The 56,190-nt window shown below is 65.0% G+C and carries 55 protein-coding genes (1 of these 55 only partly in view); 15 read left to right on the forward strand and 40 right to left on the reverse strand.

Annotation, left to right across the window (positions count from 1 at the left end; genetic code table 11):
- Positions 1-192: 192 nt before the first annotated feature.
- The 3 genes from K9B33_RS06070 to K9B33_RS06080 all read right to left on the reverse strand — a co-directional run bounded on the left by K9B33_RS06070 (position 193) and on the right by K9B33_RS06080 (position 4,501).
- A complete protein-coding gene (locus K9B33_RS06070) occupies positions 193-1,464 on the reverse strand; it encodes an amidohydrolase family protein (protein WP_224547436.1) in 1,272 nt (423 codons plus the stop codon).
- A 116-nt stretch (positions 1,465-1,580) separates the two neighbouring features.
- Positions 1,581-2,981, reverse strand: coding sequence for an amidohydrolase (locus K9B33_RS06075; RefSeq protein WP_224547438.1), 1,401 nt, complete (start codon positions 2,979-2,981; stop codon positions 1,581-1,583).
- Positions 2,978-4,501, reverse strand: a complete 1,524-nt coding sequence (locus K9B33_RS06080; protein ID WP_224547439.1) for a peptide MFS transporter — start codon at positions 4,499-4,501, stop codon at positions 2,978-2,980. The genes K9B33_RS06075 and K9B33_RS06080 overlap by 4 nt, the downstream gene beginning before the upstream one ends.
- Before the next feature lie 141 nt (positions 4,502-4,642).
- Here K9B33_RS06080 and K9B33_RS06085 point away from each other — a divergent pair, with 141 nt between their 5' ends.
- Positions 4,643-5,221, forward strand: coding sequence for a nitroreductase (locus tag K9B33_RS06085; protein WP_224547441.1), 579 nt, complete (start codon positions 4,643-4,645; stop codon positions 5,219-5,221).
- A 71-nt stretch (positions 5,222-5,292) separates the two neighbouring features.
- Entirely contained in the window at positions 5,293-5,637 is a 345-nt protein-coding gene (locus K9B33_RS06090; protein ID WP_129925954.1) for a GntR family transcriptional regulator, read from the forward strand.
- A gap of 34 nt (positions 5,638-5,671) precedes the next feature.
- On the opposite strand, the gene K9B33_RS06095 is transcribed toward K9B33_RS06090, so the two are convergent.
- From K9B33_RS06095 to K9B33_RS06125, 8 genes are all read right to left on the reverse strand, one after another.
- Positions 5,672-7,711 (reverse strand): tetratricopeptide repeat protein, encoded by a 2,040-nt coding sequence (locus K9B33_RS06095; protein ID WP_224547443.1) that lies wholly within the window; start codon positions 7,709-7,711, stop codon positions 5,672-5,674.
- A gap of 3 nt (positions 7,712-7,714) precedes the next feature.
- A complete protein-coding gene (gene prsR, locus K9B33_RS06100; RefSeq protein WP_224547445.1) occupies positions 7,715-9,079 on the reverse strand; it encodes a PEP-CTERM-box response regulator transcription factor in 1,365 nt (454 codons plus the stop codon).
- Complete coding sequence (gene prsK / locus K9B33_RS06105; protein ID WP_224547447.1) at positions 9,079-11,151, reverse strand: XrtA/PEP-CTERM system histidine kinase PrsK; 2,073 nt, start codon at positions 11,149-11,151, stop codon at positions 9,079-9,081. The genes prsR and prsK overlap by 1 nt, the downstream gene beginning before the upstream one ends.
- 13 nt (positions 11,152-11,164) lie before the next feature.
- Positions 11,165-12,553: a TIGR03013 family XrtA/PEP-CTERM system glycosyltransferase gene (locus K9B33_RS06110; RefSeq protein WP_224547449.1), complete on the reverse strand. Its 1,389-nt coding sequence runs from the start codon at positions 12,551-12,553 to the stop codon at positions 11,165-11,167.
- 250 nt (positions 12,554-12,803) lie between these two features.
- Entirely contained in the window at positions 12,804-13,067 is a 264-nt protein-coding gene (locus K9B33_RS06115; RefSeq protein WP_224547451.1) for a hypothetical protein, read from the reverse strand.
- A 51-nt stretch (positions 13,068-13,118) separates the two neighbouring features.
- Positions 13,119-13,763 (reverse strand): sigma-70 family RNA polymerase sigma factor, encoded by a 645-nt coding sequence (locus K9B33_RS06120; RefSeq protein ID WP_224547452.1) that lies wholly within the window; start codon positions 13,761-13,763, stop codon positions 13,119-13,121.
- Positions 13,764-13,879: 116 nt separating this feature from the next.
- The gene (locus tag K9B33_RS23025) at positions 13,880-14,011 is read right to left on the reverse strand and encodes a hypothetical protein (RefSeq protein WP_261936607.1); all 132 of its coding nucleotides are present in this window, start codon (positions 14,009-14,011) and stop codon (positions 13,880-13,882) included.
- Between the two features lie 84 nt (positions 14,012-14,095).
- Positions 14,096-14,887, reverse strand: coding sequence for a response regulator (locus tag K9B33_RS06125; protein WP_224547764.1), 792 nt, complete (start codon positions 14,885-14,887; stop codon positions 14,096-14,098).
- A 276-nt stretch (positions 14,888-15,163) separates the two neighbouring features.
- On the opposite strand from K9B33_RS06125, the gene K9B33_RS06130 reads away from it, so the two are divergent.
- Together K9B33_RS06130 and K9B33_RS06135 are read left to right on the forward strand one after the other, a co-directional pair.
- Complete coding sequence (locus tag K9B33_RS06130; protein WP_224547454.1) at positions 15,164-15,418, forward strand: NepR family anti-sigma factor; 255 nt, start codon at positions 15,164-15,166, stop codon at positions 15,416-15,418.
- A gap of 88 nt (positions 15,419-15,506) precedes the next feature.
- The gene (locus K9B33_RS06135) at positions 15,507-17,009 is read left to right on the forward strand and encodes a sensor histidine kinase (protein WP_224547766.1); all 1,503 of its coding nucleotides are present in this window, start codon (positions 15,507-15,509) and stop codon (positions 17,007-17,009) included.
- Positions 17,010-17,043: 34 nt separating this feature from the next.
- Here K9B33_RS06135 and tgt read toward each other — a convergent pair whose 3' ends face one another.
- Complete coding sequence (tgt, locus tag K9B33_RS06140) at positions 17,044-18,174, reverse strand: tRNA guanosine(34) transglycosylase Tgt (RefSeq protein ID WP_224547455.1); 1,131 nt, start codon at positions 18,172-18,174, stop codon at positions 17,044-17,046.
- A 78-nt stretch (positions 18,175-18,252) separates the two neighbouring features.
- Positions 18,253-18,432 (reverse strand): hypothetical protein, encoded by a 180-nt coding sequence (locus tag K9B33_RS06145; RefSeq protein WP_224547456.1) that lies wholly within the window; start codon positions 18,430-18,432, stop codon positions 18,253-18,255.
- 238 nt (positions 18,433-18,670) lie between these two features.
- Here K9B33_RS06145 and K9B33_RS06150 point away from each other — a divergent pair, with 238 nt between their 5' ends.
- Positions 18,671-19,639 carry a crotonase/enoyl-CoA hydratase family protein gene (locus K9B33_RS06150; RefSeq protein ID WP_224547458.1) on the forward strand — a complete coding sequence of 323 codons (969 nt, stop codon included), beginning with the start codon at positions 18,671-18,673 and terminating at the stop codon, positions 19,637-19,639.
- A 23-nt stretch (positions 19,640-19,662) separates the two neighbouring features.
- Here the strand turns inward: K9B33_RS06150 and K9B33_RS06155 are convergent, their stop codons facing one another.
- Both K9B33_RS06155 and K9B33_RS06160 read right to left on the reverse strand, forming a co-directional pair.
- On the reverse strand, positions 19,663-21,642 hold the full coding sequence (locus tag K9B33_RS06155) for a putative bifunctional diguanylate cyclase/phosphodiesterase (protein WP_224547460.1): 1,980 nt from the start codon (positions 21,640-21,642) through the stop codon (positions 19,663-19,665).
- A gap of 55 nt (positions 21,643-21,697) precedes the next feature.
- Complete coding sequence (locus tag K9B33_RS06160; RefSeq protein WP_224547462.1) at positions 21,698-22,654, reverse strand: helix-turn-helix domain-containing GNAT family N-acetyltransferase; 957 nt, start codon at positions 22,652-22,654, stop codon at positions 21,698-21,700.
- Between the two features lie 61 nt (positions 22,655-22,715).
- Here K9B33_RS06160 and K9B33_RS06165 point away from each other — a divergent pair, with 61 nt between their 5' ends.
- Complete coding sequence (locus K9B33_RS06165) at positions 22,716-23,405, forward strand: GNAT family N-acetyltransferase (RefSeq protein WP_224547464.1); 690 nt, start codon at positions 22,716-22,718, stop codon at positions 23,403-23,405.
- Positions 23,406-23,408: 3 nt separating this feature from the next.
- Here the strand turns inward: K9B33_RS06165 and K9B33_RS06170 are convergent, their stop codons facing one another.
- From K9B33_RS06170 to groES, 3 genes are all read right to left on the reverse strand, one after another.
- Positions 23,409-23,801: an excalibur calcium-binding domain-containing protein gene (locus K9B33_RS06170; RefSeq protein WP_224547466.1), complete on the reverse strand. Its 393-nt coding sequence runs from the start codon at positions 23,799-23,801 to the stop codon at positions 23,409-23,411.
- A gap of 168 nt (positions 23,802-23,969) precedes the next feature.
- Positions 23,970-25,607 (reverse strand): chaperonin GroEL, encoded by a 1,638-nt coding sequence (groL, locus tag K9B33_RS06175; RefSeq protein WP_224547468.1) that lies wholly within the window; start codon positions 25,605-25,607, stop codon positions 23,970-23,972.
- Between the two features lie 101 nt (positions 25,608-25,708).
- Positions 25,709-25,996, reverse strand: a complete 288-nt coding sequence (gene groES, locus K9B33_RS06180; RefSeq protein WP_007704439.1) for a co-chaperone GroES — start codon at positions 25,994-25,996, stop codon at positions 25,709-25,711.
- 384 nt (positions 25,997-26,380) lie between these two features.
- Between groES and K9B33_RS06185 the strand changes: the two genes are divergently transcribed.
- Together K9B33_RS06185 and yghU are read left to right on the forward strand one after the other, a co-directional pair.
- The gene (locus K9B33_RS06185; RefSeq protein ID WP_224547469.1) at positions 26,381-26,815 is read left to right on the forward strand and encodes a universal stress protein; all 435 of its coding nucleotides are present in this window, start codon (positions 26,381-26,383) and stop codon (positions 26,813-26,815) included.
- 87 nt (positions 26,816-26,902) lie between these two features.
- On the forward strand, positions 26,903-27,772 hold the full coding sequence (gene yghU, locus K9B33_RS06190; RefSeq protein ID WP_224547470.1) for a glutathione-dependent disulfide-bond oxidoreductase: 870 nt from the start codon (positions 26,903-26,905) through the stop codon (positions 27,770-27,772).
- A gap of 79 nt (positions 27,773-27,851) precedes the next feature.
- Here yghU and K9B33_RS06195 read toward each other — a convergent pair whose 3' ends face one another.
- Positions 27,852-28,463: an NAD(P)-dependent oxidoreductase gene (locus K9B33_RS06195; RefSeq protein WP_224547471.1), complete on the reverse strand. Its 612-nt coding sequence runs from the start codon at positions 28,461-28,463 to the stop codon at positions 27,852-27,854.
- Positions 28,464-28,572: 109 nt separating this feature from the next.
- Between K9B33_RS06195 and K9B33_RS06200 the strand changes: the two genes are divergently transcribed.
- Positions 28,573-28,968, forward strand: a complete 396-nt coding sequence (locus tag K9B33_RS06200) for a winged helix-turn-helix transcriptional regulator (RefSeq protein WP_224547472.1) — start codon at positions 28,573-28,575, stop codon at positions 28,966-28,968.
- Between the two features lie 58 nt (positions 28,969-29,026).
- On the opposite strand, the gene ligA is transcribed toward K9B33_RS06200, so the two are convergent.
- The 8 genes from ligA to truB form a co-directional block, all read right to left on the reverse strand.
- Positions 29,027-31,144 (reverse strand): NAD-dependent DNA ligase LigA, encoded by a 2,118-nt coding sequence (gene ligA, locus K9B33_RS06205; RefSeq protein WP_224547473.1) that lies wholly within the window; start codon positions 31,142-31,144, stop codon positions 29,027-29,029.
- Positions 31,145-31,389: 245 nt separating this feature from the next.
- The gene (locus K9B33_RS06210; RefSeq protein ID WP_224547474.1) at positions 31,390-31,764 is read right to left on the reverse strand and encodes a putative quinol monooxygenase; all 375 of its coding nucleotides are present in this window, start codon (positions 31,762-31,764) and stop codon (positions 31,390-31,392) included.
- Between the two features lie 58 nt (positions 31,765-31,822).
- On the reverse strand, positions 31,823-33,487 hold the full coding sequence (gene recN / locus K9B33_RS06215; protein ID WP_224547475.1) for a DNA repair protein RecN: 1,665 nt from the start codon (positions 33,485-33,487) through the stop codon (positions 31,823-31,825).
- A 50-nt stretch (positions 33,488-33,537) separates the two neighbouring features.
- Positions 33,538-34,326, reverse strand: a complete 789-nt coding sequence (locus tag K9B33_RS06220; protein WP_224547476.1) for an outer membrane protein assembly factor BamD — start codon at positions 34,324-34,326, stop codon at positions 33,538-33,540.
- A 54-nt stretch (positions 34,327-34,380) separates the two neighbouring features.
- On the reverse strand, positions 34,381-35,400 hold the full coding sequence (locus K9B33_RS06225) for a sensor histidine kinase (RefSeq protein ID WP_224547477.1): 1,020 nt from the start codon (positions 35,398-35,400) through the stop codon (positions 34,381-34,383).
- A 157-nt stretch (positions 35,401-35,557) separates the two neighbouring features.
- Positions 35,558-37,894, reverse strand: coding sequence for a polyribonucleotide nucleotidyltransferase (gene pnp / locus K9B33_RS06230; protein ID WP_224547479.1), 2,337 nt, complete (start codon positions 37,892-37,894; stop codon positions 35,558-35,560).
- Positions 37,895-38,191: 297 nt separating this feature from the next.
- Complete coding sequence (gene rpsO, locus K9B33_RS06235; protein ID WP_119745455.1) at positions 38,192-38,461, reverse strand: 30S ribosomal protein S15; 270 nt, start codon at positions 38,459-38,461, stop codon at positions 38,192-38,194.
- Positions 38,462-39,508, reverse strand: a complete 1,047-nt coding sequence (gene truB / locus K9B33_RS06240) for a tRNA pseudouridine(55) synthase TruB (RefSeq protein ID WP_224547481.1) — start codon at positions 39,506-39,508, stop codon at positions 38,462-38,464.
- Positions 39,509-39,606: 98 nt separating this feature from the next.
- On the opposite strand from truB, the gene K9B33_RS06245 reads away from it, so the two are divergent.
- Positions 39,607-40,302 carry an HAD family hydrolase gene (locus K9B33_RS06245; protein WP_224547482.1) on the forward strand — a complete coding sequence of 232 codons (696 nt, stop codon included), beginning with the start codon at positions 39,607-39,609 and terminating at the stop codon, positions 40,300-40,302.
- Here the strand turns inward: K9B33_RS06245 and K9B33_RS06250 are convergent.
- The 10 genes from K9B33_RS06250 to rimP all read right to left on the reverse strand — a co-directional run bounded on the left by K9B33_RS06250 (position 40,295) and on the right by rimP (position 48,767).
- Complete coding sequence (locus K9B33_RS06250) at positions 40,295-40,846, reverse strand: GNAT family N-acetyltransferase (RefSeq protein WP_224547483.1); 552 nt, start codon at positions 40,844-40,846, stop codon at positions 40,295-40,297. The genes K9B33_RS06245 and K9B33_RS06250 overlap by 8 nt on opposite strands.
- On the reverse strand, positions 40,843-41,421 hold the full coding sequence (locus K9B33_RS06255; protein WP_224547484.1) for a thymidine kinase: 579 nt from the start codon (positions 41,419-41,421) through the stop codon (positions 40,843-40,845). The genes K9B33_RS06250 and K9B33_RS06255 overlap by 4 nt, the downstream gene beginning before the upstream one ends.
- Positions 41,422-41,430: 9 nt before the next feature.
- The gene (locus tag K9B33_RS06260; RefSeq protein ID WP_224547485.1) at positions 41,431-42,345 is read right to left on the reverse strand and encodes an alpha/beta fold hydrolase; all 915 of its coding nucleotides are present in this window, start codon (positions 42,343-42,345) and stop codon (positions 41,431-41,433) included.
- A 25-nt stretch (positions 42,346-42,370) separates the two neighbouring features.
- The gene (locus K9B33_RS23230; protein ID WP_224547486.1) at positions 42,371-42,550 is read right to left on the reverse strand and encodes an AbrB/MazE/SpoVT family DNA-binding domain-containing protein; all 180 of its coding nucleotides are present in this window, start codon (positions 42,548-42,550) and stop codon (positions 42,371-42,373) included.
- Positions 42,551-42,585: 35 nt separating this feature from the next.
- The gene (rbfA, locus tag K9B33_RS06270; protein WP_224547487.1) at positions 42,586-42,984 is read right to left on the reverse strand and encodes a 30S ribosome-binding factor RbfA; all 399 of its coding nucleotides are present in this window, start codon (positions 42,982-42,984) and stop codon (positions 42,586-42,588) included.
- Positions 42,985-43,110: 126 nt separating this feature from the next.
- Positions 43,111-45,693, reverse strand: a complete 2,583-nt coding sequence (gene infB / locus K9B33_RS06275; protein WP_224547488.1) for a translation initiation factor IF-2 — start codon at positions 45,691-45,693, stop codon at positions 43,111-43,113.
- 81 nt (positions 45,694-45,774) lie between these two features.
- Positions 45,775-46,437, reverse strand: coding sequence for a DUF448 domain-containing protein (locus K9B33_RS06280; protein WP_224547489.1), 663 nt, complete (start codon positions 46,435-46,437; stop codon positions 45,775-45,777).
- Positions 46,438-46,500: 63 nt separating this feature from the next.
- Positions 46,501-46,647, reverse strand: coding sequence for a hypothetical protein (locus K9B33_RS06285; RefSeq protein WP_224547490.1), 147 nt, complete (start codon positions 46,645-46,647; stop codon positions 46,501-46,503).
- Between the two features lie 6 nt (positions 46,648-46,653).
- The gene (gene nusA, locus K9B33_RS06290) at positions 46,654-48,228 is read right to left on the reverse strand and encodes a transcription termination factor NusA (RefSeq protein WP_224547492.1); all 1,575 of its coding nucleotides are present in this window, start codon (positions 48,226-48,228) and stop codon (positions 46,654-46,656) included.
- Positions 48,229-48,242: 14 nt separating this feature from the next.
- Positions 48,243-48,767, reverse strand: coding sequence for a ribosome maturation protein RimP (rimP, locus tag K9B33_RS06295; RefSeq protein ID WP_224547494.1), 525 nt, complete (start codon positions 48,765-48,767; stop codon positions 48,243-48,245).
- A gap of 266 nt (positions 48,768-49,033) precedes the next feature.
- Between rimP and K9B33_RS06300 the strand changes: the two genes are divergently transcribed.
- Genes K9B33_RS06300 through K9B33_RS06310 form a run of 3 tightly spaced genes read left to right on the forward strand, consistent with a single transcriptional unit; the run spans position 49,034 to position 50,864 of the window.
- Positions 49,034-50,173, forward strand: a complete 1,140-nt coding sequence (locus K9B33_RS06300) for a PQQ-dependent sugar dehydrogenase (protein ID WP_224547496.1) — start codon at positions 49,034-49,036, stop codon at positions 50,171-50,173.
- A gap of 53 nt (positions 50,174-50,226) precedes the next feature.
- Entirely contained in the window at positions 50,227-50,484 is a 258-nt protein-coding gene (locus K9B33_RS06305; RefSeq protein WP_224547498.1) for a type II toxin-antitoxin system Phd/YefM family antitoxin, read from the forward strand.
- Complete coding sequence (locus K9B33_RS06310) at positions 50,481-50,864, forward strand: type II toxin-antitoxin system VapC family toxin (RefSeq protein ID WP_224547500.1); 384 nt, start codon at positions 50,481-50,483, stop codon at positions 50,862-50,864. Before K9B33_RS06305 ends, K9B33_RS06310 begins: the two co-directional genes overlap by 4 nt.
- Positions 50,865-50,914: 50 nt before the next feature.
- On the opposite strand, the gene K9B33_RS06315 is transcribed toward K9B33_RS06310, so the two are convergent.
- From K9B33_RS06315 to tpiA, 3 genes are all read right to left on the reverse strand, one after another.
- Positions 50,915-52,546, reverse strand: a complete 1,632-nt coding sequence (locus K9B33_RS06315) for a CTP synthase (protein ID WP_224547502.1) — start codon at positions 52,544-52,546, stop codon at positions 50,915-50,917.
- Between the two features lie 89 nt (positions 52,547-52,635).
- The gene (gene secG, locus K9B33_RS06320; RefSeq protein WP_224547503.1) at positions 52,636-53,025 is read right to left on the reverse strand and encodes a preprotein translocase subunit SecG; all 390 of its coding nucleotides are present in this window, start codon (positions 53,023-53,025) and stop codon (positions 52,636-52,638) included.
- 217 nt (positions 53,026-53,242) lie between these two features.
- Positions 53,243-54,004, reverse strand: coding sequence for a triose-phosphate isomerase (gene tpiA, locus K9B33_RS06325; RefSeq protein WP_224547505.1), 762 nt, complete (start codon positions 54,002-54,004; stop codon positions 53,243-53,245).
- Between the two features lie 215 nt (positions 54,005-54,219).
- On the opposite strand from tpiA, the gene K9B33_RS06330 reads away from it, so the two are divergent.
- The gene (locus K9B33_RS06330; protein ID WP_224547506.1) at positions 54,220-56,175 is read left to right on the forward strand and encodes a peptidyl-prolyl cis-trans isomerase; all 1,956 of its coding nucleotides are present in this window, start codon (positions 54,220-54,222) and stop codon (positions 56,173-56,175) included.
- Position 56,176: 1 nt separating this feature from the next.
- Positions 56,177-56,190, forward strand: the 5' end (the start) of a protein-coding gene (gene trpE / locus K9B33_RS06335) for an anthranilate synthase component I (protein ID WP_224547507.1). The gene runs 1,510 nt beyond the window's last position; the window shows 14 of its 1,524 coding nt (coding positions 1-14); its start codon is at positions 56,177-56,179; its stop codon lies beyond the right edge, outside the window.

The raw sequence follows: 56,190 nt of genomic DNA on the forward strand, positions 1-56,190 counted from the left end.
TGAGCAGATATCGCTCTCGTCATGCTGGAGCTCAATCGGGCATCCCGCGCCCTTCGATGCGCGAAAAAAGCGCCCCCCCGATCAAGCTTGTCCTGAGCCTGTCGAAGGGTCCGCGGTGAAGCTATAGAGCGGCTCGCGCCGACAACCGCAACATCAGGCCCGAAGGCGAAGGCGGCCGAAGCCCCCTTCTCCTCACCATTCATACGCCTTGGGCAACGCCCCTTCCGTCGGCGTCGCGTAGCGGTCGCGCAGCTTGGTCTGGCGGTTTTCCAGCGGCTGCTGCACGCCGTCGATCCAGACCGCGACCGGGGCCGACGTCATTTCCAGCGGGTCGCCGTCCCAGATCACCACGTCGCCCGCCTTGCCGGGGGTGAGCGATCCGATCCGGTCGCCCAGCCCCATCGCTTCGGCAGGAGCCGCGGTGATGGTGCGCAGCGCCTGGCCCCAGCTCAGGCCAGTGGCGCCCGGCACTTTCAGGAGCGCCACCATATTGCCCGCCTGCTGCGTCGCCGCCCGCAATTGCAGCGCATCGTCGCCGGTCAGCATCCCCATCGAGACGCTGACGCCTGCCTTGACCAGTCGGCCGACATTGCTCTGGGTCGCGGCCAGCTTTTCGAAGCTCGACGGCAGGTCTTCGAGGCCCGCCGTGATGACGGGCACCCTGGCCGCCGCAATCTGCGGCGCGACCATCCAGCCTTCGGTCGCCCCGGCCAGGATCAGCTTCAGTGCCGGGAAATCCTGCCGCAGGGCCAGCACCGCCAATATGTCGCGTGCGCTTTCGGCGTGGACCATCAGCGGCATCGCCCCGCTGACGACCGGCACCAACGCCTGCGCATCGACGCGGTTGAGCAGCGCGTCCTTCGATCGGCCGTCATAGCCGGCGGGCGCCTTCGCATAATCCTGCGCTTGCGTAAGCATCATCTTGAAGGTCAGGATCATCGCCGCGCGGCTGCCGCCCGCCTCCTCGACGCCCGCTTCGCCCATTTCGACATATTGGAAGGCGCGTGGCCGGGTGATCGGGCTCATGTCCGCGCCCAGATCGATCACCGCGCCCTGCCCGGCGAAGATGTTCGTGCCGGTCGCGGGTGCGACGACGGCGCGGGTGACGCCCGCGGTGCGGCTGATCGCGATCGGGTTGGCGAGCGGGTTGATGACCGGCGCGACGTCGATTGCGGCGGAGAAGGGCGAGCGGGCGCTGGTGTCGTTGGTTTCCTTGACCGCCGGCACTTCGGCCAGGCCGACGCGGGAAAAGCCCGACATGATGCCGGGCGTCACCCATTTGCCGCCGGCGTCGATGGTCTTCGCGCCGGCGGGGACGGCGACGCCTGCGCCGGCCGCGACGACCTTGCCTGCGCTGATGACCACGGTGCCGTTCCTGATCGGCTCCGATCCGTCGCCGATGGCCAGGGTCGCGCCGGTGATGACGAGGGATTGGGCCAGGGCTGGGGTTGCGGTGGCGAACAATAGCGCCGCTACAACCGTTCGAGCTAAGCTTGTCGAAGCCCGCTTGTTTCTCAACGCTTGAGTAGGAAAGCCCTTCGACAGGCTCAGGGCGAACGGCGTTCTATTGGTGGGATAGTTCATTTCACGTCTCCCGCGCCGATCTGGCCCAGTTCGAAATCGACCACCGGCCGCAGCTTGGGATTGGCGCTGTCGTAGAGGAGCGCGCCGTCGATCCACACTTTTTCCGGCCGGCTATAGGTGCTGAACGGGTTGCCGTTCCACAGCACGACATCGGCCATCTTGCCGACCTTCAGGCTGCCGGTCTGGTCGGCGATGCCCATGGCGCGCGCGGGGTTGATGGCGAGCCAGGTCCAGGCAACCTCGTCCGCTATGTCGATCCCCATGCGCCGGCCCGCGCCCAACGCCTTGGCCGCTTCCTGGTTCAGGCGCTGGATGCCGTCCTGATCGTCGCTATGGACGATGGCGCAGGCGCCCGCGCGGTGGACAAGCGGGATATTCTCCTTGATGCCGTCATAGGCCTCCATCTTGAAGCCATACCAGTCGCCCCACAAAGCCGCGCAGATGCCGTTGTCGCGCAGCAGGTCGGCGATCTTGTACGCCTCGACCGCGTGGTGGAAGGCCGCGACCTTGTAGCCGAACTCCTTGCTCATATCGATGACGTTGGCCATCTCGTCCGCGCGGTAGCAATGATTGTGGACGAGGATCTTGCCTTCCAGCACATCGGCCAGCGTTTCCATGCCCAGGTCGCGGGTCTGGTCCTTCCCGGCGGCGCGTTTCTTTTCATACTCCCGCGCCTTGATCCAGGTCTGGCGATTGACCGCCATATTGCCCATGCGGGTGGAGGGTTCGCGGCCCTTGCTGCCATAGACGCGCTTGGGATTTTCGCCGCAGGCCATTTTGAGGCCATAGGGCGCGCCGGGGAATTTCATCCCCTGCATGGTGCGGGCAGGCACGTTCTTGAGCGTGACGCTGCGGCCGCCGAACAGGTTGGCGGAACCGGGGAGAATCTGGAGGCTGGTGACGCCGCCATTGGCGAGCGCGCGGCTGAACCCTGCGTCCTGCGGCCAGATACTATGTTCGGCCCAGACATGGGGCGTGACCGCGGAGGTCGCCTCATTGCCGTCGCTATTGGCCTCCACGCCGGGCGAGGGATAATCGCCCAGATGACTGTGGATGTCGATCACGCCCGGCGTCACATATTTGCCGGTGCCGTCGAACACGGCGATGTCGGCGGGGATCGGCGTGTCCGGGCCGCCGATCGCCGTCACCTTGCCTTCGGACAGGAAGACCACGCCATTGTCGATGCGGCCGCCCTCCCCGTCGAAGACGGTGGCGCCCCGGATCGCCGTGGGGCGGCCGGGATAGGGTTTGTAGGTGGAGGGATAGGGGGTTTCCGGTTCCGCGGATGACCCCTGCTGCGCGGCTGGTGCATCTTCCTTGTCCCTGCGCGCGACGGCGGGGCCGGCCAGCCCCGCCAGCAGCGCCGCGATCAGCAGCGCGCGTCCCTGTTGCCTCATGCCTTGTCCTCCGTGCCGATCAGGTCGAGATGCATCAACCGCTTGATATAAGGGGAAACGAGCAGCACCAGCCCGCCCACCACGATCGCGAACCAGCCGATCCGGGTATAGACGTCCAGCACCTGCGTCACATTGCCCGCCTCGCCGCTGCCCGTGGCGCGGGCGATCAGGCCGGCGATGAAATTGCCTGCCGCCATGGCGAGAAACCAGGTGCCCATGACGAGGCCCACCATATTCGACACCGACAGCCGCGTCATCGCGGACAGGCCGACCGGCGAGAAGCAGAGTTCGGCCATGGTGTGGAGCAGGTAGATGAGGAAGACGAAGATCACCGGGGTCAGGCTCGCCCCCGCCATCGCCGCGCCCGCGACCAGCACGAGGAAGCCGGCGCCGCACAGCACCAGGCCGATGCCGAACTTGGCAGGCGAAGAAGGCTCCAGACGGCGCTTGTCGAGGAAGGTCCAGAGCACCGCGAAGAGCGGCGCGAGCAGGATGATGAAGACCGAATTGACCGACTGGAACAAAGACGCGGGCACCTCCCAGCCCAGCATGTTCCGATCGACATTGCGGTCGGTGAAGATGTTGAGCGACGATCCGGTCTGTTCGAACAGGCCCCAGAAGAGCGGGTTCAAGGCGATCAGGAAGAGCGCGGCGAACATCCGGTCGCGGTCGACCTTCCCCAGCGTGCCTACCGTGCGCCAAAGGATATAGACGACGGTCAGCGCGGAGAAGCCGAGCAAAGCATAGCCCAGCAGTTCGGCATAGCGGATCACCAGCCAGATCGCGGTCACGCCCAGCGCCGCGGCGAGGTAGATGGTCCATTCCTGGCTGAGGCCGGTCGCGGTGCGCGCGCGCAGTTGCTGCGGTGCAGGCGGCTCGCCCTTTCCGAGCAGCCAGGGTTTCAGCCACACGAACATGACGAGCCCCGCGAGCATCCCGACGCCCGCCGCGCCGAAGCCCCAGCTCCAGCCCCAGAGTTCGCCGAGCAGGCCGCAGACGATCGGGCCGAGCATCCCGCCCATGTTGATGCCCATGTAGAAGATGGAGAAGGCGGGATCGCGGCGATGATCGTCGCGCGCGTAGAGTTCGCCCACCAGCACGGAGATATTGGCTTTCAGGAATCCAGTGCCCACGATGATGGAGGCGAGCGCGAAGTAGAAGCCGTTGAGGAACAGCGGATCCTGGCCCCCCGGTCCTTCGGTGATGGCGATCAGGAAATGGCCGATGGCGATGAACACGCCGCCGACCAGCACCGCCTTGCGCGGCCCCAGATAGCGGTCGGACAGATAGCCGCCGATGACCGGCGTGATGTAAACAAGCGAGGTATAGGCGCCGTAGAGGAGATAGGCCTTGTCCTCGCCGAAGAGGAAATGTTTGGTCAGGTAGAAGATGAGGATGGCGCGCATCCCGTAATAGGAGAAACGCTCCCACATTTCCGCGAAAAAGAGCAGGTACAGCCCGCGCGGATGGCCGAGCCAGGTCTTGCCTGCCTCGACCGCGTTCATGTCCGAAATCGCCATTCGGCACCCTTTGCATATTTGTGTCCGGCCTTGCCGTGCGGCGGCCGCTTATGGGATGCAGCCTAGAGCCGATGGGTTCGTCCTGTCAAAAGACCAGCCTGCCCTTGCGTCGAAGCGAGGGACGCGCCATCTGTCGCCGCGATGTTCAACGACCGCTCCTCCCCGCTCGCCCTGCTCCAGACCCGCCGTTCCGGCAAACCGCGCGACCTGATCGCGCCCGGCCCGGACGAGGCGCAACTGCGCCAGATATTGGAAGTGGCGCTGCGCACCCCCGATCATGGCAAGCTGGCGCCATGGCGCTTCGTGATCGTGCGGCAGGACCAGCGGTCCGGGCTGGCCGATCTGCTGGAAGCCGCCTATCGCGCCGAAAAGCCCGATGCCGGGCGATTGGAGATCGATGCGATGCACCAGTTCGCACATCAGGCGCCGACCCTGGTGGTGGCCCTGTCCGCGCCGGTGGCGGGCAGCAAGATCCCGGTCTGGGAACAGGAACTGTCCGCGGGCGCGGCGATCATGAACCTGCTGCACGCCACCCATGCGCTGGGCTTTGCCGGCGGCTGGCTGACCGGATGGCCGAGCTTCAATGGCGAGGTACGCGACGCCTTTGGCGGGCCGGGCGAAAAGATCGCCGGATTCGTCTTTATCGGCACGCCGGGCAAGCCGCAGGAAGAACGGCCACGGCCGGACTATGACACGATCGTTTCGACCTGGGACAGATAATTCCGCAGGCAAAGCTTGCCGAACAGTCATGTGGATTGACCCGCATAGCTGTATTATGGCACTGATGCACCATGGCCGACGAATCCAAACCCGTCTATCTCCGCCTGCGGGAGATCATCGCCGCTTCCATTCTGGATGGGGAATTTTCCGATGGCGACCTGCTGCCATCGGTGCGCGCCTTCGCCGCTACGCAGGGCGCGAACCCGCTGACCGTGGCCAAGGCCTATCAGAGCTTCCAGGACGACGGGCTGGTGGTGGTGAAACGCGGCGTCGGCATGTTCGTCGCCGACGGCGCGACCCGCCGCCTGCGCGAAGCCGAACGCGAACGCTTCCTCGACAGCGTCTGGCCCCCGGTCGCGGCGCAGATCAAGCGGCTGGGCATTCGGCTGGACGATCTGGATCTGGCGAAGGCGTAGGCCTGTTTAGCGACTGGTCGGGTTGATCAGCTAGCTACAGCGCCGCCAGCGCGTCCAGCGCATCCTGTCGGCCCGTAAAGCCGCGTACCGCCGCCGCTCTACCCAGCGCCAGCTTTGCCTCCCCCTTCCGCCCCGCGGCGGCATAGGCCTGCCCGAGATGCATCTGCAACGCAGGGGCTTGCGGCGCCAGCGCCACCGCCTTTTCCAGCAGGTCGATCGCCACCGGCCCCTTCTCGCCGGTCTTCATCAGCACCCAGCCGAACATGTCGGCGGTCAGTGGATTGGCCGGCATCAGCCGATAGCCATGCGCGGCATAGGCGCGCGCACTCGCGCGATCGCCGCTTTCCAGCGCCGCGCGGGCCAGGTCAGCCATCAGCACCGCGTCGTTTTCGCCCACCTGCGCCTGCACCGCGTGGAGCATCCGCAGCGCGCCACGCCAGTCCTGCGCCTGCATCGCGATGCTTGCGGCCAGCCGTTGCACCTGCACATCATTGGGATTCTGGGTCAGGAACAATTGTACGACCTGTGCCGCACGTGCCGGATTGCCGACCCGGCCCCACGCCGCCGCCAGCCGAAGCGCAACGTCACGATCGAAGCGAATATTGGCCGCCGCCTCATAGGCGCGCACCGACTCCTGCGACGCGCCATCCGCGGCCAACGCATCGCCCAGGATCAGCCAGGCGTCGGGCGCGCCGGGATTGGCGCGGCTCAACATGCGTGCGCGTGCCACCGCATCGGCGTTACGCCCGGTACTGAGTAAAGCGCGAATATAGGGGACGTTGTCACGCGCGGCTGCAGCGCTGGCGGGCGCCGGACCAGTCGCCAGCGTGCCGTCCGATGCGCCGGCGAAGGGATCCGCCGCTGCCCGTATCGGCCAGGCGGCGCGCGCCAGCATGTCGTCCGCCATCGCCCGGTTGCCCAAAGCTTCCTGCGCGCGGGCGGCGAGCGTCAGCACATAGGGATCGGCATCGCGCTGGGCCACCATCGGCGCGAGGAAGGCGGCGGCGGACGCAAAGTCGCCATTGATATAATGTGCCCGCGCCAGCAGCGCGCGCGCGGTGCGATTGTCCGGCTGCGCCGCCACGAGCGGGCCAAGCGCATCGGCGGCCAGAACCGGATTGCCGTCCTGCAATTGCAGCACGCCGCGAAGCAGCCGGGTCGCCGGTTCGGCGTCCAGCCGCCCCTGGGTGCGGTCGAGCAACTTGCGCGCCAGATCGCCCTGCCCGGCGCGCGCCGCCATCACCGCCTGCATCATCCAGGCGCGCGGGTTGGACGGATCGATCGCAATCAGCCGTCGGGTAAGGGTCAGCATCGCGCTAGCCTGCCCCGCATCCGCCAGCGTCGCGGCATATTGCTCCAGTGTCGGCACCGAATCGGGATTGGCCGCCAGCGCCCGTTCGAACCAGGGCAGCGACGCGGTCAGCCCATATTGGCCGCGCACCAGTTCGCCGCGCAGGGTCAGCGCCTTCGCATCGGTCGGGGCCAGCGCCACCGCCCGGTCGGCCGCGGTGATCGCACCGGCCTGATCCCCGGACAGGAGGCGCAGGCGCCCCAGTTCGACCCAATTGGCCGGATCGTTCGGCGCGACCGTCAGCGCCCGTTCCAGCGCCGTGCGCGCATCCGCGATGTTCCCCTGCGCCAGCACGGCGCGCGCCACGACCCTCGCGGCCGGGACGGCGAAGTCGGACGGCAGGTCGGGCGCCCGCGCTTCCCGCAGCGCGCCCTCCAGGTCGCCTTGCAACAATAGCGCCTGCGCCATCACCGCGCGGGTCTGCGCCGGCGGCGCCCCCAGTGCGCGGGCGCGTTGCACCGCCGCCTGCGCGCCCACGCCGTCGCCCAGTTCGGCGAGCGCCCGTGCCTGCGCCTCGTGGGCCGCGGCGGAACGCGGATTGCCCTTGATCGCGTTCATCAACTCGATCCGCGCGGTGCGCGCGTCGCCCTTGTCGAGCGCGGCCAGACCGCGCGTCAGGGCCGAACTGCCGTCGCGCTCATGGGCGCGCCATTGCCACAGGCCCGCCCCGGCGAGCAGCAGCAGGACCAAAAGAGCGAGGATGATGAGACGGGACCGGCGCATCGATTATCCCTGCATCTGATATTGTTTGAGCAGGTCGTAGAGCGTCGGGCGGCTGATCCCCAGCATCTTGGCCGCGCCGGAAATATTGCCGTCGGTGCGGGCGATGGCGCGGCGGATGGCGCGGCGATCGGCCATTTCGCGCGCGGCCTTCAGATTGACGACGTCGCCGCCCTCGGCGCGCTCGTCGTCCAGGTCGAGGTCCGCGGCGGTGATCAGCTTGCCATCGGCCATGATGACCGCGCGCTTCATGCGGTTTTCCAGTTCGCGGACATTGCCGGGCCAGCCCCAGGCGTCGAGCGCGGCCAGCGCGTCAGGGGCCAGCCCCTTGACCTGCGGGTTCATGTCCCGCGCGAAGCGGGTGAGGAAATGGCGCGCCAGCAACGCCGGATCGCCCGCCCGTTCCTTGAGCGCGGGGATGCGCACGACGATCTCGGCCAGGCGATAATAAAGATCTTCGCGGAAGCTGCCAGCCGCGATCATCTGCTCCAGATTCTGGTGTGTCGCGCACACGATGCGCGTATCGACCGCGATCGGCTGACGCCCGCCGATCCGCTCGATCACCCGCTCCTGCAAAAAGCGCAGCAGCTTGACCTGCAAGGGCAGCGGAATGTCGCCTACTTCGTCCAGGAAGAGCGTGCCGCCCTGCGCCTGCTCGATCTTGCCGGGCGTCGTCTTGATCGCGCCGGTGAAGGCGCCCTTTTCATGGCCGAACAATTCGGATTCGAGCAGCGTCTCCGGAATCGCCGCGCAATTGATCGCGACGAACGCACCGCCGCGCCGCGGGCTGGCGTCGTGCAGCCCCTGCGCCAGCAACTCCTTGCCGGTTCCGCTCGCGCCCAGCAGCAGGACGGACACCTGCGCCGCGGCGACGCGCTCGATCGTGCGGGCGACCTTCATCATTTCCGGCGCGCCCGAAATGAGGCGGCCCAGCACCCGGCCGTCCTCCGGCGCGGTCTCGGCCAGGCGCGCATTTTCCCGCTCCAGGGCATGGACGTGGAAAGCGCGGCGGACGATCAGGCCCAGTTCGTCGATGTCGACCGGCTTCTGGTAGAAATCATAGGCGCCGCCGGCAATCGCATCCAACGCGCTTTCGCGCGCGCCATGGCCGGACGCGACGATGATCTTCGTGTCCGGCTTGATCTTGAGCATGTCGGCGAGTGTGGCGAAGCCTTCGCTGGTGCCGTCAGGGTCCGGCGGCAGGCCCAGGTCAAGCGTCACGACATCGGGGGTTTCGGCCCGCAACATCTCGATCGCTTCCTGCCGGTCGCCGGCGATGAAGAGCTGATAATCCTCATAGGCCCAGCGCAATTGCCGCTGAAGCCCCGGATCATCCTCGACGATCAGCAATTTGGGACGGATGTCGCTCATCAGGCGGCCTTCTCTTGTCTGTCTGTCCGGGGCGCCAGCGGCAGGCGCAGGGTGAAACGGCTGCCCGCGCCAGGCTTGCTCTCCACCTCGATCCGCCCGCCCATGGCCTGCGCCAGGCTGCGGGCCTCGAACGCGCCGAGGCCGAAACCCGCCGCCTTGCTGGAAGAAAAGGGCTTGAACAGGTCGCGGCGGATATATTCGGCGCTCATGCCCTTGCCCCGGTCGATGATTTCCACGACCGCTTCGCCGCCGTCGGCGGTCAGGCGCAGGTCGACCGGGCTGTCGGGCGCACTGGCATCGATCGCATTTTGCAGCAGATGGGTGACGATCTGCTCCACCCGTGTCGGGTCGGCCAGCGCCAGCGGCGCGCCGCCACTGACATGGATAGGATGCTGGCGCTCGCGGGCGCGGGCGATCTGTTGCAACAGGTCGATCATATCCATGGGACGCGGCTCTTCCGCCCGGCCCTTGTTATGCTGCGACAGGCGGGCGAGCATGTCGTTCATCTTGCCCACCGATTCCTTGAGCGTCAGCACCATGTCGGCGCGGAAATCCGGGTTGTCGGCATGGCGCTCCGCATTGCGCGACAGGAGCGACAACTGGCTCACCAGATTTTTCACGTCATGGATGATGAAGGCGAAGCGGCGATTGAATTCCTCGAACCGCTGCGCGTCGTCCAGCGCCTGCTGGCCCTGCGCCTCGCTGATGTGGGTCGCGGCCTGTCGCCCGGCGGCGCGCAGCATGTCGAAATCCTCCCAGTCGAGCCGACGGTCGATCGGCGGGCGGGCCAGCAGCAGCGCGCCGATCAATCGGCCATAATGGATCAGCGGCACCAGCGCCCAGGCGCGGCGATCCTGCGTCATCCATATGGGCAGGTCCAGCGTGCTGTCGCCGGTCTTCAGCCGCGCCAGATCGACAATCCAGCCGCTCTTTTCGATATGCAGCACCGTGGCCGGCGCGACCGCATCGACATGCGCCAGATCGCCGGTCCAGCTCCAATGCGTCTCGAACGACAGGGCGTCGCGCTCGTCGCGCAGAAGCAGCATGGCCGCGGGGGAATCGGTAATGTCGGCCACCGCTTTGGCCACGCGCTCGCCCAGCGGCGCAGCGTCCTCGCCCGGCCGGCCGATCGTGTCGCCAAAGCGCATCCATTCGGTGCGATAATCATAGCGATGCTGGAAGAAATGCTTGGCGACCTGCACCTTCCACAGCGCCCGCACCTGGGGCGATGGCAGCAGCACCAGCGCGGTGACGGCGGTGAAGAAGACCGCACCGATCTCCACCACCCGCGCATAGGGGCCGGCGATCAGTTCAATCAGCACCGCCGCGGCGGTCAGCACCGCGACATAGAGGCCGATCGCCACGATCGAGAGCGACTGGAAGGTGATGGCGCGCGACAGTTGCAACCGCCCCGCCATCCCCTTGCGCATCCCCACCGCGATCACCGGCGCCGCCAGCGCCATGAGCAGGCCGCGCAGCGCATAGAGTTCGTTCACCCGGTGCGGCGCGACATAGCAGATGGCGTAGAGGTTGAGATCATAGGTCCACATCGCCGCCAGCGCACCCAGCAGCAACGCGATTCCGCCCCGCTCGCGCGACGGCCAGGCGGTGTAGAGGTGATGGACCAGCAACAAGCTGCCGATCGCCGTCATCATCCGCAGGATCAGCGAACAGGTGACGAGCGCGCGATGCAGGTCGCTGGCCGGCGACAGCTGACGCCAGGTCAGGTCAGTGAAGGTCTGGAGCAGGATCAGTCCGGCCACCGCGGCGTAGAGGGCGCTGATGGCGACGGTCGGCCCTGTGCGCCCCACCGGCCCGCGCCGCAGCATGACGAACATCGCCAGCAGCCAGGCGGCGTTGCGGATGCTTTCGCCGATCCCCGACAGCGGCTTCGACACGCCGCCGAACGAGACATAGAGCGCCCAGCAGGACGTCAGCAGCAGCGCGGCGGCGAGCAGGCGCGGTTCCGGCGCCTCGTCCCGGCGGCGCAGCAGGAAGATGCCCAGCGCGGCGAACAGCACCGCCGCGAGCGCATGGCCCCAGTCGCCGACAAATTGGAGGAGCGCGCCCATGCCCGCTATCGCCTCAGCGCGCGCCGTCGGGCCAGAGCACGACCCGCAAGGTCTGGATCAGGATCAGCAGGTCCAGGAAGGGCGTGTAGTTCTTGGCGTAATAGAGATCATATTCCAGCTTGTGCCGGCTGTCCTCGATCGATGCGCCATAGGGATAGTTGATCTGCGCCCAGCCGGTGATGCCGGGCTTCACCATATGCCGTTCGGCATAATAGCGCAGATGCTGCTCCAGATCCTCGACGAACTGGCGCCGTTCGGGACGCGGGCCGACGAAGCTCATCTCGCCCTTCAGCACCGTCCAGGTCTGCGGCAGTTCGTCGATCCGCAGCTTGCGCAGCCAATAGCCGAGCCGCGTGATGCGCGGATCGTCCTTTTCCGCCCACACCGCCTGGCCGTTGACCTCCGCATCCAGCCGCATGGTGCGCAGTTTCACGATCCAGAACTCCTGACCGAACAGGCCCACGCGCTGCTGGCGGTAGAAAGCCGGTCCCTTGCTGTCCATCTTCACCAGGATCGCGGCGAGCAGGATGATCGGGCCGGTCAGCGTCAGCAGGATCAGGCTGGCGATGACGTCGAACAGTCGTTTGGCGATGCTGGACAGGCGGCGGCCGGCGGAGAAGCCGTCGGAAAAGATCAGCCAGCTCGGGTTGACGCTGGCCAGGTCGACGCGGCCCGTCTCGCGCTCCAGGAAGCTCGACAGATCGTTGACATGGACGCCGGTCGTCTTGATGCGCAACAGGTCGGACATGGGGATGGCGTTGCGCCGTTCCTCCAGCGCCAGCACCACTTCGCTGGCGTTCAGCCGCACGACGAAATCGGACAGGTTGAACACGGCGTCGCGGTTGATCGCTTCGGGGATCACCTGCGGCCCGTCGTTCATGGCGATGAAGCCCACGACCAGAAAGCCGGCGCCGCGCTTCTGCTCCAGTTCCTTGATCCGGTTGGCGCGATTGCCCGCGCCCAGCACGACCAGCCGCCGCTTGAACGCCTCGCCGCCCAGCATGGAGCCGAGCAGCAGCCGCACCATCACCAGCAGGCCCATGGCCAGCCCCATGGCGTAGAGCGAATTGGACCGCCACAACGTCATGCCGGGCATCAGGAAGTAGAGGACCGACAGGAAGATGACGCCCAGCGATACCGCCACCAGCAGGCGCGCGAAGGCGAAACGGATGGATTGCAGCGCTTCGACGCCATAAACGCCCACGGCGATCATGCCGGTCTGGATCGCGAACGCGAAGCTGAGCAACGGCCCGATCCGCGTCATGACATGATCGACATCCATGCCGATCTGGCGTGCCCGCAATATCCAGCCCCCTTCGGCCGCGCACAATAGCAGCGCGAAATCGAGCAGGCCCAGCAACAGCACCGCATGCGGCACATAATGTTTGAACAGCCTGATCATCGTCGCGCATATCCTGCTGGCCGCCGTGATGGCGCACCTTTTCGGGATCGAATTTTCTTACAATGGCTGTAAGATAATCCGACAGTGCGCGCACCCTGCCCGAAAATGGCAAATAAATGCTGAATCGCGCGCGGACCTCGCCTATCAGCGCGCGTGGCGCAGAGGCAAGCTCTTGTCAGGCATAGCGATTATACGCGACGCATCGATCCACAGCTCATTTCGCGCTGGCGGTCCGGCCACGTGGCGACGCTCAATTACCGTTTCGCAAAGTGTCGGCTGCATTCTTGGCGGCGTCGCCAACGACCCGCGCAGCGTCGTCCACCGAACCGGCGGCCTCCGTCACCTTATCGGCCTGTCGGTCTCCACGCCGCTCGTTCGTCATGTAGAAAAAGCCGATTGCGAGGATCAGCGCCAGCGCGACCAGCGCAAACACGACGCCGCTGCCGCGCGACCGTTCGACCACCGAGACATGATGCGGCCGGTCCTCGTCCCGCCCAGGGGGCATATCGCCCATGATGCGTCTCCTTATATCCCAACAACGGACATAGTGACGCAAACGTTCCTGTTATTTATGATCTTCATGGGTGGGACGGCCCCGGCTGAGGCGATCGACATCTTCCATGATCTCGTCCAGCACCGCGGTTTCGGTCGTTTCCTGGGTACGGCGCGACGGCAGGTCGCCGCTTTCCAATATCTGTTCCAGCGCCGCGCGGCCGCGCGCCACCCGACTCTTGATCGTGCCGACCGCCACGCCGCAAATTTCGGCGGCCTCCTCATAGGCGAAGCCGCCCGCCCCCACCAGGATCAGCGCCTCGCGCTGGGGCTGGGGCAGTTGCAGCAGGGCACGCTGCATGTCGGACAGTTCGACATGCTTGTCCTGCCCGGCCGGTGCCGCCAGAATGCGATCCGCGGTCAGGTCGTCCCAGTCGCCACGGAAGCGCGAGCGGCGCATCTGCGAGAGATAATGGTTGCGCAGGATGATAAATGTCCAGGCGCGCATGTTGGTGCCGGCCTGGAAGCGATTGCGCGCCGCCCAAGCCTTCAGCAGGGTTTCCTGCACCAAGTCATCGGCAAGATCGCGATTGCCCGAAAGCGACCGGCCAAAGGCGCGAAGATGCGGAATGACGGCAGCAAGTTCGCGCTTGAAATCCGTGTCGGACAGCGCAGCGCGCTCCTCGATCCCGCCGATTTCGCCAACGTCCTCATCCATGGGAACAACCCCCGTGCCAGAATCTGCACTCGCCGCATGAACCGACGTCGTCAAAGCCATATGAACATCCGTACCCAAAACCGATCACTGCAACGACCAACTTCCCGCATCTCGCCCTAGCGCCAGATCACCAGCAACATGGCGATGACGGCCAGAGCCAGCGATATGCCGAGCACGTACCGCACCACATGGGGCGTGGCCCCTGCGCGCGCATCATCGGTGGCGATGTGCTGTTCCTGCTCGACCATGACGAATCTCCCGATCGTTACGCATCATTAACGCAGCGCTCCGATCGGGGTTCCGTGACTTTCTGGCTCTTATGCCGACGGCGCTCAGGCCGGGGCGGTGGCTTCGTCGAAGAACAGGGCCTGCGATATCGCCGCCTTGACCGTCGAACGCTGGAACGGCTTGGTGATGAGGAAGGTGGGTTCGGGCCGCTCGCCGGTCAACAGCCGTTCCGGGAAAGCAGTGATGAAGATCACCGGCACCGAAAATTCAGCCAGAATGTCCTTTACCGCATCGATACCGCTGCTGTCGTCGGCCAGTTGGATGTCGGCCAGCACCAGGCCGGGCCGGTCGGCCAACGCTTCGCGCACCGCATCTTCGGCCGTGACGGCGATGGCGGTGACGTCATGGCCCAGGTCGCGCACGATGGTCTCGATATCCATCGCGATGATCGGCTCATCCTCGATGATCAGCACCTTGGCGCGGGTTTGCGCCTCGATCTCGCCCAGCGCTTCTTCGACCAGCGCCTCGACGTCGCTGCTGTCCATGTCGATCAGATAGGATACGTCATCGACCGTAAAGCCTTCCAGCGCCGTCAGCAGCAGCGCCTGGCGCGGCAATGGCGTCAGCCGCGCAAGGCGCGCCTGCGCAACCGCTTCGCGACCGCCACCGGCCGAAACCGGCAGGTCTTCGAGATGCGCCGACGACCAGATCGCCTGAAACGTCTTGTAGAGGCCAAGCCGCGGGTCCACGTCGCTGGGAAATTCTTCCGGCGCGGCGACGATCGCTTCCAACGCGGCGCGGACATAGGCGTCGCCATGATTCTGGCTGCCGGTCAGCGCCCGCGCATAGCGCCGCAGGAACGGAAGGTGGGGGTGCAGTTGCTGTCCAAGCGACATCGTCAAGTCTTCTCCCTGCCCGTCAGGGCCACATTGTCCCGAAGCATGGGACCGTCTGCGAAGGATGGAATGTCCATGTCATGATGACAACCCCCCGCCGCCCCATAGCCGCGCAAAGTTGCGCAGCGTAAAAAATGCTTCGAGGGGCGGAACCATCAACAACCGGATTTGTTTCGCACCCATATGGTTTTTTCGACGATATCGTGAATTTCCTATGGATTGCACAGTTGTGCGAATTGACGTCATGACGCAAACCCGCGAAACGGGCGCGCCGGCATGGCGGGAATTGCTTTAGAGGGGCTGATTTTGGTTTCTTCAACGACGGAGCGGGGCGTGGCCGATGACGACAAGAATGCCGACGTCGCAACCCGGAAAGCTCAGGTGAAGGGCTCCGCCGCCCAGCGCAAGAGTCCCGCCGCCACCGGCAAGGAGGACGCGCACGTGTCGCAGGTTTTGCGCACCGTGTATCAGCGCGCCGTCGATGAGGATATCCCGTCCGAAATGCTGGACCTGTTGAGCAAACTGGACTGACACACAGATGATCGGGGGCAGCCTTCCTCCGGCAGCCCGCTCCATGGTCGAGCCATTGCTGCATTTTTTCCGCTCGACCGGGGTCAAGATGTTCCTCATCCTGACCCTGGCCTTGTTGCCGCTGGGGCTGATCGCGCTCGTCGCGTCGCTCCAGGCGATCCGAACCGCCGACCTTGAAAAGGAAGCGCTGCTGCGCGTGGCGGTCACGCAAAGCGCGCGCAAGCTGACGGCGGACCTGCAGTCGGACCGCACGGCGCTCGAACTGGTCGTCAATGCGCTGGCGAACAACGCTGCCGACAAGGGCATGTGCCGGCGGCTCGCCTTCTTCCTGACGTCGCACGACGCCGAAGGGGGGCATTTCTACATTTACGACCACGCGGGCAATCGCCTGTGCAGTTCGCCCGAACCCGAACCGGCGGGCGTTGCGCCCGCGGATCGTTTCGCCCGGCCGATGGCGCAATTGCTGCCGGCCCATCTGCTCAGCAGGGTGCGCAGCGGCAACGGGCGGCTGGTCGCATTGTCCTATTATTCGCGTGGGCATCTCGAAAGCATCGCCGACCCCGCCACCGCGCTGCAAAATCGCCAGCTCAGCCTGCGTCAGGGCGACAGGCAACTGATCGTCAGCCGTCCCGGCGCGAGCATCAGCGGCCATAGCAACAGCCTGTCCGCCCGTCTCGACCCGCCCGACATATTGCTGACCATGACCGTGCGCGAACCGCCCGCGACCCTGGCGCGGATGCTGTCGCTGTTCCTGCCGCTGGTCATGTGGTTCGCCGCGGCCGCGATCGGCTGGTTCGTGGTCAACCGCCTCCTCATCCGGCCGCTGGTGCTGTTGCGGCGGGTCGTGGCCGATTATCAGCCCGGCGAAGTGCTGCAACCGTTACAGCGCTTGCGCACCCCTGCGCTGGAGATCGTCGCACTGGGCGAGACCTTCCATGAAATCAGCATGGACGTGGCCACCCATGAAGCGGAGATTTCGGAAAGCCTGGAAACCCAGCGCAAGCTGACCCGCGAGGTGCATCACCGGGTCAAGAACAACCTCCAGATCATCGCCAGCCTCATCAACCTGCACGCCCGCTCCGCCCATGATCCCGAAGCGGTCGAGGCCTATGCCTCGATCCAGCGCCGGGTCGACGCGCTGTCGGTCGTTCACCGCAATCATTTTGCGGAGCTGGAGGAAAATCGCGGCGTTGGCGTCCGCCCGCTCATCAGCGAATTGTCGGCCAGCCTGCGCGGCACCGCCCCTGCCGCCGCGCGCCGCTTCGCGATCCAGATCGACAGCGACAATCTCCACATCAGCCAGGATGTGGCGGTGCCGATCGCTTTCCTGCTGACCGAACTGGTCGAACTGGCGATGATGCTCGCGCCCCAGGCCACGATGCAGATCGCGGTGCAGGTAGAGCCGGACCGCGACGATCGCGCCCGGCTGATGGTGGGATCGCCGGGCCTGAAGGCGTCCGATGCGATGACCGGCCATCTGAACGAACGCTATGGCCGCGTCCTGACCGGCCTGTCGCGCCAGTTGCGCGCGCCGCTGGATTATGACGGCGACGCGGGCAGCTACGCCATCACCATCACCGTCATCCCCTGACCCCTATATCCTGCCCCCTATATCCTGACTGACCTCAGACCCGCTGATAGTCGCGGCGGAAATCGGTGGCGAAACCGGCAAGCGTGCCGGCGGCGATAGCGTCGCGCAGCCCCTGCATCAGTTCCTGGTAGAAATGGATATTATGCTGGGTCATCAGCATCGCGCCCAGCATCTCGCCCGCCTTCACCAGATGGTGGAGATAGGCGCGGCTCCAGGTCGCGCAGACCGGGCAGCCGCAACGCGGATCGAGCGGCCCTTTATCCTCGTTGAACTTGGCGTTGCGGATGTTGAGCGGCCCGGCCCAGGTGAAGGCCTGGCCATTGCGGCCCGATCGGGTCGGCAGCACGCAATCGAACATGTCGATGCCGCGCTCCACCGCGCCGACGATATCGTCGGGCTTGCCCACGCCCATCAGGTAGCGCGGCTTGTCCTGCGGCAGCATGGCTGGCGCGAAGTCGAGCGTGGCGAACATCGCCTCCTGCCCCTCGCCCACCGCCAGCCCGCCCACGGCATAGCCGTCGAAACCGATCTCGATCAGCTTTTCGGCTGAAATCCGGCGCAAGCCTTCGTCAAGCGATCCCTGCTGGATGCCGAACAAAGCCGCCCGCTCCGCATGATCCCCGCCCGCGTCGAACCCGTCGCGTGACCGCTTCGCCCAGCGCATCGAGCGCTCCATCGACCGCCCCGCCTCGTCATGGGTGCAGCCATTTTTGGTGCATTCGTCGAACGCCATGACGATGTCGCTGTCGAGCAGCCGCTGGATTTCCATCGATCGTTCCGGCGTCAGCATATGCTTCGACCCGTCGATATGGCTGGAGAAGGCGACGCCCTCCTCGCTCATCTTGGTGAGCGCAGACAGGCTCATCACCTGATAGCCGCCGCTGTCGGTCAGGATCGGCCGGTCCCAGCCCATGAAGCCGTGCAGTCCGCCCAGCCGCGCCATGCGCTCTGCGCCGGGACGCAGCATCAGATGGTAGGTGTTGCCCAGGATGATGTCCGCGCCGGTCGCGCGCACTTCGGCCGGACGCATCGCCTTGACGGTCGCGGCGGTGCCCACGGGCATGAAGGCGGGCGTGCGAATCTCGCCGCGGCGCATCTGGATCGCGCCGGTGCGCGCCTTGCCGTCGGTGGCGCTGACGGAGAAGGAAAAACGAGGCTTGGTCATGGCCGCGCTCTACGAGCGAACAGGCGCGCGCACAAGATTGGCACTGGGATTGGCGCCGGGATCGACGGTCGAGCCGGCTCAGCCCGCCTTGCGAACCCCGTCGAACAGCGCCATCGCGTCGATGTTGAAGCCTTCTACACGGCGATAGGGGCCGATGAAACGCAGGCAGTCCGCCGACAGGCGCAAAGGCCATGGCGTACCGTCCCGATCATGCAGGGCCAGGGTAACGCATGGGGTCTGGGGGCGCGGCTGGTTCATGGCTGCCGGGGTAATTAATAAAGGTTAACAAAGCCCTGACCGTAAAATCTTACATATGTTCAAGAGGGCCTTCTGTGGCAATTGCGCCACATTCGATCCAGTTCGGGGGGATTTGGGGCGACCTCCTTGCAACAGTTGCGGATAAAAATGGTTAATGCCCTGTCAATCATAAGGCGGTTGAATGCATGTTGCGGTCCAGCCTGATCTTTTCATTCAATATAGAAAAACGGGGTCGCAGATGATTGATTCAGGACGGTTTAATCCAACCAGAGACGAGGCTGAGCACGCCTCAGAAGAATATTTCTCGGACAGCGGTGACCATCCGCCGCTCGCCTCTACGGAAAGCCCGCTCGACGCCGCATTCCGCCAGTCCACACTGTTCGACCTGGGACAGATCGACGTGCGCTGGGACGCGGATCTCGCGACGCTCTGGGCTTTCATGACGCCACTCGAACGCCCCAACAGCAATATGGGCCTGATTCGCGATACTATGGCCTGGCAGCGCGAAAGCCGCCGGGTATTCGGCGGCGCGGACGGTAGCGGCCGGGACGGTCCGCTCAAATTCATGGTGCTCGGATCCCGATTTCCCGGCGTGTTCAACCTGGGCGGCGACCTGGAAATGTTCGCCGAATGCATCCAGCGGCGCGATCGCGACACATTGCTGAAATATGGCGTCGCCTGCTGCGAGATCGTCGACCGCATCTGGCACTGCAACGACATGAACGTCATCAATATCGGCCTGGCGCAAGGCGATGCGCTGGGTGGCGGGTTGGAAGCGCTGATGTGCTTCGACGTCATCATCGCCGAACGGCAGGCGCGCTTCGGCCTGCCCGAAGTGTTGTTCGGCCTGTTTCCGGGCATGGGCGCCTATTCGATTCTCTCACGCCGGGTCGGCCCGGTGCTGGCGCGGCAGATGCTGACCGAGGGTCATATCTATACCGCCGACGAAATGTGCGAGATGGGCATCGTTACGCAGGTGGTCGATACCGGCGAAGGCGAAGCGGCGACGGCCCAGTGGATCAAGGACCATAGCGCCCATCATGCCGGCTATGTCGGCATCAACCGGGCCGGCCGCCGGGTCAACCCGATGACGCTGGAGGAATTGGTCGATATCGTCGAAACCTGGACCGACACCGCGCTGGCGCTGTCGGATCGGGATTTGCGGATGATGCGCCGGCTGGCCGCAGCACAAACGCGCCTGCGCTGATTGGATGACGCACGCCGCCCCGTTCAGGCGCGGCGGCGGCGCGGCATGGGATCGGGCCGTTCGCTGCCGTCCAGCGGGCCGGCGGCGATCAGTTCGGCGATCCGCTCGCGCGGCACCGGGCGGCTGAACAGATAGCCCTGGACATTGGTGAAGCCCGCCTCGCGCGCATGGGCCAACTGGTCGGTCGTCTCGATTCCTTCCGCCACCGTATCCATGTTGAGGTCACGCGCCAGATTGCCGATCGCGCGCACGATCGCGCGATCCTCTACATTGGCGCTGACCCCTGCCATGAAGCTCTGATCTATCTTCAGCGTGTCGAACCGGTAGGAGCGCAGATAGGAAAGCGAACTATAGCCGGTGCCGAAATCGTCGAGCGCCAGCCGCAGCCCGATCCGTTGCAATTCGCGCAGGATCGCATTGGTCTGCCCGCTATTGTCGAGGAAGATCGATTCGGTGACTTCCAGTTCCAGCCGCCGCGCCGGCAGGCCGGACTCCAGCAGCGCGGCGATGACATTGGCCGGCAGCTCGGACGATTTGAGCGAGGCCGGCGAGATGTTGATGGCTATGCGGACGTCACCGGGCCATGACACGGCAGCGGCGCAGGCTTCGCGCAGCACCCATCCGGTCATCGCTTCGATCATCCCCATACCCTCGGCGATCGGGATGAATTCGGACGGCGGGATCGGCCCAAGCACCGGATGATCCCAGCGCAGCAGCGCTTCGCAGGCGTCGATATGCCCGCCATCCAGATTGACGATCGGCTGGAACAGCAGCTTCAATTCGCCGCCGTCCAGCGCGCGGCGCAGGCCCGTCTCGATCTCGTGGACGCGGTTGAACCGCTCCTTCAGCGACCAGTTGAAACTGGCGGCGCGGTTGCGCCCTTCCCGCTTGGCTTCATACAGCGCCAGATCGGCATGCTGCATCAGTTCGTCCATGTCGCGCCCGTCCTGTGGCGCGACGGCATAGCCAATGGACGCGGTGACGGAGAGATGATTGTCGCTGAGGTCGAAACCATGGGCAAAATAGGCGATGATTTCCTGTGCCAGCGCCGCTGCGGTCACCCGGTCCATGTCCGAACAGATGATGACGAACTCGTCGCCGCCGAACCGGGCGATGCGGCCGCGATCCTGAATCACATCGTTCAGCCGCTCCGCAACGCAGCGCAGCAACTGGTCGCCGACCATATGCCCCAGCGAGTCGTTGATTTCCTTGAACCGGTCGATGTCCATCCATAGGATGGTGACGGCGTCGTTCCGCTTCTGATTGGTGTCGAATATCTCGCGCAGACGCATCTGCATCGCCATGCGATTTTCCAGACCCGTCAGACTGTCGAACCGCGCCAGTCGCTCGAACTTGTCGGCCAGCAAAGACTTGTCCTGCTTGCCGACCAGCGCCTGGACGACGATGCGGTGGATGGTGGAGCTGATTTCAGCGAGCCCGAGCACCATCATCACCATCGCCACCGACAGCACGCGATAGCCGGTCGATCCTTCCAGCCAAAGCCCGGTCGCGGTCGGCAGCAGCGTCAGGCAGACCTGACCGATCGCGATCTGGACCCGCCCCGCATTGCGGCCGGAAATGCCGCCGGCATAGCCGGTCGCCATTGACACGCTCAGCATATGCGTGACCGGGTCGGGCGATCCGATCAGGGTGACGAAGCCCATCAGGCCCAGCAGCCCGGCATAGCCCCAGGCGCCCAGCTCATAGGCCAGTTCCCAGTTGCGCGAGGCGACCGCCGTGCCGCGCACCAGTTGGCGATGGAAGAAGATGGCGGATACGACGCGCAGCGTGGCCACCAGGCACAGAACCGCGACGACAAACTGGATCGGCCCCGGCGCCGACATGCTGCTGATGACGATGCCGACGGCAACGCCTGTGACCGCCCCGATGGTGAGTGACGTGGGCGATGCATAAAGTGATTCGACCAGGCTCCGCCGCACGTCGGCATCCTGCCCCGGTCCCCGCGCCGCGCGCCTTTCCAGAAATGTTTTCAGCACGCGCAAATGGCGGGTCTCCGGTTCCCGGCCCCCTGATCGCATTTCTTCCTTTATTTTTCGGTTAATGCAGCGACAATATCCAGCGTTCGCCCATCATTTCGTTACCGAAAAGACTGTGCGTTTCCTGCGCGGAGAGAGTGAAGCCGGCCGATTCATACAGGTGGCGGGCATGGGTAAGGACATTCTGTGTCCACAACATCATTGCTCGATAGCCGGCATTGCGGGCGAAGCCGATACACTGATCGACCAGCGCCCGACCGATCCCCACCCCGCGTGCGGCCCGCTCGACATGCAGCAACCGCAACTGCCCGACATCGTCGCCCGCGTCGGCCAGCAGTACCGCGCCCAGCATCGCGCCGTCGCGCTCGGCGATCCAGGCCTGCTCCCGACCCGGCTTGAAATCGCGCAGGAAGGCGGTGGTGATCTCCCCCTGCATCACCTCCATCGCCCGGCCCCAGCCATATTCCGTTTCGTATAACCGGGCCTGGCGCGACGCGACCAGCGCCAGGTCGCCGATGCGAAAGGGACGGATCGACCAATCCCTTTCGCTGTGTATCGGATCACCCAGCAGCGCGCGGACCTGACCCAATGCCGCGACCAGATCATCCTGCTGCCCCTGGTCCAACCCGGCGACCCGCGCGGCGGTGTCGGCGCGGGTGCGCGCGTCGATCGCCGCAAAGGCGGCGCGCCCCTCCGGGGTCAGGGCGATCGGCCGCTGCCGCGCATCGCTGCCGCGGCCGCGCGCTATCCATCCGCGCTTTTCGAAGCCGGCAATGATGCGACTGGCATGGCCCGCATCCAGCCCCATATGCTCACGCAGGCTGCTGGCCAGTACGCCGGCTTCCGCCTGCGCAATCTCATAAAGCAGCCGCGCCGCCGTGACGCCCATGCCGCTGTCCATGTAGCTGGGCTGCAACACGCCCGCGAACCGGGTGTGGAAGCGGTTGAAGGCGCGCACCGCCGCCACGGTTTCCGGCGCGGGCAAGGACGTATCGGCGGGCGGATGTTCATCGGTCATTGCAGGTCAGGCTAAGCCATGATAGTTGCCGCCGTCAACTAATAATCGAAAGTCTCTGTTGGTGTCCGACTCCCTGTCTCATCCGCTTGATCGCCCCGTCTGGCACAGCCTGTCGGGCGGCTGGTCCGCGTTGGCGCAGGGCGACGCTCATGCGCGCCGGATCGATCCGCTTTACGGGCCGTTCGGCGCGGCGGCGGATGACAGCGCGGCCAGTCGGGCGGCGCTCGCGGCGCTGGTGCCTGAGACCGGCGAACTCTGGCTCGTCGGTCCGGATGCGATGATTCCGCCGCCCGGCGTCACTGTCCTGCGCACAGCGATGCTGGCGCAGATGGTCGCGCCGTCGATCACGCCCGCCGCCTCCGCTACGCCTGCATGGGCGACGCTGGACGAAAGCGACGCGGAAGAGATGCGCGCCCTCGCCCTGCTCACCCGGCCGGGGCCGTTCGCGCCCCGCACCCACCGGCTGGGCCGCTTCATCGGCGTGCGGGAGCATGGCCAGTTGATCGCGATGGCGGGCGAGCGGATGGCGCTGCCGAGCTTCACCGAAGTCAGCGGGGTCTGCACCCATCCCGACTGGCGCGGCCGCGGGCTGGCCAGCGCGCTGATGCGGATCGTCGCGCAGGCGATACTGGACCGGGGCGAAACCCCCTTCCTCCACGCCTATGCCGCCCACGACCGCACGATCGCGCTCTACCGCACGCTGGGGTTCGAAGTGCGGGCGGAGCTGCCGATGATGGTGGTGACGCGATAAAGGCTAGTGGCGGATCGGCTCGCAAGCGATGCCGTCATTGTCGCCGTCCATATGCGCGCCATAGCCCGGTTGTCCGCGATAGAGCGGAGCCGCGCCCGCGGCCCGTGCTTCGTTGCAGCCCCGATAGGACCATGTCGGGGCGGATGACGCCACCTTCCGCCCCTCGAAGCGCTGAACTGTTGGCGCAGGTTTAGCGACGGCACCGCCGGATGGCTGCTGGGCATCCAGTTCCGCCGCGCTCATCGGCTGCTCGCGCTGGACCGGGACGGTCGTCGTGACCATGGTCGCGGTCGCCTCGCTTTGCTCGGCCCTCGGCGCATCGGCCGGCCGCGTCAGATAGCCGATCGTGCCCCCGGCTAGGCACAGGGCCATCACGCCGCCTGCATATTGCACCATATTCATAGCTTGCGATTAGCAGGAATCTGTAAATGGCCGGTTTCGGCGCCCCAAAAGAAAAGGGCCGGTGGATCGCTCCACCAGCCCCTTCTTTGCGTCAGGAAGGCCGGAAACTTCATTCCCGCGATCAAACCGCAGGCGAGGCAAGCCCCGCCCGCGACGATCGCTTTAGAAGTCCATGCCGCCCATGCCGCCGCCGGGCATGCCCATCGGCGCCTTGTCGTCGGCGGGCAGCTCGGACACGGCGGCTTCCGTCGTGATGAGCAGGCCAGCCACCGAGGCAGCGTTCTGCAGCGCGGTGCGGACGACCTTGGTCGGGTCGATCACGCCGGCAGCAACCAGGTTTTCATACACGTCGGTCGACGCGTTGAAGCCGAACGAGGTGTCGTCCTGGTCGAGCAGCTTGCCCGACACGACAGCGCCATCATGGCCCGCATTCTGGGCGATCTGGCGAACCAGAGCGGTCAGCGACTTGCGAACGATGTCGATGCCGCGGGTCTGGTCGTCATTGACGCCGGTCAGGCCATTGAGAGCCTTGGTCGCGTACAGCAGGGCCGTACCGCCACCGGGGACGATGCCTTCTTCGACCGCCGCGCGGGTTGCATGGAGAGCGTCGTCAACGCGATCCTTGCGCTCCTTGACTTCGACTTCCGTCGCGCCGCCGACCTTGATGACGGCCACGCCGCCAGCCAGCTTGGCCAGACGTTCCTGCAGCTTTTCACGGTCATAGTCCGAGCTGGTGTGCTCGATCTGCTGACGGATCTGCTCGGTGCGGCCCTTGATCGAGTCATGGTCGCCAGCGCCATCGACGATGACGGTGTTGTCCTTGTCGATGGTGACGCGCTTGGCGGTGCCGAGCATGCCCAGCGTGACCGACTCGAGCTTGATGCCCAGATCTTCCGAGATCACTTCGCCCTTGGTCAGGACGGCGATGTCTTCCAGCATCGCCTTGCGACGATCGCCGAAGCCAGGCGCCTTGACCGCAGCAACCTTCAGGCCGCCACGCAGCTTGTTGACGACCAGGGTCGCCAGCGCTTCGCCTTCAATGTCTTCCGCGATGATCAGCAGCGGACGGCCCGACTGCACGACGGCTTCCAGGATCGGAAGGATCGACTGCAGGTTCGACAGCTTCTTTTCGTGGATCAGGATGTACGGATCAGCCAGCTCGACAGCCATCTTTTCCGGGTTGGTGATGAAGTAGGGCGACAGGTAGCCGCGGTCGAACTGCATGCCTTCCACGACGTCCAGTTCGAAGTCGAGACCCTTGGCCTCTTCCACGGTGATGACGCCTTCCTTGCCGACCTTTTCCATGGCTTCGGCGATCTTTTCGCCGACTTCACGGTCACCATTGGCGGAGATGATGCCGACCTGGGCGACTTCGGCCGAACCCGAAACCGGCTTCGAACGCGCCTTGATGTCCTCGACGACCTTGATGACGGCGAGGTCGATGCCGCGCTTCAGGTCCATCGGATTCATGCCGGCGGCAACCGACTTCATGCCTTCGCGCACGATGGCCTGGGCCAGGACGGTCGCGGTGGTGGTGCCGTCACCGGCGATGTCGTTGGTCTTCGAAGCGACTTCGCGGACCATCTGGGCGCCCATATTCTCGAACTTGTCCTTCAGTTCGATTTCCTTGGCGACGCTGACGCCGTCCTTGGTGATGCGGGGCGCACCGAAGCTCTTGTCGATGACTACGTTGCGGCCCTTCGGCCCCAGGGTCACCTTGACCGCGTCGGCCAGGATGTCGACGCCGCGCAGGATGCGCTCACGAGCGTCACGCGAAAACTTTACGTCCTTCGCTGCCATGATCTTTCACCTTCTTTGAGAATTGCAAAATTTGCGAAGTTCACACCGTTACAGGGCATGAATTTCCGCCGAAAAATGGAATGACTGTCCGGTTCGCCGCTTTACGCGACGACGCCCAGAATGTCCGATTCCTTCATGATCAGCAGGTCTTCACCGTCGACCTTGACTTCGGTGCCCGACCATTTGCCGAACAGCACGCGATCGCCGGCCTTGACGTCCAGCGGGGTCACCTTGCCGTCTTCGGCCTTGCTGCCGGTGCCGACGGAGACGATTTCGCCTTCCTGCGGCTTTTCCTTGGCGGTGTCGGGGATGATGATGCCGCCGGCGGTCTTCGCTTCCGCTTCGATGCGGCGGACGAGAACACGGTCGTGCAACGGACGAAATGCCATGTTGATTGCCTTTCCCTAGCTTTGGGGAGGGGGCGGCGCACAGGATCGGAGGACGATCTCCCCCGCAAAAGCCCTGTCCGCTTGTCCGTCTCCCGATGAACTTGTCGTTGTTAGCACTCGTTGAACAAGAGTGCTAGCGGCATGCATATGGAAAAGTCGTTCCGCTGGTCAAGGGTGGCGGCGCGAAAATTTTCCGACGCCCGGCCGAGCCAACGGCGCGTTGCCGCAGATAGGCCGCGCCCGATCGACCGTCATCCCCGACGCGACGGATTGCGCGGATATTGCGGCTGTTCCTTCTTCATGTCGTTTCGGGAATCTTTGATGACAGGCGCATCGTCCGCGCGCGTCGCCGGTTGAAGCCAGCATAAGCCAAAGGAGACGAGGATGCCCTACGCCACGATCATCGCTGCTGTCGATGTCAACGAGCCGGACCTGGCCCGCGCCGCCATCGCCGGAGCGGCGGAGGTTGCGGGCACGGACGGCGCCGTCCACATCCTGTACGTCCGCTATTATCTGCCGACCCGCTATTCCGAATTGCTGGCGAGCGATTTCGACGAGCGGGAGGAGGCGGACGCGCTGTCCGACATGCAGGCATGGGCGACGGAGGCCGGACTGGACTCCACCCGCACGCAGATATTCACCCGCCGCGGCCGGGTGCGGGACGAGGTCATCATCGAAGCGGAACAGCGCAAGGCGGACCTGATCGTGCTGGCGTCGCACCAGCCGTCCCTCTCCTCCCGCCTGCTCGGCTCCAACGCATCGGCCATCGTCCACCAGTCGCCGGTCAGCGTGCTGGTGGTCAGGACCGATGCGAAATAATCATCGGTCGATGAGCGGGCATCGGTTGCGGGCCGTGGGAGCGCTTCCTACCTGCCGGTCATATTCTGGCAGCATGGAGCCGCACCTATGAGCGACACATATACCCCGCCCAAAGTCTGGACCTGGGACAAGGAAAATGGCGGCCCCTTCGCGTCCATCAACCGCCCGATCGGGGGCGCGACGCACGACAAGGCGCTGCCAGTAGGGAGGCATCCGCTTCAGCTTTATTCGCTCGCCACCCCCAATGGGCAGAAAGTGACGATCCTGCTGGAAGAACTGCTGGAAGCGGGCGTCACCCAAGCGGAATATGACGCCTGGCTGATCCGCATCGGCGATGGCGACCAGTTCGGCAGCGATTTCGTCGCGATCAACCCCAATAGCAAGATCCCGGCGTTGCTCGACCATAGCGTGTCGCCGCCGCAGCGGGTGTTCGAATCCGGGTCGATCCTGCTCTATCTGGCCGAGAAATTCGGCAAGTTCCTGCCGGCCGATCCGGCCGGGCGCACCGAGGCGCTCAACTGGCTGTTCTGGCAGATGGGCGCTGGGCCGCTGCTGGGCGGGGGCTTCGGCCATTTCTTCGCCTATGCGCCGGAAAAGTTCGAATATGCGATCAACCGCTACACGATGGAGGTGAAGCGGCAGCTCGATGTGCTCGACCGGCAACTGGCGGACAATGACTATATCGCTGGCGCCGACTATAGCATCGCCGACATCGCCATCTGGCCCTGGTATGGCGGGCTGGTGCTTGGCCGCGCCTATGACGCGGCGGAGTTTCTGGACGCGGCCAGCTACAAGAATGTCGTGCGCTGGGCGCGGCAGATCGACGCCCGCCCGGCGGTGAAGCGCGGCCGCATGGTCAACAAGGCGAACGGGCCGCTGGAGGAACAGCTCCACGAACGCCATGATGCGGGCGATTTCGACACGAAGACCCAGAACAAGCTGGAAGGGGCGGCTTAAGCGCCGCTACAATAATCCGTTCGCTTCGAGCGTGTCGAGAAGCCTTTCTCGACTTCGCTCGAAACGAACGGCGCTTTATTTAATAGCCTACGGTAAATCGCCCGCGGCTATGCTGCGGCGTTTCGATTTCATCCACCAGCGCGATGGCATAGTCGGCGTAGGATATGCTGCTATTGCCTTCGCCATCGACCAGCAGTTGGTCCTTGCCAATGCGGAAGCTGCCCTTGCGATCGCCCACGAAGAAATAGGCCGACGGCGACAGGAAGGTCCAGTTGATGTCATCGACCCCGCGCAGATAGTCGAGAAACACCGCGCCCTTGCCCGCTTCGACCTTGGCGACTTCGGGGAAGTCCGGCGTGGTGATCAGCGGCACCCCCGGCGCGACCTCCAGGCTGCCCGCGCCGCCGACCACCAGGTAACGCGGCACGCCGGAATCGCGCACCACGCCGACCAGCGATTCAGGATCGGTATCGGAAAACATCACGGCGCTTACGACCACGTCATGGCCGCGGATAGCCTCGACCAGCGCCGCAGGATCGTTGACGTCGCCCTGCACCGCCGTCACCTGCGCGTCCTCGATGGCCTTTTCAGGATGCCGCGCGATCGCCGTCACCCGATGCCCGCGTCGCGCCAGTTCGGCGCTGATTTCCGTGCCCGCTCGGCCCGTGCCGCCGATGATCGCTACCTTCATATTCTCGTCTCCATAGGTGGTTACCGATGGAAACCAGATAGCGATTGCGATATCATCCCCGCAAGAAGGCACCTCACCTTCACCTGGTTACGCCAAGGATACCGCCCGCATGTCCCCTCCCCAGCCGCTGCGCACCGGCGACGCCTATAATCCCGATTGTCCGACCCGCCACATTCTCGACCGGATCGGCGACAAATGGGCAGTGCTGGTGCTGCTGACATTGAAGGATGGCCCGGTGCGCTTCAACGATTTGCGCCGACGGATCGGCGCCATCTCGCAAAAGATGCTCTCGCAGACGTTGAAGAGCTTGGAGCGCGACGGGCTGGTCAGCCGCGCCGCCTTCCCCACCGTGCCGGTAACGGTGGAATATCGGCTGACCCCGCTGGCGGGCGGGCTGATCGGCATATTGGATCAGGTCACCCAATGGGCCGAAGCCCATGTCGGCGCCATCATGGCGTCGCGGCGCGCCCATGACGGGGCGCTGACCGATGCGATGGCGGCCTAGCTTTTTGGATTGACGCGATTTCCTAACCATCAAACGAGGCCGTTTGATGGGAAATCGCTCAACCCGCCGCCTGCACGATCGCCGCCCATTCGGCCTCGCTGATCACCTTGATGTCCAGCGCGGCCGCCTGCTTGAGCTTCGATCCCGCGCCCGGCCCCGCCACGACCAGATCGGTCTTCGCGCTGACCGATCCGGCGGCTTTCGCGCCCAGCCGCTCGGCCTGCGCCTTGGCCTCGTCGCGGCTCATGGTTTCCAGCTTGCCGGTGAAGACGACCGTCTTGCCGGTCACCGCGCTGGCGGTGGTTTCCACGACATAGTCGGGCGGCGATACTGCGCGCAGCAGATCGTCCCAAGCCTCCACATTATGCGGTTCGTGGAAGAAATCGGCGATCGCATGGCCCACCGCCGCGCCGACATTCTCCACGCCGATATGTTCGGCGATCGCCTTGTCCCGCTTGGCCTGGGTTTCGGTCGGGTCGGCCGCATCGCGCAGCGCGATGATCTCTTCCGCCAGCGCCCGGACGCCCGGCAGCGTGGTGTAACGCTTGAGCAGGTCGCGCGCCGTCACCGCACCGACATGGCGGATGCCCAGGCCAAAGAGCAGGCGCGCGGCGTCGGGCTGGCGCTTCGCCTCGATCGCGGCGAGCAGATTGTCGACCGACTTTTCCTTCCACCCTTCCCGGCCGAGCAGGTCGGGCCGATGCTTTTTGAGCCGGAAGATGTCCGCCGGTTCGGCGATCCAGCCGAGGTCGAGAAACTCCTGGATGGACTTCTCTCCCAACCCCTCAATGTCCAGCGCTCCGCGGCTGACGAAATGACGCAGCCGTTCGAAGCGCTGGGCGGGGCAAATGAGCCCGCCGGTGCAGCGATAATCGACCTCTTCCTCCTCCCGCACGGCTTCGGACCCGCAGACGGGGCAATGGTTCGGGAAGGGAAAGGGATCGCGCGCCTCTTCACGCGACAGATTCTCGACCACCTGCGGGATGACGTCGCCCGCGCGCTGCACCACGATGCGGTCACCGGGGCGGACGCCGAGGCGGGCGATCTCATCTGCATTGTGGAGCGTCACGTTGGACACGACCACGCCGCCCACGGTGACGGGGGTCAGGCGGCCGACCGGGGTCAGCTTGCCGGTGCGCCCGACCTGGATGTCGATCGCTTCGAGCGTGGTCTGCGCGCGTTCGGCGGGGAATTTATGGGCGATGGCCCAACGCGGCGCCTTCGCCACGAAGCCCAGCCGCTGTTGCCAGTCGAGCCGGTCGACCTTGTACACCACGCCGTCGATGTCGAAGGGCAATTCGGCACGCGCCGCTTCGATCCCGCGATAATGGGCGATCAGCGCGTCCAGGCTGTCGACGCAGGCCAGCATGTCCGACACCGGCAGGCCCCATCCCGCGATCGCCTGCATCACGCCCAGTTGCGTGTCGGCGGGGACGGCGCTGTGTGCGCCCCAGCCATGGGCGAGGAAACGCAGCGGGCGGCTGGCGGTGACGGTCGCGTCCTTCTGGCGCAGCGATCCGGCAGCGGCGTTGCGCGGATTGGCGAATTGCCGCGCCTTTTCGGGGTCGTCGGCTTCGGCCAGCAGGCGCTGGTTGAGGGCCACGAAATCGTCCTTGGCCATATAGACTTCGCCGCGCACCTCGAACAGGTCGGGTATGTTCGGGCCGGTCAGCGTTTGCGGGATGTCGGCGATCGTGCGGACGTTGGCGGTCACGTCCTCCCCGGTCGTGCCGTCGCCACGGGTCGCGGCCAGCTTGAGTTCGCCCTGTTCATAACGTAGCGAGCAGGACAGGCCGTCGATCTTCGGCTCCGCGGTCAGCGCCAGCGGCGCGTCGTCCGGCAGCGCCAGGAAGCGACGGACGCGGGCCAGGAACTCGCCGATATCCTCGTCTGAAAAGCCATTGTCGAGGCTCATCATACGGACGGCGTGCGGCACCTTCTTGAGCGCCGACGTCGCCGTGGCTCCGATCTGCGCATTGGGCGAATCGGCGCGGATCAGTTGCGGAAAGGCCGCCTCCAGCGCGTTGTTCTCGCGGATCAGCGCGTCATAGTCCGCGTCGCTGATCTCCGGCGCATCCTGGTCATGATAGAGCCGGTTATGCTTCGCCACTTCGCGTGCCAGGCGCATCAGGCGGTTAGCGGCGTCGGCTTCGGTGAGGGTTGTGGGGTCGGTCATGGGGCCGTCTTAGCGAACCGCTCCCCGACCAGAAAGGCCGCTATTGATCGCTCGACCGCGGAAGTTCGATTTTCACGGCGTGCGTCTGGATCGGCGTGAGAAGAAGGAAAGCGGTCGCTAACAGGCCAAGCCCCGCCAGACATATCGTTTCTTCCGAAAGTCATCGATGCTGCGGATCAAACAAAAGAGGGCAACCAGTTGAAAGGTCGCCATAAGCCACTGGACTTGCTGGATGTGCATCGCGCTCAAACGCCCGCCACTGGCACCGTCTCGAACCGCTGGCCGAAGCCCGCGATGATCGGCCGCGCCTTGGCGATGGCGGCCTGGACCGCGGGCAGCTTGAGCGAGGCGGCGTGGTTTTCGCGGCTGTCCCAGACTTCGGTGATCCAGATGGCGTCCGGGTTCTCGCTGTCCAGCGCGATGATATAGGACAGGCAACCGGGCATCGCGCCGGTCGCGTCCCGCAGATAGCCGACCAGTTCGTCGCGCTTGCCCGGCTGGCTCAGCATCTGGCCGATCAGGCCGTATCGGGGCTTGGCCTCCTGCGCGGCGGCGGGGATGGCGCTGGCGGCGATCGCGACGGCGGTGATGCCGATCATGTCTCTGCGGTTATGACTCATCGCGTTCTCCTCACCCTATCCTGCCGTCCGTGTTCTCGCGCAGGCGGGAACATCGGCGTCAAACCCGCTCCAGCAACCGTTCCGCCTGCGCCCGCGCTTCCGCGGTGATTTCCGCGCCCGACAGCATCCGCGCGATTTCCTCGCGACGCTCGGCCTCGCTCAACGCATGGACGCCGGTGCGCGTTACCGTGCCGTCGCTCGACTTGGCGATCAGCAGATGGCCCGCGCCCCGCGCCGCGACCTGCGGGCTGTGGGTGACGACGAGGATCTGGTTGCTCTGCGCCAGCCGCGACAGCCGCTCACCGATCGCGTCGGCCACGGCCCCACCCACGCCCCGGTCGATCTCGTCGAAGATCAGCGTATCCGCACCGCCCCGCTCGGCCAGCGCGACCTTCAGCGCCAGGATGAAGCGCGACAATTCGCCGCCCGATGCGATCTTGGCCAGCGGCGCGAAGGGCGCGCCGGGGTTGGTCGAAATTTCGAACTCGACCCGGTCCATCCCCTGCGGACTCCACTGACCCTCGTCCAGTTGCGCAACCACGGTGCGGAACCGGGCGGCATCCAGTTTCAGCGGCGCAAGTTCGGCCGCAACAGCCGCATCCAGACGCCCGGCAGCCATCTGCCGTTCACCCGACAGCGCCTGCGCTGCGGCGCGATAGGCGGCGGCCTTCCCCGCGACATCCTTTTCCAGCGCCGCGATATGCGCCTCGCCGCCCTCGATCGCGGCCAGCTTCGCGTCCATCTCGTCGCGCAGCGCGGCCAGATCGTCGGGCTGCACCTGATGCTTGCGCGCCAGACCGCGCAGGTCGAACAGACGGGTTTCGATCATGTCGAGGCGCGCGGGATCAAAGCTCAGCGCCTCGACCGCTTCGGCCAGCCGATCCTCCGCCTCGCCCGCCTCCACCACAGCGCGGTCCAGCGCTTCGAGCACGGCGGCCAGCAGCGGCTCTTCCGACGCAATCCGATCCAGCCGACGCGCCGCCTGTCGCAATTGGGCCAGCCCGCCATCCGATCCGGTCAGGCAATCGCCGACGGCGGACAGGTCGTCGGTCAGGCGCGCGCCCTTCTGCATGGTCGCGCGTTCTTCCGCCAGCGTCGCCTCCTCACCCGGTTCGGGCGCGAACTTGCGCAATTCCTCGACCGCATGGGCGAGGTAATCACGGTCGCGCGCGGCATTGTCCACAGCCGCATGCGCCTCCGCCAGCGCCTTGGCCGCGGTGCGCCAGCCGGCATGGGCAGACGTCACCGCTCCGGCCTCGCAGCGGCCATAGCTGTCGAGCAGCGCGCGATGGCCCCGCGGATTAAGCAGGCCGCGATCGTCATGCTGGCCGTGGATCTCGACCAGCGATCCGCCCAGGTCGCGCAGCAGCGCGGCCGAACAGGGCTGATCGTTGACGAAGGCGCGACTACCGCCATCGGCCTTCACCAAGCGGCGGATCAGCAGCGGCTCGCCCGGTTCAATCTCTATGCCATTGTCCGCGAGCAGCAGCGCAACGCGGGTGGCGGCGGCCGGCGGTTCGAAGGTGGCGACGACACTCGCCTGCGCCTCACCATTGCGCACCAGACCGCTGTCGGCGCGCGCGCCCAGCGCCAGGCCGAGCGAATCCAGCAGGATCGACTTGCCCGCCCCCGTTTCGCCGGTCAGCACCGAAAGGCCCGCGCCGAACTCCAGGTCCAGCGCCTCGATCAGCACGACATTGCGGATGGCGAGCGAGATCAGCATGGCGCGCTTCTACCCATCACCGCACAAAAGGGGAACAGGCAAAAAGGCCGTCAGGCCTTGACGCCATGTTCCTGCATCAGCTTGTAGCTGCGTTCATACCATTTGGTGCCGGGATAGTTGCGACCCAGCACGGCGGCGGCCTTCTGCGCTTCGGCGGGGATGCCGAGCGAGAGATAGGATTCGACCAGCCGCTCCAGCGCTTCGGGCGTGTGCGTCGTGGTCTGATATTTGTCGACCACCGATCGGAAGCGCAGCGTGGCGGCGAGCCACTGGCCGCGCCGCTGGTAGAAACGGCCGACCTCCATTTCCTTGCCGGCCAGATGATCGTTGACCAGATCGACCTTCAAGCGAGCGTCGGCGGCGTAGCGGGTGTCGGGATAGCGGCGGATAAGTTCGCCCAGTGAATCCAGCGCCTGCTGCGTGATCTTCTGGTCGCGGGTGACGTCGGCAATCTGCTCATAATAGCAGAGCGCGATCAGATAATAGGCGTAGGGCGCGTCCTTGTTGCCGGTATGGATCGACAGGAAACGCTGTGCGGCCGAGATGGATTCGGCATAGTCGGTGTTCATATAATAGCTGAAGGCGGACATGAGCTGCGCGCGGCGCGCCCAGGGCGAATAGGGATGCTGGCGTTCCACCTCGTCGAACAAGGCGGCGGCGAGCTTGTACTGGCCGCGGTCCAGCCGGTCCTTGCCGCTATTATACAGGGTCGACACGTCACGCGCGACATATTGGGTGTCGGCCTTGTTCTTCGACGTGGAGCAGCCGGTAAGGACAGGCGAGGCGATCAGGACCAGGGCGGTGGCCGCGCCAATGCGCGTCATGGTTTTCGTCAGCATGGGCGGGTCATAGCCGAGCGACACGCCGCCGCCAAGCGGCAGAATGCGCGTCGGTCAACAGGCCGCACTGACGGGCAGGTCGAGCCTGGCGATCGCACCGCCCCGCGCCCCCGGCGTCAACGCAAAACGGCCGCCCAGTTGGGCCGCCAGCGCATGGGCGATGCGCAGTCCCAGGGATTCGCCGCGCTCCAACTGGAAGTCGGGCGCAACGCCCTGCCCGTCGTCGGCGATCTGCAGGGTCAGGGCGCCGTCCACCATCTCGAGCGTCACGCCGATCGCGCCGCCGCGATCGGGCAGGCCATGCTCCATCGCATTGCTGACCGATTCCGCCACCACCAGCGCCAAAGGCACGGTGATGTTGGGGTCGAGCCGCAGTCCGTCCGGCGCGGTCACCACCACGCCAATGTCGGTCCGTCCGCTGGCCTCCACTATGTCGGTGGTCAGGGTGGTCAGAAAAATGCGCATATCCTGACCCGCACCAGACGGATCGTAGAGCGCGCGGCTGATGCGACCGACCAGCGACAGCCGGGCGGAGGCGTCGTCCAGCGCCTGCCGCGCGACTTCATGATCGACATGCCGGCGCTGGAGCGAGAGCATCGCCGCGACCACCTGCAGATTGTTGGAGACGCGATGCTGGAGTTCGTGAAACAGCAATTCGCGATTTTCCGCGAGGGCGCGGCTGCGCTCCCGCTCCACCGCCAGATTGAAATTGGCCCGCTGCATGAAGTGGATCAGGGCGATGTCGACCGCGACCACCCCGGTGTAGAAGAGCATCGCGACCGCGACCGCCGGATTGAGCGTCAACGCGCCATAGGGCGGGATGAAGACATACCAGGAGATGGCGCCGCATATGATACCCGCGAAGAGGCCGGGCCGCACGCCGAACAGGAAGGACGACAGGATGACCGCTGGGAAGAAGGTGACGAAGGGATAGCCGACCGGCAGCAACGGCTCCGCCGCGATCCGCAACAGCAGGGCAGCGGCGCAGAAACAGCTCGTCAGGATATAGGCATAGACCGGCCGGTCGAGAACGAGCGGCAGGCGTTCGACGAACCGCTCATTGCTCCGCTGCATGATGAACCCCCACTATCCATCGTTACAGTAGCAGAACTTCCGCGCCCTGCCTTGATCGAAATCAGTCTGCGGCCGTCGGACGCAAAAACGGGGCGCCCGGCGGACCGGACACCCCGTCTTGTCTGTGGGAAGGCCGATCCGACGATCGGCGCGCCCCTTAGTCCTGGGTCAGGAAGTCGGGCAGACCGCCCGGCGCCGGGCCGTCATCATTGCCACCTTCGCTGCGTTCACGACGGGGACCACGGTCACCGCCATCGCGGCGCGGGCCACGACCGCGATCGCCACGGCCTTCGCCGCCTTCGCGACGCGGGCCACGATCGCCACCGCCATCACGACGCGGACCGCGATCGCTGCGCGGCTCGCGCGGTTCGCGGGCAGGACGGGTGTCTTCCAGTTCGGCGCCGGTTTCCTGATCGACGACGCGCATCGACAGGCGAACCTTGCCGCGCGGGTCGATTTCGAGAACCTTGACCTTCACCTCTTGACCTTCCGACACGACGTCGGTCGGCTTTTCGACGCGCTCATTCTTCATTTCGGAGACGTGGACGAGACCGTCCTTGCCACCCATGAAGTTCACGAAGGCGCCGAAGTCGACGATGTTGACGACCTTGCCATCATAGATCTTGCCGACTTCCGCTTCCTGCGTGATGCCGAGGATCCACTTGCGGGCCGCTTCGATCTGCGCCGGATCGGACGAGCTGATCTTGATCAGGCCTTCGTCGTCGATGTCCACCTTCGCGCCGGTTTCGGCGACGATCTCGCGGATCACCTTGCCGCCGGTGCCGATGACTTCGCGGATCTTCGACTTGTCGATCTGCAGCGTCTCGATGCGCGGGGCGTGCGCCGACAGCTCGGTGCGGGTCGAGGACAGCGCCTTGCTCATTTCGCCAAGGATATGCGCGCGGCCTTCCTTCGCCTGCGTCAGCGCGGCTTCGAAGATTTCGCGCGTGATGCCCGCAATCTTGATGTCCATCTGCATCGTGGTGATGCCGACTTCGGTGCCGGCGACCTTGAAGTCCATGTCGCCGAGGTGATCTTCGTCACCCAGGATATCGGACAGGACGGCGAAGTCCTTGCCTTCCAGGATCAGGCCCATGGCGATGCCGGACACGGGGCGCTTCAGGGGCACACCGGCGTCCATCATCGAAAGCGAACCGCCGCAGACGGTCGCCATCGAGGAAGACCCGTTCGACTCGGTGATGTCCGAGAGAACGCGGATCGTGTAGGGGAACTCGTCCTTGCTCGGCAGCACGGGATGCAGCGCACGCCATGCCAGCTTGCCATGACCCACTTCACGACGACCCGGCGCGCCGAAGCGGCCGACTTCACCGACCGAATAGGGCGGGAAGTTATAGTGCAGCATGAAGTTTTCATAATGCAGGCCGGTCAGGCCGTCGATCATCTGCTCGGCGTCCTTGGTGCCCAGCGTGGTGGTGCAGATCGACTGCGTTTCACCGCGCGTGAACAGCGCCGAACCATGAGTGCGGGGCAGGAAGCCGACCATCGCTTCGATCGGACGGATCTGCGTGGTGGTGCGACCGTCGATGCGCTTGCCGTCCTTCAGGATGGCGCCGCGCACGATTTCCGCTTCCAGCTTCTTGGTCAGCTTGATGCCGGCCATCACGGTCTGGGCGTCCAGACCTTCGGCGGTGAAGCTGGCCTTTGCCTTGGCGCGGGCTTCGTTCAGCGCGTTGGAGCGGGCCGACTTGTCGGTCAGCTTGTAGGCGGCGGTGATGTCCTTGCCGATCAGCTTCTTCAGCTTCTTCTTCAGGTCATCGAGATTGTCGCCCTTGGCGATGTCCCAGGGATCCTTGGCCGCCTTCTCGGCCAGGTCGATGATCGCGTTGGCGATCTTCTTGCTGGCTTCATGGGCGAACAGGACAGCGCCGAGCATGACCTCTTCCGACAGTTCCTTGGCTTCGGATTCGACCATCATCACGGCGTTGCCGGTGGCGGCGACGACCAGGTCGAGTTCGCCGGTCTTCACTTCTTCAAGGCTCGGGTTGAGCTGATATTCGCCGTCCTTGTAACCGACGCGCGCGGCGCCGATCGGACCCATGAAGGGCACGCCTGACAGGGTCAGCGCAGCCGACGCGGCGATCATCGCCACGATATCGGGTTCGCTTTCGCCGTCGAACGACAGAACCTGCGCGATCACGTTGATTTCGTTATAGAAACCTTCGGGGAACAGCGGGCGGATCGGGCGGTCGATCAGGCGGGAAACCAGCGTTTCCTTTTCCGTCGCGCCGCGCTCACGCTTGAAAAAGCCGCCGGGAATGCGGCCGGCGGCGGAATATTTTTCCTGATAGTGAACGGTCAGCGGGAAGAAGTCCTGGCCTTCCTTCACGCTCTTGGCGGCGGTCACGGCGCACAGCACCACGGTTTCGCCATAGGTGGCCAGCACGGCGGCGTCAGCCTGGCGCGCGATACGACCGGTTTCGAGGGTCAGCGTCTTGCCGGCCAGCTCGATGGATACTTTCTTGACGTCGAACATAGATTGTTTCCTTCGCCCGCGTCGGCCCTATTGCCGGGCGGGGCCTTTGGTGGAGCCGGTGCGGCTCCATGAATGGAGAGCGTTACACTCTCCTCCGTTCGCCCTGAGCCTGTCGAAGGGCTTTGCTGAGCGGAGACGAAGCACACTTCGCTTTGCTCAGTGGAAGGCTTCGACTTCGCTCAGCCCGAACGGTGTGGGGGACGCTCCCCCGATTATTCCGCCGCCTTGCCGAATTGCCAGACGATGGATGTCAGAATCAGAAACGGCCCCGAATGGGGCCGTCCCTTTTTAGCAGGCTTACTTGCGCAGGCCCAGCTTGGCGATCAGGTCGGTATAACGCGCCTGATCCTTCTTCTTGAGATAGTCCAGCAGCGAACGACGCTTGTTGACCATCATCAGCAGACCACGGCGGCTATGATTGTCCTTGTGGTGACCCTTGAAATGCTCGGTCAGGTTGGTGATCCGCTCGGTCAGGATCGAAACCTGAACCTCGGGCGAACCCGTATCACCCTCGGCGCGGGCATATTCCTTGATCAGCGCTTCCTTGCGCTCGGCAGTAATCGTCATCTAATCGTCTTCCCTCGACATCAGGTTGAAACCGCGCACCACGACGATCTGATGATCGTCCGACCGCACCAGCGCCACGGGAATATCGCCCAATGTCGCCAGATACTGGCCGTCGGTGGCAGCGATCCCGGTCAGTATCTTCCCCTGGCGGAGAGCGATGGCCTGATCGGGAGAGACGGGGAGAGCCGGGATGTCGTCCAGCCCCGCCGTCAACGGCAGCATGAGCCCACCGATGCCGCCGCCCTTAGCAGCTTCGTCCAATTTGTCCAGCGATATCGCGGTTTCCAGCGTGAACGGCCCGGCCTTGATCCGGCGCAGCATAGTGACATGACCCACCGTCCCCAATGCCAGCGCGATATCGCGGGCAAGGGAGCGGATATAGGTGCCCTTGGAGACATGGGCGGTCAGGGTGATCTGGGAAATCCTCTCCCCGTGGGGGAGAGGATAGGGAGGCTTGGCAGCTTGCTGCCTAGCCGAAGTTGGAGAGGGGTTTGCTTCCCCCGCTCCTAGCTGCGCTACCCCGCCTTGCGGGCAAGCTGCGCTATCCTCTCCCCCCTGGGGCGAGGATATGTGCAGCGCGTGGATCGTCACCGACCGCAGCTTCATCTCCACCGCTTCCCCCTTGCGGGCGAGGTCATAAGCGCGCTGGCCGTCGATCAGGATGGCGCTATAGGCGGGCGGCGCCTGTTCGATCGGGCCGGTGAAGCGAGGCAGGATCGCTTCCACCTGCGCCAGCGTCGGACGGACGTCGCTCTCCGCAATCGCCGTCCCCTCCAGGTCGAGCGTGTCGGTCTGGACACCGAACGCGACAGTAAAATCATAGATTTTGTCGCTGTCGAGCATCCGGCCCGCCAGCTTGGTCGCCTCCCCGATCGCGATCGGCAGCACGCCTGTCGCCAGCGGATCGAGGGTGCCGCCATGGCCGACCTTCCACTTTTCCGTCCCGCCCAGCAGCTCCCGCTGCACGCGCAGCGCGCGCTTGACCGCGCTGACCGCCTGGGTGGAGCCGAGGCCATGCGGTTTGTCGAGAATGATCCAGCCATGCATGGCGGCGGGCCTTATCCGGCCTGCCCCGCCCTGTCAGCTTTTAATGCGTCCCCCCAATCGGCATTTCCCCGCGCCCCGCCCTGCGATAAGGAGCGCCCATGACCATCAAGCTCATCTGCCTCGATGCCGACGACACGCTCTGGCACAACATGCGCCATTTCAACGCGACCGAAGACGCGCTGCTCGACATGCTGCGCCCCTTTGCGGAAGCCGACATGACGCGCGAGCGGCTAATCGCCTGCGAGACGCGCAACCTGCCGCTCTATGGCTATGGGGCGAAGGGCTTCACCCTGTCGATGATCGAGACGGCGGTGGAGCTGGCTGGCGACAAGCTGTCCAGGTCGATGATCGAGGGGATATTGGCGGCGGGCCGGGCGCTGCTCGCCCATCCGGTCGAGCTGTTCGACGGGGTGGCGGACACGCTGGCGCGACTGGCCAAAGTCGGCCCGCTGGTGCTGGTGACCAAGGGCGACCTGCTGCATCAGGAAAGCAAGCTGGCGGCGTCGAGCCTGGGCGACCTGTTTTCGGGCATAGAGATCGTCAGCGACAAGAAAGCGGACACGTTCCGCACCCTGTTCGCCCGCCTGGGCATCGCGCCGGACGAGGCGGTTATGGCGGGCGATTCGATGCGATCGGACATATTGCCAGCGCTGGAGGCCGGCGCATGGGCTGCCTTCATCCCGCAGGAAGGCGGCTGGTCGCACGAAAGCGCCACGGCGCCATCCAGCCATGAACGCTTCATCCAGTTGGAGCGGCTGGCCGACCTGCCCGACTGGATCGCGACGATCAGCTAATGCGCGCCCGCCATTCATCGGCCAGGATCGAATAGATCGCCGTATCGCGGACATGGCCGGTCCAGGTCACCCGCTGCTTGCGCAGGACTCCCTCGCGCACCGCGCCCAGCTTCTCGACCGCCTTTTGCGAGCGGACATTGCGCTGGTCGATGCGAAATTCGATACGGGTGAAGCCGCATTCCAATGCGCGCCCGATCAGCAGCGGCTTGATCCGGCCGTTCAGCCCGGTGCCGCGCGCGGATGGCGTCATATAGGTGCCGCCCAGTTCCAGCCAATTGTCGGCCGCGTGGATGTGCAGATAGCCCGACATGCCGACAGCGGCGCCGTCGGCGACGATCAGGAAAGGACAGCGATCGGGATTGGCGAGGGTCGCGTCGAATATCGCATCGAAATGCGCGCCTGCCCAATTACTGGGAAAAATCTCCCACACCGGATCGTCCGCCGGGCAGAGCGGGCGCAGCGTCTCGCGATGCGCTTCGCGCAACTGTTCCAGATGCAGGCCGGGCGCTTCGATCGGCGCAAGCAGGCGTTCGATGCAGGTCATCGCCGCATCTGCTCCACGAAGTGGCGGCGGCATAGTGCGACATAGCGATCATTGCCGCCGATTTCGGTCTGCGCGCCCTGCTGGATCGGCCGTCCGCCCGCATCGACGCGCAGGTTCATCGTCGCCTTGCGGCCGCAATCGCACACCGTCTTGATCTCTGTCAGCGTGTCGGCCAATCCCAACAGCGCGGCGCTGCCGGCGAAAAGCTGCCCCTGGAAATCGGTACGGATGCCGTAGCAGAGGACCGGAATGCCGAGCCGGTCGCAAACTCCGCCCAACTGCCACACCTGCGCCTCGGTCAGGAATTGCGCCTCGTCCACCAGCACGCAGGACAGCGGCGTCGCGCCGTGCCGGGCAGCAATGGCGGCGAAGATATCGACCTGCGGATCGAACAGAGCGGCAAGCGCCTCCAGCCCGATGCGCGACACGATCCGCCCGCGGCCAAAGCGATCGTCGAGCGCGGCAGTCCACAGCATCGTGTCCATGCCGCGCTCGCGATAGTTGAAGTCGGATTGCAGCAGGGTGGTCGATTTCCCCGCATTCATCGAGCTATAATAGAAATAGAGTTTCGCCATCGGCGCCGATTAGCGGATCGTCGGTGCGACGCCAGCCAGGAAACGCACCAATGCGTCGGCCAGCGCGATCCGCTTGTCGGAGAAGCTGTGATCGGTCGGCCAGACCATCAGCCGCGCGTCCGGGTTGGCGCCCTGCGCATCGGCAGCCGCCTTGCGCGCCATGGCGCCTATCCCCTTTTCCGCGCCCAACAGCGTCAGCGGACGGCGACCATAGCCGGCCAGGCGGCGACCCAGGTCGAACTTCTGCCCGTCGGCCTTGATCTCGCCGGTCAGCCCCTCATAGGTCGCGCCATGGAGCGGCGGCAGGTCGCTCGCCACTTCCGCCTTCCACCCCGCCTCGCCTTCCGGTGTGGCCAGCGCCGCCACGGTCTGCGCCGGGTCCCAGGGATCGATCAGGAACAGCCCGGCGACGCGCGGATCGGCCGCGGCGGCATCGGCTGCCATGAAGCCGCCCATGCTGTGCCCGGCGACCACGATCGCGCTGGTGTCGATGCGATATCTGGCGACGATGGAGGGTTGCTGGAGATATTGCAGCGCGGTGAAGGCGTCCTCCGATGCGTTGGCGAAGGAGAATATGCCGGGGCTGCCCCAACTGCCGCGATAATGGAACGTCAGCACATTCCACCCGGCGCGACGGACGGCCTGGGCCAGATCGAGATTCTGTTCGTTGCCCGGAAAGCCGTGGAGCAGCAGCAGCGTCGGGTGGATGCCTGCGCCCGCGGCTGTGTACATGACCGCGTTCATCGCCCCGTCCTGCGCGGGGATGACGAAGGCACTCATGCTGGCAGGATAGGCGGCGTCAGGCCTGGGATCGGCGATGACCGCGGGATGGATCGCCGGCTCCTTGGCGAAGGCGGGCGACGACGCGGCGAGTATGGCCGCCACTGCAAATCCCGATAATGTCCGCACTGATAACCCCCACATGATCGAGACTCGCCGAATGACGCTGCTATGCAACCGGAACCGTCCCGATTTGCCGCCCCGGCATGGGCATCCCGATCGCCGGGCGCATAAGAAGGCCGCCATCATGAACTGACAGTTGGACCGCATCCCCCGGCCGCAGACCCAACAGCCTGCGAAGCGCGGCTGGCAAAGTGACCCGGTTATCGCGATTGACGGTCGGCTTCATGCGGCGACTATGCGGTAGAAGCACAGGCACCGCAATTATTCTTCGCCCTCGTCCTTCACCAGATCCTGCGCCACTTTGGGCTGACGCAGCAGCTTGTCGATATGACTGCCCTCGTCGAAGCTGTCGTCCGCCAGGAATTTCAGCTTGGCGGCATATTTGAGCGCGATGCGACTGGCGACCGCGCGCTGCAGATAGGCGGTATTGGTGCGCAGGGCCTTCAGCACCGCTTCCTCATCCTGCCCCAGCAGCGACTTGATGAAGATGGTGGCGTGGCGCAGGTCGGGGGACATGCGCACTTCGGTGACGCTCACGACATGTCTGGCCAGCAAATCGTCATGCACGTCGCCGCGCTGGAGGATGTCGGACAGGACATGGCGCACCTGTTCGCCCACGCGGAGCAGGCGGACGGACGGGCCTTCGGGTTGTTGGGCCATAGCCTAAATCTCCCCCCTCCCTACTCGGGAGGGGCCGGGGGCGGGCTCATCCCACCGGCCATAGCAATTCAGGAGAGGGCGAGCCCACCCCCAATCCCCCTCCCGCAAGCGGAAGGGGGATATGGCTTACAGCGTGCGCTGACGCTCTTCGACCTCGAACAGTTCCAGCGTGTCGCCGGGCTTGATGTCGTTCGTATCCTGCAGGACCGCGCCGCACTCCATGCCCGCGCGGACTTCGGACACATCGTCCTTGAACCGGCGCAGCGAGTGGATGACCGTCTTGGACACGATGACGTCGGACCGGGTGAGGCGCGCATTGAGCCCCTTGCGGATGATGCCGTCGAGGACGAGCAGACCGGCCGCCTTGTCCTTCTTGCCCGCCGGGAACACCTGCAGCACTTCGGCGCGACCCACGATCGTTTCGATGCGCTCTGGCGCCAGCTGGCCCGCCATTTCGTTGCGGACTTCTTCCAGCAGGTCGTAGATCACGTCATAATAGCGCAGCGAAATCTTCTCGCGCACGGCCATCGGACGCGCCTTGGCATTGGGACGGACGTTGAAGCCGATCAGCGGCGCGCGGCTGGCAGCGGCCAGCGTAACGTCGCTTTCGGTGATCGCACCGACGCCGGAGCTGAGGATACGCACCTTGATCTCGTCGGTCGAAATGCGGTTGAGCGCAGTAACGATCGCTTCGACAGACCCCTGCACGTCGCCACGGATCACGACCGGATATTCGATCATGGTCGTGTTGAGCGCCGAGAACATGCTCTCGAAGTTGGTCGGCACAGACGCCGTCCGCTTGAGCGTGATCTGCTCCTGACGATAGGCCGCGACTTCGCGGGCGCGCGCTTCATTCTCGACGACGGTGAGCTGGTCGCCCGCCTTGGGAACGCCGGACAGGCCCAACACCTCGACCGGGGTCGAGGGACCGGCAGACTTCACCTGCTGACCCTTGTCGTTGACCAGCGCACGGACCTTGCCGCTTTCCGCGCCGATGACGAAGGTGTCGCCGACCTTGAGCGTACCCTTGCGCACCAGCACCGTAGCGACCGCACCGCGGCCCTTGTCGAGCTGCGCCTCGATCACATTGCCTTCGGCGGCGCGATCGGGATTGGCGGACAGCTCCATGACTTCGGCCTGGAGCAGGATCTTCTCGATCAGTTCGTCAAGGCCGGTCTTCTTGAGCGCGGAAACCTCCACGTCCTGAACGTCGCCGCCCATATCCTCGACCACGATCTCCTCGCTCAACAGGCGCTCGCGCACCTTTTGCGGGTTCGCTTCGGGCTTGTCGCACTTGTTGATCGCCACGATCATCGGCACGCCGGCCGCCTTGGTGTGGTTGATCGCCTCGATCGTCTGCGGCATCAGCCCGTCGTCGGCCGCCACCACCAGGATGACGATGTCGGTGACGTTGGCGCCGCGGGCGCGCATTTCCGAAAAGGCTTCATGGCCCGGCGTATCGAGGAAGGTGATGACATCGCCACCCTTGGTCGTCACCTGATAGGCGCCGATATGCTGGGTGATGCCGCCGCTTTCGCCCGCGACCACGTCGGTCCCGCGCAAGGCGTCGAGCAGCGAGGTCTTGCCGTGATCGACATGGCCCATGATGGTGACGACCGGCGCGCGAGGCTTGAGCGTTTCAGGCGCATCGACATCGCCGGTGATACCGATTTCCACGTCGGCGTCGGACACGCGCTGGATGCGGTGACCGAATTCCTCGACCAGCAACTCCGCCGTATCCTGATCGATCGGCTGGTTGAGCGTAACCGCCTGCCCCATCTTGAACAGCGACTTGACCAGGTCCGCGCCCTTTTCGGCCATACGGTTGGCCAGTTCCTGCACGGTGATGATTTCAGGCACCACGACGTCGCGGACCTGCTTGTCCCGCTGCTGCGCGCCGCCGGCATAATGGGCGCGACGCTCCTTCTCACGGGCGCGCTTGAGCGCTGCAAGGCTGCGGGCGCGGGCGCTGTCGTCATCGGCCAGCGCCTTGGTGACGGTCAGCTTGCCGGCCTGGCGGCGATTATCTTCGCCCTTCTTGGCGCGTTCGGGCTTGGTCGGCTCGGGGCGCTTGACCGGCGTGACCGGGGTGAAGCGGCGCGGCGGCGGCGCGGCGGCCGCGGGCGTGGCGGGCCGCTCCTGTTCGGCGGGCGCGGCAGGCGCTGCGGCCTCTTCCGTAGCCGGCTGCGCAGGCGCGACGGCCTCGGCGACCGGTTCGGGCGCAGCCTGTTCGACCGGCTCGGGCGTCGGCGGCGCTTCGGCCGCCTGGCGATTTTCCTCGGCGCGGCGCTTTTCTTCCTCGCTGGCGGCGAGACGCGCGGCATCCTCACGACGGCGCGCATCTTCCAGCGCGGTCATGCGGGCTTCCTCAGCCTCGCGCAGCAGCTTGGCCTGCAATTCCTGACGCGACATCAGGCTCTGCGGCGGCGACTGGCGCACCGGCGCAGGCTGCGGCGCGCGGGTCTGCTGCGGCGCAGGCGCGGCCGGGCGCGGCGCGACCGGAGTGGGATCGGCCTGGGGCGCAGCCGCAGGGGCAGCACCGGTCGTCTCACCCGGCTTGCCCAGGACGCGGCGCCGCTTCACTTCAACCACGACCGTATTCTTGCGGCCATGGCTGAACTGCTGCTGCACCTGACCGGATTCCACGGTCCGCTTGATGCCCAGTGGCTTGCGGCCCAGAACCGGCTTGTCTTCCTTGCTGTCACTCATACGACTGAACTTAACCCTTCACTTCCGCTCCGACCGGAAAGGCCCGTCGGCGCCCTTAACAAATTCACATCCGAACTTAACCTAAACGACCACGCCCGGCACATCGGTGGAGTCAGGCTCCCCCTGTACAGGCGCCCCGTTAGCGCAACCCAGATAGCTTTCCAAGCGGCCGATGGCCGCACGCAGACGCGACGCCGCACGCGAGTCGGTTACTGCGATATGGACGACATTGTCGCGCCCCATTGCCATAGATAGGGCCTCCCGGTCCACAGGCAAGACGATACCCGCCAAATCCGTACCTTCGGCCTCCTGCCCGACGCGCAGCGCCTGGTCCAGTTTGCGGTTGCCGTCGGCCGCCGCATCAGCGGCATGGAGCAGCAACCGCACCTGCCCCTTGCGGCAGGCGACGTCGATCTTTTCGGACCCCGTCAGCAGCATCGACGCACGCGATTCCAGCCCCAGCCGATCGAGCAGCGTCTTGCGCAGCCCGGACTCGATCATCGCCGGCAGGTCGTCGGATATCTGGAGGGCGCTATCCTTGAACGCACGGGCGAGCGCGCCCTTGAGCTTGCCCTTGGCCAGCGCGGTTTCCAACTCGGCGCGCGATACGCCGATCCAGGCGCCCCGCCCCGGCGCCTTGGCGCGAATATCGGGCAGCACCTGACCCTCCGGCCCCACCGCCAGGCGAACCAGCGTGTCGGGGTCGGCGCGGTCGCCGGTCAATATGCATTTGCGTTCGGTCATGCGCGCCCCTCCGCCAAAACGGATGAAAGGGCAAGTCCGACGCTGTCGAGAGGCGCTATTCTCTCATCGGGGAGTGTCCGCAACATAGGCGTCCTCCCTTGTTGGAGAGCCGGACAGGACAGCCGCCAGCCCTTCCGGCCGCTCGGTGAGCGACCGGATGGCGTCGGCGATGATCGCGTGGCCAGTCGGGCGGAGGGCGATAAAAGACATGGAGGCTCAGGCTTCCTCGTCTTCGAACCAATGGGCGCGGGCGGCCATGATGATCTCATTGCCCTGCTCGTCGGAGAGACCATAGGCGGCCAATATGCCGCCCTTGTCCTCGCTGCCGCCGTCCGACTTGCGACGACGCTGGTCGACGCGCTTCTTCTGCACCAGTTCGTCGGTGGCGAGATCGGCCAGGTCGTCGAGCGTCTTGATGCCCGCCTTGCCCAGCGTGACCAGCATCGCTTCGGTCAGATGCGGCATCTCGGCCAGCGCGTCCTCGACGCCCAGATTGGTGCGTTCTTCGCGCGCAGCCTGCTCGCGGCGCTCCAGCGCTTCGAGCGCGCGGTTCTGCAATTCGCCGGCCAGTTCGTCGTCAAAGCCTTCGATCGCCGCCAGTTCGTCGATCTCGACATAGGCGACTTCTTCCAGTTCGCCGAACCCTTCGGCGACCAGAAGCTGCGACAGCGTCTCGTCCACGTCCAGTTCGTTCTGGAACAGTTCGGACCGGCTGACGAACTCCTTCTGGCGCTTCTCGCTCGCGTCCGCTTCGGTCATGATGTCGATCGCCTTGCCGGTCAACTGACTGGCGAGGCGGACGTTCTGGCCACGGCGGCCGATAGCGAGCGACAACTGATCGTCGGGCACGACGACTTCGATACGCTCTTCTTCTTCATCGATCACGACGCGGCTGACCTGCGCGGGCTGCAACGCGTTGACGACGAAGGTCGCGGTATCTTCCGACCAGGGGATGATGTCGATCTTTTCGCCCTGCATTTCCTGCACGACGGCCTGCACGCGGCTGCCCTTCATGCCGACGCAGGCGCCGACCGGGTCGATGCTCGAATCGCGGCTGATGACGCCGATCTTGGCGCGGCTGCCCGGATCGCGGGCGGCGGCCATGATGGTGATGACGCCGTCGTAGATTTCGGGGACTTCCTGCGCGAACAGCTTCTTCATGAATTCGGGATGCGCGCGGCTGAGGAAAATCTGCGGCCCGCGATTTTCGCGGCGGACGTTCAGCACGACCGAGCGGATGCGGTCGCCGACGCGGACGACTTCGCGCGGAATCTGCTGGTCGCGGCGGATCACGCCTTCGGCCCGGCCCAAATTGACGACGACATGGCCGAACTCGACCGACTTGACGACGCCGGTGATGATTTCACCCACGCGGTCCTTAAACTCTTCATGCTGGCGCTCGCGTTCGGCATCGCGGACCTTCTGGAAGATCACCTGCTTGGCCGACTGGGCGTCGATGCGGCCCAGGTCGATCGCGGGCAGCGGGTCGACGATGAAGTCGCCGATCACGGCGTCCTTCTTCAGCTTCTGCGCCTGCTTGAGGTCGACCTGCTTGAAATAATCCTCGACCAGCTCGACCACTTCGACGACGCGCCACAGACGCAGGTCGCCGGTTTCCGGGTCCAGCTTGGCTCGGATATCGTTTTCAGCGCCGTAGCGCGCGCGGGCGGCGCGCTGGATCGCGTCTTCCATCGCTTCGATGACGATCGCCTTGTCGATCATCTTTTCGCTGGCGACGCTGTTGGCGATCGCGATCAGTTCGGCCCGATTGGCGGAAATGGCGTTGGCCATGGCTTTATGAACCCTTATTCTTCGGTTTCAAAATCATCCGCCCCATCGGAGGAAAGCGGCATTGTAGCAGAAAGGAGCGCGTCGGTCAGCAGCAGCTTCGCGTCGCTGACCAAAGCGAAGGGAATGACGACGTCGCCACTCTTCGCGTCGGTAAACAATATGTCGTCGCCTTCGACCCCGTTCAGGACGCCGCGGAAGCTCTTGCGTCCCTCGACGATCTCGGTCGCGGAAATCTTGGCCTCATGGCCGGCCCATTCGATGAAGTCGTGCAGCCGGGTCAGCGGCCGGTCGATGCCGGGCGAACTGACCTCCAGACGATAGGCCTCCTCGATCGGATCGACCTCATCCATCACGTCCGAAATACGCCGCGAGATGGCAGCGCAATCCTCGATGACCAGTTGCTTGGTCTTCGGGTCTTCTGCCATGATCTGCAACGTATGCTCGTCGCCCGACCCGAACAGCCTGATCCGCACGAGGTCGAAGCCCAGGGCCTTCACCTCGGGTTCGATCAGCGCGGTCAATAGGGCGATGTCCGCCATGCAATCTCCAGAAACTCTATGCGCGCTTCCCCTGCCGTACACCTAACAAGCGCCGCAAGCGTTCCGCTTGCGACCCTGACATGTTTGACGATGTAAGGAAGCAAGGGCGATATAGGCCTGAGCCACGCAATCTGCAACATTATTCGTCTTGTTGTATTCTAACCGTTCGGGCTGAGCGAAGTCGAAGCCCTCCACCGAACGAAGAGAGGTGCTTCGCCATGCTCAGCATAGCCCTTCGACTTCGCTCAGGGCGAACGGAGAAAATTATGACCCGAGCTATTATGACCGCCCTGCCCCTCATCCTCATCGCCTGTTCGGCCGAGAACGCCACCGGCCAGAACAGCGCCGCTGCGGCAGACAAGCCCTTCAAGACCTCCGTCATCGCCGATTTCGATTCGCCCTGGGCCATGACCTTCCTGCCCGACGGACGCGCCTTGGTGACGGAGAAGGCAGGCGAGATGATCCTGTTCGATCCCAGGAACGGCACCAAGATCCCGATCGCAGGCATCCCGGCGGTCGACAGCGCGGGCCAGGGCGCCCTGATGGACGTGGTGCTGTCGCCGACCTTCGCCAGGGACAAGGCCGTCTATTTCAGCTTTTCGGAGGAACGTGACGGGGTGAAAGGCGTGGCGCTGGCCAAGGGCGCGTTCAATCAGGCCAGCGACGGCACGACGAAGCTGGATGGCGTGACCGTCCTCTTCCGCGCCAGCCCCTATGTCGACGGCAACGGTCATTATTCGGGCCGCATCGCCTTTTCGCCCGATGGCCAATATCTTTTCTTCACCAATGGCGAGCGGCAGAAGTTCGACCCGGCGCAAGACCCCAAGGCGACGCTGGGCAAGGTGCTGCGCCTGAACCTTGACGGCACGCCCGCGGCGAACAATCCGCTCGCCGCCAAGGGCCTCCATCCCGCCATCTGGTCCTATGGCCATCGCAATCTGCTGGGCATCGCCTTCGACAAGGATGGCCGCTTGTGGGAACAGGAAATGGGACCGAAGGGCGGCGACGAGGTGAACCTCATCAAGCCCGGCCTCAACTATGGCTGGCCCAAGGCGTCGAACGGCAGCCATTATGACGGCCGCGACATTCCCGATCATAAGGCGGGCGACGGGTTCGAGGCACCCAAAGTCTGGTGGAATCCGGTCATCTCGCCCGGCGGCCTGCTCTATTATGCGGGCGACATGTTCCCACAGTGGAAGAACTCGCTGTTCATCGGCGGCCTGTCCAGCCAGAGCCTCGTCCGGGTGAAGCTGGACGGCGAGAAAGCGGAAAAGGCCGACCAGTGGGACATGGGCGCCCGCATCCGCGAAGTGGAGCAAGGGCCAGACGGCGCGCTGTGGCTTTTGGAGGACGGCAAGGAAGGATCGCAGGGGCGGATGCTAAAGCTGACGCCGGCAGCATCTTGATTTGGACCATTAGATAGTCCATAATCATGCCTTAATTGCATGGGGCGAACGAGATGAAAATTTCCGTGTCCGACGCCAAGGCGCAACTGACCGACCTGGTCAGGCGCGCCGAAGCGGGTGACGAAGTCATCCTCACCCGTCATGGCCACGCGGCCGTTCGCCTCGTTCCCATCAAGGCGCAGGTAGATGCGAAGTCGCGACGCGCATTGATCGAGGCCATTCGGGCGGAAGCGGCAAGGATCGCTTCCCCTGGCCCCTGTGCGGCGCGAAGCCAGGACTTTCTCTATGATGATGAAGGTCTGCCCGGTTGATCGCGATCGATACGTCCGCGATTATGGCTCTCCTGTTGAATGAAGCGGAAGCGGATGTTTGCGCAGCAGTGTTGGGAAGCGATGACGCGCTGATCATGTCATCGGGCACCTTAACGGAGACTCTGATCGTTGCCCTTCGGCGCAATTACAGTCGGCAGGCCAAGCGCCTGATCGAGGAACTCGACATAGACATTATAGCGCTGACACCGGACTCCGCCCGACGTGCAGCAGACGCCTACGCCAGATGGGGCAAGGGCGTACATCCCGCCAGTCTCAATTACGGCGATTGCTTCGCCTATGAACTGGCGACCACGCGCAACTGCCCGTTGCTCTTTGTGGGCAATGATTTTGCGCAGACGGATGTCATATCCGCCCTTTGAACCGCACCATCGCCTGAACGAAAAACGGGGCCATCCGGCCCCGTTTCCTTTTACACCAACCGGCTCTGCTTGACCGCCGCTTCGATGAAGCTGGCGAAGAGCGGATGCGGGTCGAACGGCTTGGACTTCAATTCCGGGTGGAACTGCACGCCCACGAACCAGGGATGGTCCGGCCGCTCGACGATTTCGGGCAGCGTGCCGTCCGGCGACATGCCCGAAAAGATCAGGCCGCCCTTTTCCAGCGGCTCGCGATAGCCGGCATTGACTTCATAGCGATGGCGATGCCGCTCGCTGATGTCGTCGGTGCCGTAAATACCCGCGACGACGCTGTTGCCGGTGAGTTTCGCCGGATAGGCGCCCAGCCGCATGGTGCCGCCCAGATCGGTGTCGGCGGTGCGTTGTTGCAACCCTTCCGCGCTCATCCATTCGGTGATGAGGCCGACGACCGGCTCGGACGTATCGCCAAATTCGGTGGTGGAGGCATCGGCGATACCCGCGGTGTTCCGCGCGCCCTCGATGCAGGCCATCTGCATCCCCAGGCAAATGCCGAAGAAGGGCACATTGCGTTCGCGCGCGAATTTGACGCTGGCGATCTTGCCTTCCGACCCGCGCACGCCGAAGCCGCCCGGCACCAGGATGCCGTGCATCGGCTCCAGGCTGGCGACGATGTCGTCGCCCTTCTCGAACAATTCGGCGTCGATCCACTTGACCTTGACCTTCACCCGGTTGGCCAAGCCGCCATGGTTCAGCGCTTCGTACAGCGACTTGTAGGCGTCGAGCAGGCCGACATATTTGCCTACCACGCCGATCGTCACTTCGCCTTCGGGGTTCTGCTGGCGATCCATGATGTCGTCCCAGCGGGCAAGCTGGGGCACGGGCGCATCCTTGATGCCGAAGGCGCGCAGCACTTCCTCGTCCAGCCCTTCGGCGTGATATTGATGCGGCACGGCGTAGATGCTGCTGGCGTCAAGCGCGGGGATGACCGCTTCGGGACGCACGTTGCAGAACAGTGCAATCTTCTGACGCTCGCTGTCGGGCAGCGGATGCTCGCAACGGCACAGAAGGATGTCGGGCTGGATGCCCAGCGAGGTCAGGTCGCGCACGCTGCGCTGGGTCGGCTTGGTCTTCAGCTCGCCCGCCGCCGCGATATAGGGCACCAGCGTCACATGGACGAAGATCGACTGGCCGCGATCCAGGTCGTTATGTAGTTGGCGAATCGCTTCCATGAAGGGCAGCGATTCTATGTCGCCCACCGTGCCGCCGATTTCGCAGAGGACGAAATCGATATCGTCGGTGTCGGCCAGCGCGAACGCCTTGATCTCGTCGGTGACGTGCGGGATCACCTGCACCGTCGCGCCCAGATAGTCGCCGCGCCGTTCGCGCTGGATGATCGTCTGATAGACGCGGCCCTGCGTCACATTGTCGCTCTGGCGCGCCGATACGCCGGTAAAGCGCTCATAATGGCCCAGGTCGAGGTCGGTTTCCGCCCCGTCGTCGGTCACATAGACTTCGCCATGCTGATACGGGCTCATCGTGCCCGGATCGACGTTGAGATAGGGGTCGAATTTCCGGATTCGCACACGGAAACCTCGCGCCTGCAGCAGCGCTGCAAGCGAAGCGGCCATCAGGCCTTTGCCAAGCGAGGAGACCACGCCGCCGGTGATGAAAATATACCGCGTCATGGGAGGAGAGGCTTAGCCTTTCGGAACAACAAAGGGCAAGCGCGCGAATCCACGCACGCTAAAAAAAGATCGAAAGATCGGTGAAAGGTTTAGTTGGCGAGCGGAACCGCGCCATTGGCCGCCGGAGCCGAGGGCGTCGCGGACGCCGCATTGCTGGCCGCACCCGCCAGCGGATCGGCATTACCGGCCGGGGCTGGAGCGTTCTGCGTGGCCGGAGCCTGCTTCACCAGCGAGGTGTCGATGTCGCTGGGCGCATGACGCACCGATGCGATCACCGCCATGACGATCGACAAGGTGACGAAAATCGTCGCCAGCACCGTGGTCGACCGGGTCAGGAAATCCGCCGCGCCGCGCGCCGACATCAGGCCCGCCGGGCTGCCGCCCACGCCCAGACCGCCGCCTTCCGACTTTTGCATCAGGATGACGGCGACCAGCAGAGCAGCGATGATGGCCTGCACGACGAGAAGGAAGGTGAACATGCGACGGGGTCCGGTACTTTAGAATGCGTTGGCGCGCACATAGCGACGATGGGCGTTGGGGGCAACCGCGCCTTTTTCTCCCCTCCCTTTCAAGGGAGGGGCCGGGGGTGGGTGCGATTGCGCCAGCAATCGCTTGCTACGCGTGAGGCAAAGGTTACGGCTCGCTCCGCTCGCTACCCACCCCAACCCCTCCCTTGAAAGGGAGGGGCTTATTCAGTCAAACCGCCGCCGTCACCCTGGCATCGGCCGCCTCGATAATCGGCGCGAATTTCTCGGCCGTCAGGCTCGCACCGCCGATCAGGCCGCCGTCGACATCGGCGATCGCCAGCAATTCGGCCGCATTCGCGCCGTTCATCGACCCGCCATAGAGAATGCGCATCTCGTCCGCCTCCGCGCCGATACGAGTGGCGAGCGCGGCGCGCAGCGCGGCGTGCATGGTTTCCACAGCCTCCATCGTCGGGATACGGCCGGTGCCGATCGCCCAGATGGGCTCATAGGCGACCGCCAGCCAGTCGGCCGCCGCGCCTTCGGGCAGCGACGCCAGCAATTGCGCCGACACCACGGCCTCCGCATCGCCCGCGTCGCGCACGTCCAGGCTTTCGCCCACGCACAAGATGACCTTTAACCCCGCCGCCTTGGCCGCCAGCGCCTTCGCCGCGATGTCGGCATTGGTTTCGCCGCGCGCCTCGCGCCGTTCGCTATGCCCGGTGATGACCCAGGTCGCGCCCGCTTCTGCGAGCATTTCGGCCGACAGCGACCCGGTATAGGCGCCGCTCATGTCCATATGGCAGTTCTGCGCGCCGATGAACGCCGCGCCGCGCTTTTGCGACCCGGCCATGATCAGCGTCGCGGGCAGGCACAGCCCGACCTCGACGGCCGGATGCGCGGCGGCCAGATCGCCGATCGCCTCCACTTCATCCAGATGCTCGCGCATCCCGTTCATCTTCCAGTTGCCGACAACCAGCTTGCGCCTGCTCATCTGACCGTTTCCCCTGTATGTAAGGTGTGGTTATTGCTGCACGATGCCCCGGCGCCGATCCGCCGCGTCCCTTATGGGATCACGCCTCCTCGGATCGTCCCGATGCTTGCAAAAGCCGATGAACGGCGATCGCGCATTTGTCCAGTCCAAGCCTTGCCGCCGCGCGCATCCGCGCCTAAAGCGGGCCGCCACACAGCCGCAGTTCCGGAACCCCCATGCTTTCTGTCTTTCGCAGCTTCATCCGATCCAAATTCGGCGCGCTTTTCGCCATCCTGTTCCTGGGGGTGATCGCTGGCGCCTTCATCCTGGGCGACGTCACCAGCGGCAAGTTCGGCTCGGGATCGATGCTGGGCGGCGGCGGCACCGCGGCCAAGGCGAAGGGCCAGACCCTGAGCCAGACCGAATTGCAGGACCGGGTGCAGCGCGTGTTCGAAAATGCGCGCCGGTCCAATCCCGGCCTACAGATCGGCGATTTCTTCGCGCAGGGCGGCGGGAGCCAGGTCTATGACCAGCTGGTGGCGTCGCTGACGCTGCGCGCCTTCGCCGACGATCAGGGCGTGCATATCTCCAAGCGGCTGGTCGATGCGCAGATCGCGCAAATCCCCGCCTTCCAGGACGCGGCGGGCAATTTCAGCAATGATAATTTCCGCGCGCTCCTCGTCCGCGAACGGCTGACCGAACAGGCGCTGCGCGACGACATCAGCCGCGAAATCCTCCAGCGGCAGTTGCTCGCCCCGGTGGGCCTGGGCGTCAAGCTGACCGACAGCATGGTCCTGCCTTACGCCTCGCTGCTGCTCGAAGCGCGTCAAGGCACGGTCGCGGCGATCCCGGCGATCGCCTTCCTCGATGAAAAGAACCCGACCGACGCGCAACTGGCAGATTATTACAAGAAGAACGCCAGCCGCTTCACCATCCCGGAACAGCGCCGTATTCGCTACGCCGTGGTGGATGCCGAGCGTTTCGCCCAGGCGGCCCAGCCGACCGAAGCGGAGATCAGCGCAAGCTACAATCAGAACAAGGCCAGCTACGCCGCCAAGCAGAGCCGCAGCGTCGAGCAGCTCGTGCTGCCGACCCAGGCGGGCGCCAAGGCGATCGCCGATCAGGTGAAGGGCGGCAAGTCGCTCGCCGCCGCGGCCCAGAGTGCCGGCCTCGCCGTATCCTCCTTGGCCGACCAGAGTCGCGAGGCGCTGACCGTCACGGCAGGCAAGGCCGTCGCCGATAGCGTGTTCGCTGGCAAGCAGGGCGACCTGATCGGTCCGGTGCGCGGACCGCTGGGCTGGCTGCTGCTGCGCGTTACCGCGACGAAGGAAACCCCTGCCCGCACGCTGGACGCGGTGCGCGGAGAGATCGTCACGGCGCTGCGCGCGCAGAAGGAAAAGCAACTGCTGTCCGACTTCACCGGCAAGATCGAGGATGCGATCGCCAATGGCGACAGCTTCCAGGAAGTGGTGAAGGATAACGGCCTCAAGCTGGAAACCAGCCCGCCCCTGCTCGCCACCGGCAAGCAGGTGAAGGACCAGACCTATGCCGCGCCGGCCGATATCCAGCCGCTGCTCGCCCCGGTCTTCGCGATGAGTGCGGACGACGACGCGCAGCTCATCCCGATCACGGCGGACAAGCGCTATGCGCTCGCCGCCCCGGGCGAAATCATCACGGCCGCACCGCCGCCGCTGGCCGAAGTCAAGCAACTGGTGCTGGCGCAATATAAGCTGAATGCCGGCAATCTGAAGGCGAAGGCGCTGGCCGAGCAGATCCAGGCGAAGGTCGCCAAGGGCGCGAAGCTGGCCGACGCCATCGCCCAGGCCGGCGTCAAGCTGCCCGCGCCACAGATGCTGGGCGGCCGCCGCGCCGACATCATGCGCGGCGAGCAGCGTCCCCCGGCCGAAGTCGCCATCCTCTTTGCGATGGCGGCGAACACGGTCAAGACGCTGCCGATCGGCCAGGATCGCGGCTATTTCGTCGTGCAACTGAACAAGATCGAGCGCGGCGACGCCAAGAATCAGCCGGAATTGCTGAACCAGGTCCGCACCCAGCTCGCCGAAGTAGTCGGCCAGGAATATGGCCAGCAGTTCGAGCGCGCGGTCGAAAAGGAACTGGGCGTCACCCGCAACGCCAAGGCCGTGGAGCAGGTCCGCAGCGCGCTGGCCGCCACCAATAGCGGCGAGCAGTAAGATGACGGCAATCGG

Origin of the sequence: Sphingobium sp. 3R8 (assembly GCF_020166615.1) — a bacterium.
GTDB lineage: Bacteria > Pseudomonadota > Alphaproteobacteria > Sphingomonadales > Sphingomonadaceae > Sphingobium > Sphingobium bisphenolicum.

Coding starts and splice junctions, on each gene's coding strand:
- K9B33_RS06075 (WP_224547438.1), bottom strand. CDS start 2,981: ATGAGGCAACAGGGACGCGCGCTGCTGATCGCGGCGCTGCTGGCGGGG.
- K9B33_RS06080 (WP_224547439.1), bottom strand. CDS start 4,501: ATGGCGATTTCGGACATGAACGCGGTCGAGGCAGGCAAGACCTGGCTC.
- K9B33_RS06085 (WP_224547441.1), top strand. CDS start 4,643: ATGTTCAACGACCGCTCCTCCCCGCTCGCCCTGCTCCAGACCCGCCGT.
- K9B33_RS06090 (WP_129925954.1), top strand. CDS start 5,293: ATGGCCGACGAATCCAAACCCGTCTATCTCCGCCTGCGGGAGATCATC.
- K9B33_RS06095 (WP_224547443.1), bottom strand. CDS start 7,711: ATGCGCCGGTCCCGTCTCATCATCCTCGCTCTTTTGGTCCTGCTGCTG.
- prsR (WP_224547445.1), bottom strand. CDS start 9,079: ATGAGCGACATCCGTCCCAAATTGCTGATCGTCGAGGATGATCCGGGG.
- prsK (WP_224547447.1), bottom strand. CDS start 11,151: ATGGGCGCGCTCCTCCAATTTGTCGGCGACTGGGGCCATGCGCTCGCG.
- K9B33_RS06110 (WP_224547449.1), bottom strand. CDS start 12,553: ATGATCAGGCTGTTCAAACATTATGTGCCGCATGCGGTGCTGTTGCTG.
- K9B33_RS06115 (WP_224547451.1), bottom strand. CDS start 13,067: ATGGGCGATATGCCCCCTGGGCGGGACGAGGACCGGCCGCATCATGTC.
- K9B33_RS06120 (WP_224547452.1), bottom strand. CDS start 13,763: ATGGATGAGGACGTTGGCGAAATCGGCGGGATCGAGGAGCGCGCTGCG.
- K9B33_RS23025 (WP_261936607.1), bottom strand. CDS start 14,011: ATGGTCGAGCAGGAACAGCACATCGCCACCGATGATGCGCGCGCAGGG.
- K9B33_RS06125 (WP_224547764.1), bottom strand. CDS start 14,887: ATGTCGCTTGGACAGCAACTGCACCCCCACCTTCCGTTCCTGCGGCGC.
- K9B33_RS06130 (WP_224547454.1), top strand. CDS start 15,164: ATGGCGGGAATTGCTTTAGAGGGGCTGATTTTGGTTTCTTCAACGACG.
- K9B33_RS06135 (WP_224547766.1), top strand. CDS start 15,507: ATGTTCCTCATCCTGACCCTGGCCTTGTTGCCGCTGGGGCTGATCGCG.
- tgt (WP_224547455.1), bottom strand. CDS start 18,174: ATGACCAAGCCTCGTTTTTCCTTCTCCGTCAGCGCCACCGACGGCAAG.
- K9B33_RS06145 (WP_224547456.1), bottom strand. CDS start 18,432: ATGAACCAGCCGCGCCCCCAGACCCCATGCGTTACCCTGGCCCTGCAT.
- K9B33_RS06150 (WP_224547458.1), top strand. CDS start 18,671: ATGATTGATTCAGGACGGTTTAATCCAACCAGAGACGAGGCTGAGCAC.
- K9B33_RS06160 (WP_224547462.1), bottom strand. CDS start 22,654: ATGACCGATGAACATCCGCCCGCCGATACGTCCTTGCCCGCGCCGGAA.
- K9B33_RS06170 (WP_224547466.1), bottom strand. CDS start 23,801: ATGGTGCAATATGCAGGCGGCGTGATGGCCCTGTGCCTAGCCGGGGGC.
- groL (WP_224547468.1), bottom strand. CDS start 25,607: ATGGCAGCGAAGGACGTAAAGTTTTCGCGTGACGCTCGTGAGCGCATC.
- groES (WP_007704439.1), bottom strand. CDS start 25,996: ATGGCATTTCGTCCGTTGCACGACCGTGTTCTCGTCCGCCGCATCGAA.
- K9B33_RS06185 (WP_224547469.1), top strand. CDS start 26,381: ATGCCCTACGCCACGATCATCGCTGCTGTCGATGTCAACGAGCCGGAC.
- yghU (WP_224547470.1), top strand. CDS start 26,903: ATGAGCGACACATATACCCCGCCCAAAGTCTGGACCTGGGACAAGGAA.
- K9B33_RS06195 (WP_224547471.1), bottom strand. CDS start 28,463: ATGAAGGTAGCGATCATCGGCGGCACGGGCCGAGCGGGCACGGAAATC.
- K9B33_RS06200 (WP_224547472.1), top strand. CDS start 28,573: ATGTCCCCTCCCCAGCCGCTGCGCACCGGCGACGCCTATAATCCCGAT.
- ligA (WP_224547473.1), bottom strand. CDS start 31,144: ATGACCGACCCCACAACCCTCACCGAAGCCGACGCCGCTAACCGCCTG.
- K9B33_RS06210 (WP_224547474.1), bottom strand. CDS start 31,764: ATGAGTCATAACCGCAGAGACATGATCGGCATCACCGCCGTCGCGATC.
- recN (WP_224547475.1), bottom strand. CDS start 33,487: ATGCTGATCTCGCTCGCCATCCGCAATGTCGTGCTGATCGAGGCGCTG.
- K9B33_RS06220 (WP_224547476.1), bottom strand. CDS start 34,326: ATGCTGACGAAAACCATGACGCGCATTGGCGCGGCCACCGCCCTGGTC.
- K9B33_RS06225 (WP_224547477.1), bottom strand. CDS start 35,400: ATGCAGCGGAGCAATGAGCGGTTCGTCGAACGCCTGCCGCTCGTTCTC.
- pnp (WP_224547479.1), bottom strand. CDS start 37,894: ATGTTCGACGTCAAGAAAGTATCCATCGAGCTGGCCGGCAAGACGCTG.
- rpsO (WP_119745455.1), bottom strand. CDS start 38,461: ATGACGATTACTGCCGAGCGCAAGGAAGCGCTGATCAAGGAATATGCC.
- truB (WP_224547481.1), bottom strand. CDS start 39,508: ATGCATGGCTGGATCATTCTCGACAAACCGCATGGCCTCGGCTCCACC.
- K9B33_RS06245 (WP_224547482.1), top strand. CDS start 39,607: ATGACCATCAAGCTCATCTGCCTCGATGCCGACGACACGCTCTGGCAC.
- K9B33_RS06250 (WP_224547483.1), bottom strand. CDS start 40,846: ATGACCTGCATCGAACGCCTGCTTGCGCCGATCGAAGCGCCCGGCCTG.
- K9B33_RS06255 (WP_224547484.1), bottom strand. CDS start 41,421: ATGGCGAAACTCTATTTCTATTATAGCTCGATGAATGCGGGGAAATCG.
- K9B33_RS06260 (WP_224547485.1), bottom strand. CDS start 42,345: ATGTGGGGGTTATCAGTGCGGACATTATCGGGATTTGCAGTGGCGGCC.
- K9B33_RS23230 (WP_224547486.1), bottom strand. CDS start 42,550: ATGAAGCCGACCGTCAATCGCGATAACCGGGTCACTTTGCCAGCCGCG.
- rbfA (WP_224547487.1), bottom strand. CDS start 42,984: ATGGCCCAACAACCCGAAGGCCCGTCCGTCCGCCTGCTCCGCGTGGGC.
- infB (WP_224547488.1), bottom strand. CDS start 45,693: ATGAGTGACAGCAAGGAAGACAAGCCGGTTCTGGGCCGCAAGCCACTG.
- K9B33_RS06280 (WP_224547489.1), bottom strand. CDS start 46,437: ATGACCGAACGCAAATGCATATTGACCGGCGACCGCGCCGACCCCGAC.
- K9B33_RS06285 (WP_224547490.1), bottom strand. CDS start 46,647: ATGTCTTTTATCGCCCTCCGCCCGACTGGCCACGCGATCATCGCCGAC.
- nusA (WP_224547492.1), bottom strand. CDS start 48,228: ATGGCCAACGCCATTTCCGCCAATCGGGCCGAACTGATCGCGATCGCC.
- rimP (WP_224547494.1), bottom strand. CDS start 48,767: ATGGCGGACATCGCCCTATTGACCGCGCTGATCGAACCCGAGGTGAAG.
- K9B33_RS06300 (WP_224547496.1), top strand. CDS start 49,034: ATGACCCGAGCTATTATGACCGCCCTGCCCCTCATCCTCATCGCCTGT.
- K9B33_RS06305 (WP_224547498.1), top strand. CDS start 50,227: ATGAAAATTTCCGTGTCCGACGCCAAGGCGCAACTGACCGACCTGGTC.
- K9B33_RS06315 (WP_224547502.1), bottom strand. CDS start 52,546: ATGACGCGGTATATTTTCATCACCGGCGGCGTGGTCTCCTCGCTTGGC.
- secG (WP_224547503.1), bottom strand. CDS start 53,025: ATGTTCACCTTCCTTCTCGTCGTGCAGGCCATCATCGCTGCTCTGCTG.
- tpiA (WP_224547505.1), bottom strand. CDS start 54,004: ATGAGCAGGCGCAAGCTGGTTGTCGGCAACTGGAAGATGAACGGGATG.
- K9B33_RS06330 (WP_224547506.1), top strand. CDS start 54,220: ATGCTTTCTGTCTTTCGCAGCTTCATCCGATCCAAATTCGGCGCGCTT.